Here is a 49901-nt window from a genome sequence, read left to right on the forward strand (position 1 = left end):
ATGCCGGTATTGAATGCTGAAGAAGCAGAAAATGTTCTGGTTTTAAATCTCGACTCTGAACCCGGATATTCCGGCGTGGAAAATACTCTTTATCAGGAGGATTTTGTCATCCCTATCTGGGGTGATGCTGCTGAGACGGTTCCCGAATTGGCTGCCCGCTTTCGGCATTAAGAAAAAGCAAAACCTGATCGATAAGTTTGCCCCAGGAGTCCAATTCAGCATGATAATAAAATTTTTGAGACGCAGTGCGGGGAGCGAGAGCTCCCCTTTTACTTGTTTGATTTGAGCTAAGAAAAGTTTAAGGTTTTTCTCCGCAGCAGCTGGTTAAACTGACATATTCATGCTGTATACTCAGAGTTAGTCATAACCTTAACTAATGGAGCTTAAAAAGCATCGGAAACTTTATATATTACAGCATAACTAAATAAGCTTTTTTCACCTATTTACCAGCTGATATGGAGAAGATCGAAGTTTAATATTATGTATTATTCCAGGAGGGGGATATCATGCCTGATAAAAACAGTAAGGAACCTAAAATTAAAATTTTTCGAAATTGCAAAATCTTTGCCCCGCATAGATCCGGCAGTGATCCCGATACCCTGATAATAGCTGGAAATAAAATAGCGAAAGTCTGTCATTCACAGAATCTGGATTATGATTTCTGGAGACAGAAATATCCAGTCAGGGAAATTGATCTGGAGGACAGGAGAGTGCTGCCCGGTTTTGTAGATTCTCACATGCATGCTCTTTTCATGGCCCGGGACAGAGATAAAATAGCCTGTCTTCCTCCTGAAGTTGAATCTATAGCTGACATAAAAGAAAAAATCAAGGAGAAAAAAAGAGAGCTGGAAGAAGGAGAATGGATTCGAGGCTGGGGATATGATGAGGAGAAGCTGGATGAGAAAAGATCTCCTCTCCGCGAAGATTTAGATCGCGCCGCTCCTGACCATCCTGTCATGCTTATCAGAACCTGCAATCATATCGCAGTCCTGAACAGTGAGGCTATGCGGCAGCTGGGTATAAATTCTAAAACCAGCGAACCTGAGGGGGGCAAAATCGAAAAAGATGGTCAGGGAAATTTAACAGGTATTTTCAAAGAGAAAGCGATGATGATGCTTTTAAATGATCTCCCTGATGGTGGAATAGATCAAAGAGCGGAGAGCTTATTGGCCTGTTCTCAGGATCTTTTTTCGCTGGGGATAACTACGATTGCCGACAGTATGGCGGAGAAAACACCGATCGATTATTATAAAATCTATCGTCGGGCAGTGAAAAAAGGGTTGAAACATAAAGTGATACTTCACTACAAGTGGTCCGAACTCAGGCATAAAGAAAAAATGCCCGATTTTAAGCTGGAAAGATCCAGTCAGATTCACATTGGTGGAGTAAAAGTTATAGCCGACGGCAGCGTTTCCGGACTTACGGCCTGGGTTGATCCCGCCTATTTAGGAGCAGATCAAAATTTTGGGTCTAAATTGATCGACAGAGAAGAATTGCGCCGGGCAGCAGAATATGCCCGTCAAAATTCTCTTCAGCTGATTATTCATGCCATGGGAAATAAAGCTATAGAAATGACGGTTGACACTCTTTATCAACATGAAGACTGGTTGAAAAACCGTCCTTCAATTCGACTTGAACATGCTGCTTTACCGGACAAAAAATCTCTGGACAAAGCTGCCCGCGGTGATATAGGAATTGTCAGTCAGCCGATTTTTCCTTATGCTGAGATAGGAAGCTATCTTAAGAATTTAGGTCCAGAGAGAACCTCCGCTTCTTATCCTTTTAAATCTATTTTAGACCGTGAGATTCCTCTGGCTTTTTCCTCGGATGCGCCAGCTACTCCCTGGAAACCCCCGGCCGATCCTCTGGCAGGAATTAAATCTGCAGTCACCAGAAAAGCCCATGAAGGAACTGTCTATAATGCCGAAGAAGGACTGAATATCGTAAAGTCGCTGCGCCTTTATACTGAATCAGCAGCAAAGATTTCCGGTTTGAAGGATGTAGGCAGGCTGGCCGAAGGTTTTCAGGCTGATTTTATAGTGTTAAATCGCGATATACTGGAAGCTGACCCCGAAAATATCGACAGGATAGAGGTCGAAAAAACCTATAAAAAGGGAATATTAATGCATGGTTAAATTAATCTCTGATTTTTAGTGCGTTATTGTTTGCATGTGAATTTTATAAATATTATAATGTAACTGTCAGTAACTACAATAGTAGTTAGTTGTAAATAAAACCTGCTCGTTTATATTACAGGGGGAGATTATCATAGGAGCTATAAAGACGGTTTTATGGGGACTGGGATCTATGGGCAGCGGCATGGGTCGATTACTGGCAGAGAGATCTGATCTGAAGATTTCTGGTGGCATAGCCAGTCGAGAAGGTAAATCCGGCATAGATATCGGTGAACTGCTGGAACTGGAACAAAAATTGGGAGTCGAGGCGGTCAATGATCCTTCGCGGGCAATTACAGAAGAGACCGATGTTGTTTTAAATGCTACCAGTTCTTCGATCGTCCAGGTGGAGGAGGAGATTAAGTTTGCGCTCAGAAAAAGCTGCAATGTGATATCTATTGCTGAGGAGATGGCCTATCCTGAGGTTGCAGAACCAGAAATAGCTTTTGAGTTAGATCAAATTGCGGAAGAGAAAGGGGTTTCCCTGCTGGGAACAGGTATTAATCCCGGCTTTATACTGGATCTGCTCGTTATAGCACTCACAGGAGCCTGTCTGAGAGTCGAAAAAATCACGGCCAGAAGAATTAATGATCTCTCTCCTTTTGGGCCGACCGTGATGAAAACTCAGGGCGTGGGCACTACGGTGGATGAATTTAATCGTGGGGTGGAAAAAGGGGAAATTGTAGGCCATATTGGTTTTAAGGAATCAATCAGCATGATAGCTGACAGACTGGAATGGGATATTGATGAAGTCGAGGAGAGTCGTGAACCTATAATCTCAGATGTGGCAAGAAGCACCGAACATGTTCGAGTAGAACCTGGAATGGTGGCAGGCTGCCGTCATACTGCCCGCGCTTTTAAAAATGGAAACGAGATAATTGTTCTCAGGCATCCACAACAGATATGTCCCGAAAAAGCAGGAATAGAAACGGGAGACTATATTGAGATAAAAGGTGATCCGGGAATCGACATGGCGATAACTCCGGAAATACCCGGCGGCAAAGGAACGATAGCAGTTTCTGTAAATATGATTCCGCTGGTTTTAAAAGCTGAGCCGGGCCTGAAAACGATGACAGATCTGCCTGTGCCTTCAGCTCTGCCTGAAGATATTTCCGGCCTGCTTTAAAAGAATTTATATCTCTTTTTGTTATCTGTCGGTAGATATCTTCCAGTCTAACTAAATAAGGTTTTTTTACACACCTATTTAACAACTGAAGCCGGGAAGATCCATAATAAATTTTGCACTGGAGGTATATATAACATGACTAAAAAAGTTCCCCGGGGAAGCTGGGTTGAGATTAAAAAAATCGTTCTCGAACCCGGGAGCAGGGCGCCGCAGGTTCCTGAAGATACAGCCCGGGTTCCGCTGGAAATGAGAATTAAAGGATACCTTACATCTCCAGCAGCGAAGGGAGATGAGGTCGAAATCAGGACAGTGATCGGAAATAGATACGAGGGAGTTCTTCACGATTCTGATCCTTCCTATGATCATAAATACGGGAAGCCTGTGCCCGAGCTCATCACAATTGGCGAGGAATTAAAACAGATTCTCTCCGCTGACGGGGGTGAGTAATGATGTCAGCAAATAATTACGAAGAGCTGATGGCCCGCAGGAATGAAATAATGAAGAAGGCAGTCGGCATAGATTATGAAAAATTTCGCAAAGATGAACTGGTTTTTGATTATGACAAAATGATGAATGAAGCAGGGTACGATCTTGATGAGGTGCGAGAAATTCAAAAAGAAGCAGGGGTGGGCAGGACCCCTCTGCTGGAGCTGGAAAATTTGACTGCGCTGGCCAGAGAACTGGCGCCCCCGGGTAAAGGAGCTCGAATTTTTCTCAAAGATGAGGCGGCCAACCCTTCGGGCAGCTATAAACCCCGCCGGGCTTCAGTGTCGGTATATCATGCTCAAAAGGAAGGTTATCCGGGCGTGGTGGCGGCCACCAGCGGCAATTACGGAGCAGCTGTGGCATCGCAGGCGAATATCAGAGGACTTGATTCGATAATAGTCCAGGAAGTCTATGACAGCGCCGGCCGTGGTCAGCCGGAGATTCTGGAAAAAGGTCGAAAATGTGAGGCCTATGGGGCCGAAGTTCTGCAGTTGACTGTAGGTCCCGAACTCTTTTATACCTTTTTGCAGGTGCTTGAAGATACCGGTTTTTTCAATGCTTCTCTTTATACTCCCTTTGGTATTGCCGGAGTGGAAACACTGGGTTATGAAATCGTTGATGAAATTCGTAAAAGAGAAGGAATAGAGCCGGCTGCTGTAATCTGCACCAATGCTGGAGGGGGAAATCTTACCGGCACGGCCCGGGGGTTAAAAAAGGCAGGAGCTGAAAAAACCAGAGTAATAGGTGCCAGCGTCGATTTGAGCGGGCTTCATATGGCCAGCGATGAAGATTTCAACCGCAAATCATTTACCACCGGTCACACGGGTTTCGGCATCCCTTTTGCAACCTGGCCGGACAGGGCAGATGTGCCCATCAATGCCGCCCGGGCACTGCGCTATATGGATCGCTATCTTACTGTGACCCAGGGTGAAGTCTTTTACATCACCGAAGCTCTGGCTCGCCTGGAAGGACTGGAAAGAGGCCCGGCGGGCAATACTTCTCTGGCCCCTGCCCTGAGCCTGGCTCAGGAATTGGATAAAGAGGAGATCATCGTTGTTCAGGAGACCGAATACACCGGTGCCGGAAAACATCCCATCTCCCAGCTTAATTTTGCCCGGGGGATGGGTGTAGAAGTAAAAAGAGGTCATCCGGAGGAGGAAAGTCCCGGTGAGAATATTATCATCCCCGAAAGACCCGGGCAGATTGAAGGAATCGATCTCGATTTAGATAGCATCAGAATTTCTTATCTTGAGAAAGCGGTAGAAAAGAGCGGAATTACCAGTGTTGATCAAAACTATCTTGATTTTTTGGCCCGGGAAGTAAATCTAAAGCCTGATGAAACCAGAAAATTGATCGAAAAAAATCTGGATGTCGAGCTGGATCTTTGATACGGGGGCTGATCTGGAAAGGAGGCCTTCTTTATGACAGATGGCGATATTGATGTGCTGGCTGCTGAAATTGGCAGCACGACAACTATGATAAATGCCTTCGACAATCTGAATAAAAAACCTGTTCATCTCGGTCAGGGGTTGGCCCGTACCACAGTCGAAGAGGGCAATGTTATGCTGGGTGTGAAAAGAGCTCTTAAAGATTTAAAGGAACAGCTGGAGATTCAAAACCTCAACTGGTCCGAATTTTTGGCCACCAGCAGTGCAGCTGGCGGTCTTAAAATGACAGTTCATGGACTGGTAAAGGATATGACTGTCAGAGCTGCTGAAGAAGCTGCTCTGGGAGCCGGGGGCGTAATAAAGCAGGTGACAGTCGGCGAATTAAAAGAAAAACATCTCGACAGAGTTGAGAGTCTTGAGCCCAATATGATACTTCTCGCCGGCGGTGTAAATCATGGTGAAGAGGATATAATTCTTCATAATGCCCGTGTTCTGGCCGAAATGGATATGAAAATCCCTCTAATTTATGCCGGTAATGAAGCTATACAGGATGAGATCAGGGAGTTACTGGAAGATTCCAGTTTGGAGATATTAATAACCGAGAATGTTTATCCTAAAATCGATCAGCTTAATATTGAGCCGACCAGAGAGCTCATTCACGAAGTTTTTGCCCGCCATATTGTCAGAGCTCCCGGCATGGAAAAAATTGAAGAATGGCTTACAGCCGAAATGATGCCGACGCCCGGCGCGGTGATGGAAGCTGCACGACTGCTTAAAAACAGATTGGGCAATCTGGTTGTTTTTGATGTAGGAGGAGCTACTACTGATGTTCACTCCGTATGTGAGGAATCGGGTGAAGTAAGGGATATGATGGTTAATCCAGAACCCGAGGCCAAAAGGACTGTCGAGGGAGATCTCGGGGTCTACCGCAGCGCCCCTCATGTTGGTGAGATAATGGGAGAAAGCATAAATCCTGACAGCGACATTTCACCGCTGCCCCGGGGAGAAAGAGAAAAAGAGCTGGTAAGCAGGCTGGCTGAAGAAGCTGTTAGAGAAGCGCTTAAAAGACATGCCGGCGAATTCAGAGATTATTACACCTCGGGCGGAAGGAAGACTGTAGCAGAAGGTAAAGATCTTACCGCGGCAGATTGGCTGATCGGTACGGGTGGAGCTTTGACCAGACTTCCCCGGGGGAAGAAAATTTTAAGGACCCTGACGGGCAGGCACACCCGACAGCTTTTACCAAAACCTGAGGCTGAAGTTTTAATCGATGAAAGTTATATCATGGCTTCGGCAGGCATTCTGGGAAGAAGCCATCCTGAGGCTGCCCTTAAAATCATGTTCAAAAGCCTGGGATTGAACAGAAAAAATAAATTCGAGAAAAATTTTGTTTGAGGAGGGCTTACAGATGCCAGAAAGAAGAGATGATAATTTTGCCGAAAGAAGAGAGCATATGTCTGACATGAGCGAGGAGGAACTGAGGGAAAAATTCTGGAATCTGTCTGAAGAAATAGTCGATCCTATCATCGAGCTGGCCAGGAGTCACACCTCTCCTTCCATCGAAAGGTCGGTGCTTTTGAGAATGGGTTTTGATAGTCAGGAAGCTAAAGCCATAGTTAAAAAAGTTATGGAAGCTGAGCTTCTGGGTAAGGGAGCGGGTCATGTGGTGCTGAAAATTTCAGAAAAAGACAATATATCGATAAGAGAGGCCGGACTCAGGATAAAAAATGGCAGACTGGAGGTTCGGGAAATGCAGTCTCTTTTTACTGAAGAAGGGGGAGGAGGTTAAAAATGGATGAATTGAGCCCGGAGAAAAAACTGGATATAGAGGCTTTGCTTGATGATATCGAAAATTACGAGCCGCGGCGTAAGGGCTGGAGCTGGCGTAAGCCGGTTGAGGAACTGAAACTCGTCGATTTTACCTACGATGATATGAGTCAACCGCTGGAAAACAGCATACCGCTTCCGGCTGCCAGAAGTTTTGAGGGCATCGATCCGCAGCCTGAACCGGTCATAACTACGGAGATCGCCTCCGGACGTTTTGAAGATGATCTCCGGAGGATGCGCATGGCTGCCTGGCATGGAGCCGATCATTTGATGGTCATCAGAACAGCTGGCCAGAGCCATTTTGACGGTCTTATTGAAGGAACACCGGAAGGTGTTGGAGGAATACCGATAACCAGAAAGCAGATCAGAGTCACCCGTAAAGCTCTGGATCTTGTAGAAGATGAGGTGGGAAGAGAGCTCAATTTTCATTCCTACGTCAGCGGAGTAGCTGGTCCTGAAATCGGTGTTTTATTCGCTGAAGAGGGGGTAAATGGGGCTCATCAGGATCCCCAGTATAATGTGCTTTATCGAGATGTCAACATGTATAGATCTTTTGTAGATGCTGCTGTGGCCAAAAGAGTGATGGCCTCAGTTGACATGCTCCAGATAGATGGAGCTCATAACGCCAATGCCACCGCCCGTAAAGCCTGGAAGGTGATGCCCGAACTTTTTGTCCAGCATGCCATAAATTCTATGTTTTCTCTTAAAGCGGGAATGGAAAAAGAATTTATAGCCCTTTCGACTGTACCACCAGCAGCTCCTCCCGCTCCGGATTTGAAGCTAAATCTGCCATATGCGGTGGCTTTAAGGGAGTTTTTCGAAGGGTTTCGTTTTCGGGCTCAGCAAAACACCAAATATATGGAATCATCGTTAAGAGAAGCGACTGTCACTCATACCCTCAATCTGCTCATCTCTGCTCTAACCTCGGCCGATATCCAGAGCACTATAACACCCGATGAAGGGCGCAATGTCCCCTGGCATTACAATAATATCCAGGCTGTCGATACAGCCAAACAGGCCTTTGCCGGACTGGATGGCCTGCAAAATCTGATTGAGCTGAAAGATGAAGAGCAGAGCTATCTGCGTCAAAAGGCAATAGAGTTGAAGGAGAGAGCTATCCTCTTTATGGAAGAAATTCTGGAAGTGGGTGGTTATTTCGATGCCGTGGCGAAAGGATTTTTTGTGGATTCCGGAATGTATCCGGAAAGAAATGGCGACGGCATTATTAGAGAGCAGGACGGAGGGGTAGCTGCAGAAAGCATAGTGCCGCGAGATGAGGATTACTTAGCCCCCGTCTGTAATCACTTTGGTTACAATAATTTGCCGGGAGATGTGGAAAAAGGTTGTGACCTGATCGGAGGATGTACACTCGAAGATAGGGATAAGATTCAATTTATAGACGAGCTTGATCCAGAAGACAACGTTCATAAACGCCTGGAAGAGAACGAGAAGTACCGAAGCGGCAAACACCTAAAACCGGAAGTGGAATGGATTGGAGATGGCTGGCTGGAGATCACCCTCTTTTTGCCGACGGAGGAATTAATAGCTGAACAGGCTGCTCAGCAGATAGGTGAGGAAATGAACCTCAAAAATGTGGAGGTCATCCACCGGGAAAAAATGCATCCCGCCGAAGGGACACTGATCGAGATGAAGGGCCAGCTCGATTTCGCTGTGGATCTTGAAGAACTTGAAATACCGGAAAAAGAGATTCCCCTGCCGGAGGAGGAGATCAGAGAGTTTTTTGCTGAAAATCCCCTTCAGGTCGTGGCAGCCACGGTGGGAGAGGACGAACATTCCGTAGGACTTCGCGAAATTATAGATATAAAGCACGGTGGGATCGAAAAATACGGTGTTAAAACTCATTATCTCGGCACTTCCATACCTGTCAGCAAAGTGGTGGATGCTGCCATAGAAACTGATGCAGACGTTATTATGATAAGCACGATTATAACCCATAATGAAGTCCACAGGGAGAACATGCAAAAACTTCATGACCTCTGCCGTGAACGAGGAGTTCGCAACGAACTTATTTTGATAGGAGGCGGCACTCAGATTACTGACGAAATAGCCAGGAAATGCGGCATGGACGCCGGTTTTGGTCGTGGAACAACCGGTGAGCAGGTGGCCAGCTATATAGTAAAAAAATTGCGCGGTGAGCTGGAGGAAAAATGACCCTGCGTCTGGAAATTATTTATAGAACGCAGCTGAGTGGAACCGGCAGCTTTTGCTGCCGTTGAAATATTTGAGGAGGACTAATTATTATGGATGCTGTAACTCGACCGGTTTGGGCTGAGGTGGATCTGGATAATGTTCGGCATCAAATACGCAGAATTAGCGATCATATAGGTTCCAGGCCGGAGATAATGGCGGTGGTTAAAGCTGACGGTTATGGACATGGAGCTGTCCCGGTGGCAGAAGCTGCTCTGGAAGCAGGGGCGGGCAGGCTGGCTGTAGCCCTGCCCGAAGAAGGCATGGAATTGAGAGCAGCCGGCATTTCCGTTCCTATCCAGGTTCTGGGAGAAATAGACATAAATCAGGCCCGGATTATTCTGGAATACGATTTGATTCCAACTATCTGCCGCCAGGATACCCCGGAGTTTCTGCAGAAGCTGGCTTCCGAAAATGAAAAAACTGTTCCAGCTGTAATAAAAATAGATACCGGCATGGGCAGGATAGGAATTCAGCCAGAGGAGCTTAACTCCTATTATGAAAAAATAACCTCTTTTTCCCGGCTGAAAGTGGATAGTCTGATGACCCATTTCGCCACGGCCGATGAAAAGGATAAAGAGTTCACCCGGAAACAATATTGCAGGTTTGAAAAAGCAGTCCAGAAGCTGAGGGAAAATAAAGATAAAAGCCTGGAAATCAATTGCCAGGTGGCCAACAGCGCAACAGTAATCGATCTGCCGGAATACAGTCTCGATATTGTCCGGCCTGGCATAATGCTTTACGGTCTGCCCCCCTCGCGGGAGGTCGATCAAAGTTTTGATTTAAAACCTGTACTGGAACTCAAAGCCAAAATTGCCTATTTGAAGCGGGTACCTCCTGGCACACCGATAAGCTATGGTTCGACTTATATCACTGAAAAAGAGGCTGAAATTGCCACTCTGCCGCTGGGATATGCCGACGGTTATCCCCGGCTTCTTTCCAATCAAGCAGATGTACTTGTCAATGGAAAGCGGGCGCCTGTTCGGGGCCGGGTCTGTATGGATCAGCTCATGATAGATGTGAGCGATATATCCCAGGTCGAAGAGGGGCAGGAAGTGACTTTAATCGGCCGCGAGGGAGACTCCGAAATAACAGCAGGCGAACTGGCTGAGCTGATAGGAACCATCAATTATGAGATAGTCTCACGGCTGGGAAAAAGAGTGCCCAAAATTTACCTTAATCAATCCTGATAATTGGATAATTGGCAGGCAAGAGGAGGGAGAACATGGAAAAAAATTTAAAATCTCTTATCGATGTGAAAAATCTTGATTACGGTGATGTGCGATATGAAAAAAATAAGACAACCAGAATTTCGATGGAAAATGAAGAATTAAAAAATATAAACTCCTCCTACCGCGAGGGAGGTCATCTTCGTCTTTATCGCGATGGTCGCAAGGTAGTAAATTCTTTTACCTCGTTTGCAGAAGCTGAAGAAATGAGAGATTCTTTGCTGTCTCTGGCCATGAGGGCCAGAAGCCTGGATGATGAACAAAAAAGATTAAAAAAAGCGCCTGTCCATACCGATAAGGTTAGTATAGAGCCCAAAAGCGATCCTCGTGATTATTCTCTGGCGGATAAAAAAGAGCTTCTGGAAAATTATAATGACCTGGCTCTTTCCCGGGAATATGTTATTAATACAGAGTTCAATTATCAAGATTTTCATTCCCGGCGCACCTTCATAAATTCTGAAGGTGCTGAAATAAGTTACGAGCTTTTGGGCAGCTATATCAGCGGGGGCATTTTTGGACGCAATTCGGACACGGTACAGGTGAAAAGAGTCAGCTTCGGCGGGTATCCTGAATTTTCCCGGCTGCTGGACCGCGATGAGGAGATCGAAGAAAGCTGTGAGATTTTGAAGCAGATGTTGTCTGCCGAGCCAATTTCTCCCGGCAGTTATCCGGTTATTTTGAATCCCAGACTGGCATCTGTCTTTATACACGAAGCCTTCGGTCATCTTTCTGAAGCCGATATGATAGAAAACAACCCCTCTTTCCGGGAGAAATTGGAGCTGGGAACCAGGCTGGGGGGAGAGAATTTAAACGTTATAGATGATCCCACTTTAGAGGACAGGCCTGGTTCGTATCGATACGATGATGAAGGGCAGAAGGGGAAAAAGACGGATTTAATCAAGGAAGGCAAGCTGGCAGGCAGACTTCATTCTCGGAATACAGCCAGTTCTTTTGAAGAACCAATAAGCGGAAATATGAGAGCAGTGGACTGTCAATATACTCCGATAATTCGCATGTCCAATATATATATAGCTGCTGGTGAAGATAAGCCGGCTGATTTATTCGATTCTATAGATCAGGGTTATTATCTTGTCAACAGCAAAGGAGGACAGACAACCGGAGATCAATTTACCTTCGGTGCTGAGTATGGTTATCGTATCGAAGCCGGCGAGAAAAAAGAAATGGTGAGAGATATCAACATGAGCGGAGAGCTTTTTAAAACTCTGGAAAATATTTCTATGGTGGCGGATGATTTATCTTTTGCTGAAGTAGGAGGATGCGGTAAAAGCAGCTCGGGAGGTTCAATGCAGCTCAACATGTTCTCCGGCCGGGGAGCTCCTCATACAAAGATAGACTCGGTTACGATTGGAGGTAAATAGATATGGAAATAAAACGGAGCTGGAAACGCCGCTTCGATCAGCTCGAACATTTGACCCGCAAAGAAAGAACATTGAACATTTCACTGGAAAACTGGCAGGTTGAAAATATTTCCAAAAGCAGAATGCAGAAAAGTGCTTTAAGGGTTATTGAAGATGGCAGTCTGGGAGAAAACTTCAGCCTGGGCAGGTCGGAAAAAGCAGCCGAAGAACTGGTCCGGGGAGCCGAACAATCGGTCCAGTATGGAGATAAAGCAGTCTTTTCTTTTTCTGATCACAGTCTCAACTCCTTTCACGAAAGGGAAGAAAAGAATTATCGAGCCGGTCAGGTCGATGAAATCATTTCATTTCTGGAAGACGTGCTCGATTTTTTCAAAAGTTCAGCTCCGGATATCACTCTCAATCTCGTTTTTGGCAAAAATTATGACGAGATTCAGATGGAGACTTCCCGGGACGCCTATCTCAAAGATAACCTCTGTAATTTCAGCCTGATGGTCAGCCTTCCAATTTCGGGAGGGGGTTCTCAGTTTTATCGTTCATTTGAGAGCAGTGAGATGTTTTCGGGCATTCCTGAAGCTGAATTGGAACAATTTCTCAGGGAATTTCGTTCGGCCGGAGAGGTTTCCCGTCCGGAGACCGGCAAAATGCCGGTTATATTTTCTCCGCGTTCTCTATATTTATTTACATTTTCTCTGCAGGAGGGTCTGCGGGCGGACAATGTGTTCAGAGGTATATCTCCGCTGATTGAAAAACTCGACAGTGAAATATTTTCTCCCAAAATATCTGTTGTTGACTCTCCACATATGCAGGAAGCCGGAGGCAGAAGATTTTTTGATGATGAGGGCATTCCCACCCGGCGCCAGAAGCTGGTAGATGAAGGTGTGCTTAAGACCTTTATCTATGATCTAGAACATGCTGCCAAAATGAATGCCAAACCCGGCGGCAACGGCCTGCGGCGGGACCTTTTTTCTTCGGGGATAGAAACTCCCATCAGTCCTGGCATGGTCAATCCGACGATAGAACCGGGTGAGAGTTCCCGGGAAGAGATGATATCCGGTGTTAAAAATGGAATCCTGGTAGAAAATATAGTTGGATTTCATTCTTCCAATTACAGTCAGGGTCATTTTTCTGTTCAGGCTCATGGATATCATGTTCGCGAGGGAAAGCTTCAGGGCAGGCTTGAGGATGTAATGATTGCCGGCAATATCTATGACGATTTTCAAAAGATCAAAAGCGTCGGTCGAAAATTATATCCCGGCAATTTCGGCTATTATCCCTATCTTCTCTGCCCTGAGATTCAGGTAAGCTCGCGCTGAGGTTGCTTTTTAACTGACATTATAATATAATCAAAAACAGATGAAAATCATTGTGTAAAAGCGTTGAACGGGACTTTCCGCCCGGAAGCGCTCCGGCCAAAAACCTTTATGCTGTGAGTAACCGGAGACGGTCAGTGAACCGTTATCTCACTTTAAACCTAAAGTCAACCGGTTCTTTCTGGTTTGAGAAGGGTGGCACCGTGTGAGTTTCAGCTCGCACCCCTTTAGAGACAGGGGTGGGGGCTTTTTATTATTTGAATATATTTCAATTTAAAAAAAGGAGGCTAAAAACATGCTTGATCTGCAGTATCTGCGGGATAATAGTGACAGAGTGAAAAAATCAATGGAAGATAGGGGTATTGAGTCTGATGTAGTCGACGACTTTTTGGAACATGATGAGAGGAGAAGAGAGATATTGCAGGAAGTGGAAGAACTGCGTCGCAAACGCAATGTTGTTTCTGAAAAAATAGGAGAGTTAAAGCAGTCCGGGGAAGATGTTCAGCCCATGATTGAGGAGATGAGAAGCGTGTCTGACAGAATAGACGAGTACGAAGAAGAGTTAAAGGAAGTCGAGGAAAAACAGAGATATGCCCGGCTTCATATACCCAATGTACCTGATGAAAGTGTGCCTGTGGGAGAGGATGAAAGCGATAACGAATTTGTGAGAAGCTGGGGAGAACCTCCCGAATTTGATTTCGATTTTAAGCCTCACTGGGAGATAGGAGAAGATCTTGATATACTTGATTTTGAAAGAGGCAGCAAAGTTGCAGGTTCTCGATTTACCTTTATGAAAGGGGCGGGAGCGCAGCTGGAAAGAGCGCTGATAAATTTCATGATAGATTATCATAGAGAAAATCATGGATATTATGAGTTATTCCCTCCATTTTTGGCCAACTCCGACAGCATGACCGGAACGGGACAGCTGCCGAAATTTGAATTCGATATGTTCAAGGTTAAGGATTATGATAATTATCTTATTCCCACCGCTGAAGTTCCGGTCACCAACTTTCACCGCGAGGAGATACTGGATGCTGATGACCTGCCGCTGTATTATACTGCTTACTCGGCCTGCTTTCGTGCTGAAGCCGGGTCTCACGGACGCGATACACGGGGGATTGTGCGTCAGCATCAATTTAACAAGGTGGAACTTGTCAAATTCGTCGAGCCGGAGACTTCTTATGAAGAGCTTGAAACTCTAACCGATAATGCAGAGGCGATTTTACAGGCTCTGGAGCTGCCCTACAGGGTGGTCAAGCTCTGCACCGGAGATCTCACCTTTTCTTCGGCACTCACCTATGATCTGGAAATCTGGATGCCGGCCTATGAACGTTATCGCGAGATATCTTCCTGCAGTAATTTTGAGGATTATCAGGCCCGGCGCGCAGGAATACAATATCGGCCCGATCCTGATTCTCAGGCCAGGTATGTTCATACCCTGAACGGTTCGGGGGTGGCAATAGGCCGGACACTGGCCGCGATTCTGGAAAATTATCAGAATGAAGACGGAACGGTAACCATACCTGAGGTTTTGCGTGATTACATGGGGGGTAGAGAGATCATAGAATAAATTTCAATAAAAACTTTAAAAACTTTGTTTTCAGCTGCCTCCAAAATGAATGGATTTAAACCGCCATTAATCGGAAGCTGCTTGACATTTGCGCTGGTTTTAACCTATAATCTTAATAACCTTTAATTTTATGATAGTTGAAAATGTTAAAGCAATCCTGGACGGTAATTTCGTCTGTCGGTCCGGTTCAGCCAATCCAATTGCAACAGGAGGGATCAATTTAAATGAAAAGAAAAAGAAATGATGTGCTTGGCACGGTCAATCGGGGAGACCCGGCTCCTTCTGGCCTGTGCACTCTCTGTGAATCTGGTTGTAAAGGAAAATGCGAAACCTGGATGTCCTCACTTTACGGGACAAAAATGCTTTATCCCCGCGATTTTGGTTCTGTCACTGCTGGTAGTGCGAACCTGGATTCTCGGGGAACGGGTTATCATTCTCTGAGAATACAGGGTTATAGTTTTGGGGCTGAGGGACTCGATGATGAACTGGAAAGAACTCCTAAGAACTGCATTTATGAAAATGTCAATATTGAGAGCGAATTTGGCAGCGAGATGAAAAGCAAATGTAAGGTGCCCGTGATGACCGGTGCGCTTGGATCCACTTTTATTGCCGAAAAATACTGGGAGTCATTTGCCATAGGCGCTGCCTTAACCGGATTTCCCATCGTCATCGGTGAAAATGTGGTGGGAGTTGACAGAGAAGCGGAAATGAATAATGGCAGGATTGTATCGGCTCCGGAGCTGGATAGGCGAATTGAGATTTATCAGAGATACCGTCAGGAAGATTATGGAGATATTTTTATTCAGCTCAACCAGGAAGATTTCAGCAACGGAGTAGCAGAGTATATCTGGGAACAATACGGCAATGAAGTGGTTATAGAGCTCAAATGGGGACAGGGCGCGAAATCTATCGGAGGTGAAATACAGGTTGGAAGTCTCGAGTATGCAGAATTTCTTCATGAGAGAGGTTACATAGTTGATCCAGATCCAACCCGGGAGGCCACCAGGAAAGCCTTTGAAGCCGGAACTATAGATAGTTTTGCCCGTCACAGCCGCCTGGGAGGGACCGGCGTTGATAGCGAAGCAGAAATGAGAGAGGCTTTCATGGAAAAGGTCGATTATCTCAGAGAACTGGGTTTTGATCGTATTTCTTTGAAGACGGGTGCATTCGGCATGAGAGGACTGGCTCTGGCTCTGCGACTCTCGGCCGAGGCTGGTCTGGAACTTTTGACGATCGATGGAGCAGGTGGGGGTACCGGTATGAGCCCATGGAATATGATGGATCACTGGGGAGTGCCCTCCCTACCTCTGCACGTTAAAGCAGTTGAATACGCCGATCTTCTGGCTGATGAGGGCATGGATGTGCCTGACCTGGCTCTGGCTGGAGGCCTCTCACGAGAAGATCATATGTTTAAGGCCCTGGCTTTGGGATCTCCTCATGTGAAGCTGATCTGTATGGGCAGGACTCTGATGATACCGGGTTTTCTGGGCGCCAATATCGAAGGGGTTTTCCATCCTGAGAAGCGAGAAGAACTCAATGGTAACTGGGAAAGCCTGCCTTCAACAGTAAAAGAGGCCGGTGAAACTCCCGAGGCTATATTTGCAGGCTGGTATGATGTGGAGGATAAAGTCGGCAGTGAACATATGAAGGAAATTCCTTATGGTGCTGTCGCCATTCATACCCTGATAAACAAATTGGGTACCGGGCTTCAGCAGTTTATGGCTGGAGTGCGCAAATTCAATATTTCGGCTCTCGAACGGACCGATCTTATGGCTGCTAATAAAAAAACAGCCGAATTGACCGGCATACCCTATCTCATTGAGGCCCAGGATGAGAGAGCCCGGGAGATTATCAAGGGGTCCTTTTAAACTGCGGTCGAAAATTAAGCTGGCTTTTACTGTTCTGACTTCAACGGCAGGGACCGAGAAGGTATAAAAATACTGGATGTTTTTATGCAGTCGGCCTTCTACAGGTTTGATTGTGAAGGTCGGCTGCTGCAGTTTAAAAATTTTTTAAATTTGACAGTAAGATTTAATCATGTTACCATGACTAGAAATCTAACTCCTAAATATTTCAGAATAATCTTCTCCACGTCAGCCCTCAATGTATACAGGTATCCAGCAATATATTTGTTATTTCAGGTCGGTTGAATTTATCGATAATGAGATAAAACACCGGCTTCACATGAAAATTTTATTATTTTAAATGAGTCGGGACAGGCTTCGCTTATTCAGGGCAATTGGAGACTTAATTCGTGTCTCTTCTGCTGAGTGGAGAAGGGGCTTTTTTTCTTTTTCTGAATATTTATAACCAGGGAAAGGAGAGAGAAAATAGTATGAGCAAAAAGCTTACCGGAGCGGAAATGATCACTGAAGCCCTAAAAGAAGAGGGCGTGGAAACTATTTTTGGTTATCCCGGTGGAGCTGTCATACCAATTTATGACCAACTTTACGATGAGGATTTCGAGCATATTCTAGCTCATCATGAGCAGGGAGCGGCCCACGCTGCTGATGGTTATGCCAGAGCTACCGGCAAGGTGGGGGTCTGCATTGCGACATCCGGTCCGGGGGCAACCAATCTGACTACCGGCCTGGCCAATGCCAAGATGGATTCGGTGCCGATGGTCGCTTTTACCGGGCAGGTGCCCAGTCATATGCTGGGTAGTGATGCTTTTCAGGAGGCCGATGTTACCGGCATTACCATGCCGATAACCAAGCACAATTATCTCGTGCAGGATGCAGAGGAACTCCCGCGAATTATTAAAGAAGCATTTCATATAGCGAGAACTGGAAGACCGGGGCCTGTAGTCATAGATGTCCCCAAGGATATGATGCAGATGGAAGGTGAGTATGATTATCCTGATCAGGTCAACCTGCGCGGTTATAAGCCTAATTACGAGGGGCATGAGGGGCAGGTAAAAAGTGCTGCAGAAAAAATTAACGAGGCTAAACGCCCCATCATCTATGCAGGTGGGGGCGTGATAATTTCCGAAGCCAGCCAGGAGTTGAGGAAGCTGGCCCGAAAAAGTCAAATACCTGTCACTACCACCCTCACGGGATTGGGAGCTTTTGATGAGCAGGACGAATTGAGTCTTGGCATGCTGGGCATGCACGGCACGAGCGAGGCCAACCTGACTGTATCCAATGCTGATTTGATTATCGCGGTTGGCTGTCGTTTCGATGATAGAGTAACTGGCAAGCTGAATGAATTTGCCCCCGATGTGGAAACTATTGTCCATATCGATATAGATCCCGGTGAAATCGGGAAAAGGGTGGCCGTAAATATTCCTATTGTGGGCGATGCCAAAAATGTGCTGCAGAAATTGACTCCCCGTATTGAGGAGAAGGAAAGGGATGGATGGCTTGAAAGGATCGAGCAGTGGAAGGAAATAGATCGAGCCAATATTCAGTATGCTAAAGAAAACGGTACAATCGCCCCTCATCTTGTCATGGAGGAGATATATGAGCTGACCGGTGGCGATGCGTATATTGTCACCGAAGTTGGACAGCATCAGATGTGGGCAGCTCAGCATTTTAAATACTCCCATCCCGGGCAGTTTATCACTTCCGGAGGCCTGGGAACAATGGGATATGGCCTCCCGGCTGGAATCGGAGCTCAGGCGGGACAGCGTGATGATGACGTGTACGTGATAGCCGGGGATGGCAGTCTGCAGATGAATATTCAGGAACTGGCCACCGCGGTCAAAAACGATCTGCCTGTGAATGTTATTATTATGAACAACACTTTTCTGGGTATGGTCAGGCAGTGGCAGGAAATATTTGCTGACAGCCGCTATTCCGAAACATGTTTAAAGGAAAGGGATTACTGTCCTGATGAATGTGAGGGGCCAGGAGATGAGGAATGTCCTGAAATGGTGCCCAATTTTGTGAAATTAGCGGATGCATATGACGTAGAAGCCACCCGGGTTTTAAACCTGGATGATTATCGAGAGGCACTGGCTCAGGCTCACCAGAGCAGGAAGATGAATATTATAGAGGTCATGATCGGTGAAGAGGAGAATGTTTTCCCTATGGTTCCGCCCGGCGGTTCGCTTTACGAGATGATTTATGAGGAGGGTTCATAATGAAGCATACCGTTTCCGTGCTGGTGGAAAATGAATCCGGAGTCCTCTCGCGCATAGCCAGTCTTTTCAGCAGAAGAGGTTTTAATATTAACAGCCTGTCGGTCGGTGAAACCGAAAGCAGTGATATTTCGCGCATCACTCTGGTTGTAAAGGGAGATGAAGCTGTGGTTGAACAGCTGATGAAACAGCTCAATAAATTGATTCCGGTCTATAAAGTCAGCAATATAACCAATGATCCTGCAGTCAGTCGAGGGCTGGCTTTCATCAAGGTTAAAACCGATTACAGCAACAGATCGGAGATAATTCAGATAGTGGATGTTTTTAGAGGGGAAGTTGTCGATGTGGGGAAAGATTCGATAATGGTTGAAATTACCGGAGATGAAGAAAAAATTAAAGCGCTCGAGGAACTCTTAAAACCTTACGGAATTGAGGAGATGGTTAGAACAGGCAAGATCGCTATGGTTAGAGGTGAGAAATAAAAAAAAGACTGGAATTTAAATCTGCAGAGGGGGTTAGTAATATAATGACGAAAGTGTTTTATAATGAGGATGCCGATCTTAATCTTCTTTCCGAACGCAAAGTAGCAATTATTGGTTATGGAAGCCAGGGACATGCTCAGGCTCAAAACCTCTGTGATTCCGGAGTCGATGTAATAGTGGGTTTACGACAGGGTGGTGAAAGTTATCAGCAGGCCGATGAGGATGGATTTGATCCTCGGCCTATAGCAGAGGCGGCAGAGGCTGCCGACATTGTACAGATCCTGCTTCCGGATACAGTTCAGAAGCAGGTCTATGAGGAGAAGATAGCCGACAATCTTGAGAGCGGTAACGCTCTGGTTTTTTCCCATGGATTTAACATTCATTACCGTCAGATCGTGCCGCCTGAAGATGTAGACGTTTACATGGTGGCTCCAAAAGCTCCCGGACATCTGCTGCGCAGAGTTTTTGAGGATGACCAGGGAGTTCCGGCTTTGATAGCTGTTTTTCAGGACAGCACCGGTCAGGCCCGTGATCTGGCTCTGGCTCAGGCTAAAGGTATAGGCAGCACCAGGGCCGGGGTGTTAAAGACGACCTTTGCTGAAGAGACTGAATCCGACCTTTTTGGAGAACAGGCAGTGCTCTGCGGAGGAGTGACAGAATTGATCAGAGCTGGCTTTGAAACTCTGGTCGATAATGGCTATAGTCCGGAGATTGCCTATTTTGAATGTCTCAACGAATTAAAGCTTATCGTTGACCTTATTTATGAGCAGGGTATAACAGGCATGAGAGAATCAATTTCAGATACTGCTGAATACGGAGATCTGGTGGCCGGTGAAGATATCATAAACGAAAAGTCCCGTGAGGCTATGGAGAATCTGCTGGAAGATGTACAAAACGGCGAGTTTGCCAAGCGCTGGCTTTTGGAAAATAGAGTTGGCCGCCCCTCTTACATTCAGCGCCGGGAAAATCAAAGAGATCATCAGATCGAAAAAGTTGGCAGAAAGCTTCGCAGCATGATGGAATGGCAGGGTGATTGACCTATGACTGTAAAATTTTTCGATACCACTCTCCGCGATGGCGAGCAGTCTCCGGGAGTTAATCTCAATATTAAGGATAAGCTTAGGATAGCCGAGCAGCTGGCTGCTTTGAATGTAGACGTTATAGAAGCCGGCTTTCCCATTTCTTCTGAAGGAGATTTTCGTGCTGTTAATAAAATAGCTGAGGAAGTCTCGGGCCCGATAATAGCCGGATTGGCCCGGACTAAAAAGGAGGATATCGATAGAGCCTGGGAGGCGATAAAGCCTGCTTCCAGGCCCAGAATTCATACCTTCATCGCTACCTCTCAGATCCATATGGAACATAAACTGCGCAAATCACCGGAAGAGGTGCTGGAAGAATCCGTCAGAGCTGTAGAAAGAGCAAAAAGTTATACTGACGATGTGGAGTTTTCAGCTGAAGATGCAGTCCGCAGCGACAGGGATTTTCTCTGTGAGCTTTTTGAAGCAGTTATCGAAGCGGGAGCTACCACAGTCAACATACCCGATACTGTCGGTTATTCTGTCCCCCATGAATTTGGAGGGCTGGTAGCGTATATACGCGAAAACGTCAGTAATATTTCCGAGGCAGATATGAGCATTCACTGCCATGATGATCTGGGGCTGGGAGTTGCCAACTCTCTGGCTGCCGTGGAAGAAGGAGCTGTTCAGATTGAATGTGCGGTTAATGGTATTGGTGAGCGGGCTGGCAATGCTGCCCTGGAGGAGATTGCTTTAGCTCTTCATACCCGCAGGGATTATTACGATAAAGATCATTCCTTAAATCTGCAGGAGGTTCACCGTACAAGCCGTCTGGTCAGCAATTTAACCGGCATGGAAGTTCAGCCCAATAAAGCTGTTGTCGGCGAAAATGCCTTTGCTCATGAAGCAGGAATTCACCAGGATGGAGTCTTAAAAGAACGTACCACCTATGAAATAATGGATGCAGAAACGATCGGTCTGGAAGAGAATAAAATCGTTATGGGCAAGCATTCAGGCCGCAGCGCTTTCAGGCAAAAGCTTTCTGAGCTGGGTTATGATCTTGACGATGAAAAGCTGAATGATGCCTTTTTGAGGTTTAAAGAGCTGACCGACAGAAAGAAAGAGATTACCAATCTCGATCTTGAAGCTATAGTTGAAGGTCAGCTGGTTCAGCGCGAGCAGATTCTCGAGCTTAAAAAGCTCCAGGTTACTACCGGAATGGGTATTTCTACCACTACGGTCCATATGGAATACAGAGGCGAAAAGGTGCTGGAATCGGCCTGTTCTGAAGGGGGGCCGATAGATGCCACCTATGAAGCGATAAATAAAGTTTCCGGACATGATTGCCGCCTTTTGCTTTTCAAAATAGATGCCATCACCGGCGGCAAAGACGCCCTGGGACATGTTACTGTCAAGCTGACCAAAAGCGGCATAGACGAGAGAGAGGAGGATGTTTATCTGGGCCGGGGAGTCAGCACTGACATCGTCAACGCCAGTGCGATCGCCTATATAAACGCTACCAACAGAATTCTTACAGAGCAGGAAAGAGAAGGGAGCTCATAAAAATGTCGATGACAATGGTGGAAAAAATTCTCGCCGATCATGCCGGTCGCAGTCAGGTCGAGCCCGGAGATATAGTAGAAGCCGAAGTTGATCTGGTCCTCGGCAACGATATAACCACTCCGGTGGCTATTGATGAATTTGTAAAGATAGGAGTTGATCAAGTTTTCGATCGCAGCAAGATTGCCCTCGTACCTGATCATTTTGCTCCCAATAAGGATATTCAAAGCGCCGAACAATGCAAGAGGCTGAGGGATTTCGCCGATAAATATGAAATAGAGAATTATTTTGAAGTTGGAGAGATGGGCATAGAGCATTGCTTATTGCCCGAAAAGGGACTGGTGCTGCCCGGTCAGATTGTCATCGGAGCTGATTCCCACACCTGCACCTACGGGGCTTTTGGAGCTTTAGGTACCGGGATTGGCAGTACAGATATGGCTGCTGCTATGGCGGCCGGCGAGACCTGGTTTAAGGTTCCTCCAACGATTAAGATCAATTATCAGGGAGAACTGGATGAGTGGGTCGAGGCCAAGGATTTGATTTTATACACTATAGGCGATTTAGGAGTTGATGGAGCTTTATATAAAGCCCTGGAATTCACAGGCGAAGTTATAGAATCGCTGTCGATGGCCGGCAGGATGACTGTATCCAATATGGCCATAGAAGCTGGAGCAAAATGCGGACTTATAGCTCCTGACAGCACAACCGAAAATTATCTTGCCGGCAGAACTGAAGCTGATTACGAATGTTTTTACAGCGATGAGAATGCCGATTATGAGCGGGAAATAAATTATGATGTGGGGGAAATAGAACCTCAGGTGGCCTTTCCTCATCTACCTGAAAACACCAGAAATATTAGTGATATAGATAATATTGCTATTGATCAGGTGGTCATAGGATCCTGTACCAATGGCAGGCTGGAAGATCTCAGAACAGCTGCCGGTATACTGGAGGATAAAGTTAAATCTAATGGGGTCAGGTTAGTTATTTTTCCAGGCACTCAGGAGATCTACCGCCAGGCAGTAAAAGAAGGAATAATCGAAACACTGGTTGCTGCTGGAGCCGCGGTGAGCACTCCCACCTGCGGGCCCTGCCTGGGTGGTCACATGGGAGTTCTGGCAGAAGGTGAAAGAGCTGTTTCTACTACCAATCGAAACTTTGTGGGCAGAATGGGCCATCCTGAAAGCGGGGTTTATCTGACCGGTGCGGCAGCAGCAGCAGCATCAGCTGTGGCCGGCAGAATAGCTTCCCCCGAGGAGGTCATGTAATGAGTATAGACAGAATATCTGGTAATGCATGGAAATATGGAGACGATATAGACACCGATGTAATAATACCGGCTCGATATCTCAATACTTCCGATCCAGCTGAACTGGCAGAGCACTGCCTGGAAGATCTGGATGAAAATTTTGCTGAGGATGTGGAGAAAGGAGATCTTCTTGTGGCAGGAGAAAACTTCGGCTGTGGCAGCTCCCGGGAGCACGCTCCTCTGGCAATAAAAGGTGCTGGTGTTAGCTGTGTGATAGCTTTCTCTTTTGCCCGAATATTTTATCGCAATGCTATAAACATCGGTCTTCCCATACTGGAAAGCAGGCAGGCTGCTGAAAATATAGAAGAAGGAGATAAAGTTGAGGTCGATGTGGATTCAGGAATCATTCATAACATAACAGCAGATGAAAAATACAGGGTAGATCCTTTTCCCCCTTTTATTCAGGAACTTATTGAGGCGGGCGGTTTGATAGCCTATACTAAACGAAAGGTTGGAAGTTAAAATGAAATTCGATATAGCTCTTATACCTGGTGATGGAATCGGACCGGAAGTCTTAGATGAAGGAGTTAAGGTGCTGGAAAAACTTCAGCATACCAGCGATCTAAGTTTTAATTTTCAGGAATTCCCCCAGGGAGCAGATCATTATCTGGATACAGGCGAGTTAATAGCTGATGAGTCCATGGATGAGCTTGGGGAATTTGATGCTGCTCTTATGGGGGCTGTGGGTGATCCACGCGTAAAACCAGGAGTTCTCGAGCGGGGCATTCTTTTGAAAATACGTTTTTCTTTCGATCAATATATAAATTTGAGACCGATCAGACTCAGGGACAGTAAATATACTCCTTTGAAGAATAAATCTCCTGAAGATATCGATATGGTTGTTGTGAGGGAAAACACTGAAGGTCTTTACGCCAACAGCGGCGGATTTTTGAGAAAAGGAACCTGTGAAGAAGTTGCTATTCAGGAAATGGTGAATACCTATCACGGCGTCAGCAGAGTTATCAGGTATGCCTATGAATATGCTGTTGAGAGCGGAAGAAATTTGACCCTCTGTGATAAGTGCAATGTTCTTGGTTATGCCCATGATCTCTGGCAGAGATGTTTCCAGGATATAGGAGAAGATTTCCTGGAGGTAAAAAAAGACCATGTGCTGGTCGATGCACTTACCATGAAAATGGTAAGAAACCCTGAAGAACTCGATGTCGTTGTAACCTCCAATATGTTTGGAGATATTATCACTGATCTGGGAGCTGAGCTGCAGGGAGGAATGGGCATGGCTGTGTCGGCCAATATTAATCCGGAAGGTCTTTCCATGTTCGAGCCAGTTCATGGTTCGGCCCCGGACATAGCCGGTAAAGGCATCGCCAATCCCCTGGCTGCAGTGCTGGCAGCAGCTTTTATGGTAGAAGAACTGGGAGCTGAAAAAGAAGCAGCGAAAATCCGAGCGGCAGTTGACCGCGCCTTAGAGGAGCAGCAGCTTACTGCTGATATGGAAGGAGAGTTAACAACCTCCGAGTTAGGTGACTTTATCTGCAGCATTCTTGAGTAGGAGGTATTAGAGAGATGATAGAAATATTTGATACGACCCTGCGAGATGGTACTCAGCAGGAAGGAATATCTTATTCCACGGAGGATAAGATTCATATAACCCAAAAACTTGATGAGCTGGGGCTTGATTATGTAGAGGGAGGCTGGCCCGGTTCCAACCCCAAAGACATAGAGTATTTCGAAAAAGTGAAAAGTCTGGACCTGGAAAACACCACCGTGGTTGCTTTCGGCAGCACCAGAAGGCCCGGGCTCAGCCCTGAAGAGGATAGAAACCTCGAGGCTTTGATCAATGCTGGGGTAGAGGCTGTGGCAATTTTCGGAAAGAGCTGGGATCTTCATGTCACAGATGCTCTGGACACCACACCTGATGAGAATCTCAAGATGATTGCCAGCTCTGTCAAATTTCTCAAATCCCGTGGGCTGGAAGTTATATTCGACGCCGAGCATTTTTTTGATGGATTTGATTCGGATAGCGATTATGCTCTGGAAGCTGTCAGCGCCGCCGAAGACGCGGGAGCTGATAGAGTGGTGCTCTGTGACACGAATGGTGGATTTTTGCCCGGCGATATTCGCAGAATTTACCGGGAGGTAAAAGAGGTTTTATCTTCACCCCCGGGAATACATCCTCATAATGACACCGGTCTGGCGGTGGCCAATGCTCTGGCTGCAGTTGAGGAAGGAGCCAGGCATGTACAGGGCTCTATTAATGGTTATGGTGAGAGATGCGGCAATGCCAATCTATGTCATCTGATCCCCAATCTTCAGATTAAAAAAGGGTATGAAGTTCTGGGCGATGGAGATTTGAGCAAACTCACCCCCACAGCCAGATATGTCAGCGAGATTGGTAACCTAAACCCTCCTACCAGTGATCCCTTTGTAGGAGAAAGTGCCTTTGCTCATAAAGGCGGTATACATGTTAGCGCTGTGATGAAAAACCCCGAGACCTATGAGCATATAGATCCGGAGATAGTCGGCAATGAAAGGAGAGTACTGGTATCCGAATTATCGGGAAAAAGCAATCTTCAGTATAAAGCCGAAGAGCTCGGAATAGAGCTGGAAGATGGAGAAGAGTCTCGTGAGATCCTGGATAGAATCAAAAAACTTGAACACAAGGGTTATAACTTCGAGGGGGCTGAAGCTTCTTTTAAGCTGCTTATAGATAGAATGCGCGGCGAGTATCAGCGACTTTTCACCCTGGAAAAAGTCAGAATACTTACCGATAAAAAAGGTGAAGGAAAGCCTATTTCGGAGGCTGTTATTAAAGTCAGCGTGCGAGGAGAACAAAAACATACGGCAGCTGAAGGAGTTGGTCCGGTAAATGCTCTCGATAAGGCTCTGCGCAAGGCTCTTATAGAGTTCTATCCCTCACTGGAATCTCTTTATCTAATAGATTACAAGGTTCGGGTGATCGATGGCAGCGATGGTACAGCAGCCAAAGTCAGAGTTCTCATCAAAACAGGCAATGGCACCAGGAGCTGGGGAACAGTTGGTGTATCGACCAATATCATTGAGGCAAGCTGGCGGGCTGTAGTTGACAGTATTGAGTATGGAATCAGGCTGGAAAGAAAAGAAAACCAGGGAGAACTGGTTTCTTAAAAATAATGAAATCATGGAGTGATAAACTTGCCAGAAACTATCGATGAACAGATAACTATTGAGAAAACAAAAGACCCTAAAGAGATTCCGGCTGATGATGATCTGGATTTCGGCAGGCTTTTTTCTGATCACATGTTTATGATGGAATATGAGTCCGGGAAAGGCTGGCATGATCCTCAAATCATACCCTATCAACCTCTGGAAATTGATCCGGGATCATCTTTCTGTCATTATTGTCAGGTTACTTTTGAGGGTATGAAAGCCTATCGCAACGAAGATGATGAGATAATGCTTTTTCGTCCTGACAAGAATGCTGAACGACTTAATAATTCCAACCGCAGAATGTGCATGCCCGAGCTCGATCCAGAATTTTTTATAAAAGCGGTAAAAACTCTGGTCGATGTTGATAGTGATTGGGTGCCGTCCAGCGAGGGCACATCTTTATATATTCGACCTTTTATCGTCGCCACCGAGAAATATCTAGGATTAAAATCCTCTGATAGTTATAAATTTCTCATCATAGCTTCTCCTGTCGGCTCTTACTATCCGGAAGGTTTAAAACCCACCGAGATCAAGGTGGAAACTGAATATGTTCGCTCTGTCAAAGGGGGGACAGGGGCAGCAAAAACAGGAGGTAATTACGGCAGGAGTCTTCTGGCCCAAAATCAGGCTGCAGAAGAGGGATTCGATGGAGTATTGTGGCTTGATGGCAGGGAAAGAAAATATGTGGAAGAAGTGGGAGCGATGAATGTTTTCTTCCGCATAGATGATACTATTGTTACTCCTTCGCTAGAGGGAACCATCCTGCCCGGTATAACCAGAGATTCGGTCATTAAAATTCTCGAAGACCGGGGAGAAGAAGTTGAAGAAAGAAAACTGGAGATTGAAGAGCTGGCTCAGGCCTATCGAAATGGTTATCTACAGGAAGCTTTCGGTACAGGTACCGCTGCAGTTATAGCTCCGATAGGCAGGATACAATGGGAGGATTTGAATATGGAGATTAATGATAGAGAAGTAGGACCTCTCACCAGCGAAATTTATGATATTTTAACCGGCATTCAAAGAGGGCGGATAAAGGATAAATACGACTGGACAGACAAAGTGAAATAAATAATTAATCAATTTTCGGAGGTTTTTCTTGACAGGGGCCTTTTGCTCTGCTATAATTTCTACAACATCTTAAAAATAAGCTGACATCATTAAGTAAAAATATAATCAAAGGTGACAACAATGCCGAAGGGGCTTAAGTAAGTCTCCAGCCATCAATTGTGTGCCGCTGGCTCGAGACCGAATTTCACCCCGGAATTGCCGGCCGAAAGCAGAGTAGGCTGGGCCGTAATCCGTCGTTATCCGGTGAGGAAGTGATTGCTTCCAACATATGAGTGAACTTTTCGGATGAAGTATATCTTCTCATATCTTTTTCCGGAAAGTTCAATCAGGTGGTACCGCGACTATTAAAGGTCGCCCTGATAAGGGGCGGCCTTTTTTGATTCAAAATTTATTTTTAGCAAGGAGGAATTAAAATGCTCATCAAGATGAAAAATGCCACCAGGGAGGACAAACTGGAAGTTCGGAAAAGATTGCCAGGAGAAGAGTTGGAGATAATACCTTTCGGTCAGCACGAGATCATCATAGCTAAACTGGACAGGAAGAGAGATGAATATTCCCGGGATCTTCAGGAACAGCTGAGTTCAGCACCAGCAGTTGAGGAAGTTATTACGATATCGGAACCCTATCAGCTGACCTCTAGAAAGCTCAAACCTGAAGGAAGCGTGGTCGATGTAGATGGAGTAAAAGTTGGAGATGAAACGCCTGCTGTTATGGCAGGTCCATGTTCGGTCGAGAATAGAGAGCAGCTTTTGCAGACTGCGGAAGCAGTTAAAAAAGCGGGAGCTGAAATTCTCAGAGGAGGAGCATTCAAACCCCGTACTTCTCCCTATTCATTTCAGGGGCTGGGAGAGAAAGGGCTGGAACTTCTGCAGCTGGCCAGAAAAAAGACAGGACTCAAGATTGTAACTGAGCTTATGGATGTCGAACACCGTGATCTGGTGGCTGAATATACCGACATTATTCAGATCGGATCCCGCAATATGAAAAATTATTCGCTTCTTAAATCCATCGGTAAAATAGACAAGCCTGTCATGCTAAAAAGGGGGATGGCTTCTCCGGTAAAGGACTGGCTTCTGGCTGCTGAATACGTTATGTCACAGGGCAATCATAGGGTTATGCTCTGTGAAAGAGGAATAAAAACATTCGGCGAGGACACCCGCTACACTATGGATTTGAGTTCTATACCTCTGGTCAAAGAGAAAAGTCATCTGCCTGTCATAGCAGATCCCAGTCACGGTACCGGTCGCTGGGAACTGGTTATTCCCATGGCCAGAGCCGCTGTGGCCTGTGGTGCCGATGGCCTGCTGGTTGAGGTTCATCCAGAACCGAAAAAAGCACTTTCAGATGGGCCGCAGTCGCTTAAGCCTGAAAAATTCGCCAGAATGATGAAAGAGATAAGGCAGTTAAACGAGCTTGATAAAATGGATGATATTCTGCGGGAAGCCGCTTCTTTTTAGGAGGTAAATTTCATGGAAATATTATATCTGGGACCGGAAGGAACTTTTACAGATATGGCCGCCCGCCGCTATTTTGGCGGCTGCGATGAACACGAATTTCATCCCCGGCCGGATATAGGTGAACTGGCCCGGGAAGTCGATGAAAATGATGGGCTCTGGGGAGTAATTCCCATTGAGAATTCGCTGGAAGGATCTGTTAATCTCACGCTGGATCTGCTGGCTCACGAGATCGATGTAAAAATAGGTGCGGAGATGAATCTGCGTATAAATCATTATCTTATCGGAAAAAATGATCAGAATCCGGCCGAGATCCGGAGGATAATTTCTCATCCTCAGGCGCTGGCTCAATGCCGCCAGAATTTAAACAGGATAATTTCGGGGGAGTTCGAAACAGAATCTACTTCGAGCACGGCCGCCGCAGTTAGTGAGCTAAAAAAAAGAGATAATAGGACGGCGGCTATCGGCACCCGCAGAGCTGCGGAAAATAACGACCTGGAAATTCTGGTCGAACAGCTGCAGGACAATATTTCCAACTGGACCCGTTTTATATTGATAGGACCTGAGGATAGACCTGATTTTGGTCATGACGAAACCATAAAGACCTCGCTTATCTCTATACCTGTAGAAGATCGTCCGGGAATTCTTTATGAAATACTGGAAGAATTCGCGGTCAGGGAATTGAATTTGACCAAAATTGAATCACGTCCAACCCGCCAGGAACTCGGTGAATATCTCTTTTTTATAGATTTTGAGGGGAGCAGATATAAAGAAGAGGCAGATAGAGCTATTGCAGGCGTGGAGGAAAAATCCTCCCATCTCAAAATTTTGGGCAGTTATCCTGTCTATGAAAATAATTATGGGAAAATCGAGACCCCGCTTTGTGAAAAAACAGGAGGTAAATAAGAGATGCCAACTGCAAAACAGCTTGATCAAAATGAGTCGGTCATAAGGTTGAGTTCCAATGAAAACCCGCTGGGCTGTTCGCAAAAAGCCAGAGAGGCGCTTGAATCTCAGCTCGATCTGGTGGACTGCTATCCCAGCAGGACTTCTGATGATTTGCGAGCCAGCCTGGCAGATTTTTATGACATTTCGCCGGAAAAAGTTTTTACAGGCAACGGATCTGATGAAATAATCGGGCTTCTGGTACAGAACACTTCCGCTGAAAAAGAGATAATTTATCCTCATCCGTCTTTTATCAAATACAGGTTCAATATTAAAAATCGCGGCAGGATAGGAAAGAAAGTTCCGCTGACAGATAACTACAGGGTCGATCTTCAGGCCATCGAGGCTGAGATAAATGAGGATACGGGCCTAATATTTATCTGTGATCCCAACAATCCCACAGGTACAATCCAGAAAGAAAAGCGCCTCCGAGATTTTTTAAAAGCAGTTCCAGAAAAAGTAACGGTTGTACTTGATCAGGCCTATTACGAGTATGTAACCAGAGAAGATTATTTTCGGGGGCACGATGAATTGGGCAATTATCCCAATCTGATTATCCTGAGAACTTTTTCTAAGGCATACGGTCTGGCCGGTGTGAGAGCCGGTTATGCGCTGGGCAATCCGGATCTAATAGAAGAACTTGATAAAATAAGAGATACTTTTAACCTGAATAGATTTGCCCAGGCTGCTGCTCAGGCAGCGCTGGAAGATCAGGAACATATAAATAAGAGCAGAGAATTTAACCTGCGCGAGAAAGATTATCTCTGTCGGAATCTGGAAGAGATGGGGCTTACATGTGTTCCCTCTCAGGCCAACTTTATTTTTGTGAAAACACCTCAGAAAGGCGAAAAAATCGCCTCAGAGCTGGAAAAAAGAGATATTCTGGTAAAAGCAGGCGCGGTGATTGGAGATGATCATGCTATCAGAATTACTGTAAGCAGCCGCGAACAGAACGACAAATTTTTGAGAGAATTGCAGGATATAATTTGAGCTGATTGAACAATAGGGAGGATGGAGATAATTTGAGATTTGATCTATCTAAAAGTTCAAGGAGAGCTATAGCTGAAGAGCTTGAACTCGATACTGATCAGGTAAAAACGGTAATGGAACTTTTCAATGATGGAAGAACAATACCTTTTCTGGCTCGCTATCGCCGGGAAAAGACAGGAGGGCTGGATGATGCCCGGCTGCGTGAATTGAAAAACAGGCTTGAGTACGCTGAAAACCTGGAGCAGGAAAAAGAAAAGGTTAAAAAGAAGCTAAGAGATAAAGGCAAATACAGCAAAGATCTGGCTGCAGCTCTTGATCGGGCAGAAACCGTTCAGGAAGTAAAAGATCTCTATGCTCCCTATCGTTCCCGTCGCAGGACCAGAGCTGATAGAGCAGCAGAACAGGGTCTGACGCCTCTGGCAGAAATAATATGGGAACAGAAGCTTACATATCCGGAACTAAAAACCAGAGCTGAAAAATTTGTGAATAAAGCTGGAGAGAAGATTGAAGATGCCCCACAGGCTCTTGAGGGCGCTGGAGATATACTGGCCGATCAAATAGCCAAAGATCCGGAGCTAAAAGGACGGGCCCGTCGTCTTTTCTGGCAGCAGGGCAGAATAGAAAGCTCTCTTAAGGATGTTAAGCTGGATGAAAAGGGAGTCTACGAACAATATTATGATTTTTCTCAGCCGGCAGCTGAGGTTCCAGATTTTAGAGTGCTGGCTCTGGACCGGGCGGAAGAAGAAGGTATTTTACGGGTCAAAATAAATCCGCCGGCTCAAAAAATTATAAAGGAGATGGAGAAGAGGATAATAGAGTCAGGATCTCCCCTCAAAAAGCTTTTACAGGATATAATTGCTGATGCGTTTAAAAGATTGATGGGACCTTCTTTAGAGCGTGAGGTCAGATCCAGCCTTACAGAATCAGCACATGCCCATGCCCGTGAGGTATTTTCAGAAAACCTGGAAGCCCTATTGATGCAGCGTCCTCTGCCGGGAAAGATAATTCTGGGTATAGATCCGGCTTTTCGCACCGGCTGTAAGCTGGCAGTTATCGATGGTGAAGGTCATCTTTTAAATATAGATGTTATTTATCCTCATTCTCCTAAATCCCGCCAGGCTGAGGCAAAAGAGAAGCTGAAATATCTCGCAGATGAATACGAGGTCGACATCGCTGCTTTGGGCAATGGCACAGCTTCACGGGAAACAGAATCACTGCTGGACGAATTTAACCGAGAAAACGAGGAAGAGCTTCCTTATACTGTGGTAAGCGAAGCAGGAGCTTCTGTGTATTCCGCCTCTAAGCTGGCGGCCAGAGAATTTCCCGGTCTGGATGCAGAACAGCGGGGTGCAATTTCGATAGCGCGCAGACTTCAGGATCCGCTGGCGGAGCTGGTAAAAATCGACCCCCGGTCCGTGGGGGTCGGACTGTATCAGCATGATATAGACAGCAGTGCTCTGCTGTCCGAGCTGGAAGAGACAGTCGAAAAAGTGGTAAACAGAGTCGGAGTTAATCTAAACACAGCTTCTCCATCTCTGCTGGCATATGTTTCCGGACTTAATTCATCTCAAAGCCAGAGCATCCGTGATTATCGGGAAAAAAAGGGCAGTTTTGACCGCCGGGAAGAGCTTTTGAACGTTAAAGGAATAGGGCCGAAAACTTTTGAAGAGTCAGCAGGTTTTTTGAAAATTTACAGCGAGGCTGATCCGCTGGCAAGAACTTCGATTCATCCTGAATCCTATGAAACTGCCGAGAGATTGCTTGGTGAGCTGGGTTTTCAAATATGCGATCTGAATCAAAGGGAAGAAGAGGTAAAAACTCGATTAAAAGAAGCGCTGGACAGGGAGGTTTTGAACCCAGCCAGGATAGCCAGTGATATGGGGACAGGAGAATATACTCTGGAACAGATTGTTGCCGATCTTCTGGCTCCTGACCGTGATCCTCGCAATGAGCTGCCCGGACCTGAATTTCGGACCGGGATTAGAGACCTGAAAGATGTAGAACAGGGTGATGTTCTGAGGGGAACGGTTCGCAATGTTGTTGATTTTGGAGCTTTTGTTGATGTGGGGTTAAAAGTAGATGGATTGATCCATATCTCCGAACTGGCCGAAGAATATGTGGAAAGCCCTTTCGATATCGTCAGTACAGGGGAGCTGGTAAAAGTGAAAGTTCTCCAGGTTGATAGAGATAGAGAACGCATCTCATTAAAGCGTTTAAGCACTTTTGAGCGGGACTTTCGTTAAAAATTTTGCAGTTTTTTTCAGAATAGCGAATTTAATAATTTTGGTTCTTATCAATAACTACATTATGATGAAATATGTATAATTAAGCATCTTTTTATTGTTAACAGCCAAAAAATGTGATAAGATTAAAGCATGTTATTTTTTGAAAAACTACATTAATGATTGTCGATGCTCAATAGCCATAATCAAAAGGGGAATTTTAAAACATGGAAGTTGTCAAAGACCGGAGTTTGATCAAAGAGCTTGAGGAAATAGTCGGTCCCAGATGGGTTGATACTGATCCTGATAGAGTTCTTAGCTACGCTGGTGAATATACCAACGATGCTTTCGATCAGCTGGCTCCCGAACCTGTACCGGGCTCAATAGTTGTCAAACCTGAAGGGGCCAAAGAAATATCTGAGATACTGGGGGTGGCCAATAAAAGGGAAGTTCCCGTCGTCCCCAAAGGAGGTGCTACAGCTGTAGCGGGTAATGGAATTGTCACAGAACCCAGCATTATTCTGGTGCTCGAGCGACTTAACAATAGAATAGAGATAGATGAGACCAATCTGACCGTCACCTGTGATGCAGCAGTCACACTGGGAGAATTGTTGGAGGAAATGGAATCTCATGATAAGCTGCATTTTCCTCTCCATCCCGGCGATGAAGGAGCTCAGCTGGGGGGCATGGCAGTTATGAATGCCGGAGGTGTCAGGGCTGTCAGAGATGGCATTATGAGAGATCAGATCACCGGGTTAAAAGCGGTGCTGCCCACAGGAGAGATCGTCGATTTCGGAAATAGCTCCGGAAAGCTGGTGAAAAATAATGCTGGTTACGATCTGACTCAGCTTATAATCGGCAGTGAAGGGACTCTGGGGGTCATAACCGAGGTGACTCTTAAATTAAAACCCATAAAGTCAGCAGGCGCTACTCTCATCATTCCTTTTGAGGAGAGAGGCAGAGCCTTTGCTGCAGTACCTGCTATACTAAAAGAGGGTATAAAGCCTGTTGCGATTGAGTATGTCGAAAAGGATTCTATCATCGCATCAGCTGAAGATTTGGGCAAGGACTGGCCGGCCAGATCTGGAGAAGGCCATCTGATGATAATACTGTCTGAGGATGATGAGGAAAAGCTTTACAGCAGGGCTGCTGAAATAGAGAATATAAGCCAGAATTATGGGGGTTTAAACACTCTTATCGCCGAAACAGAGCAGGAGCAGCGAGATTTGCTGGAAATACGAAGTCATTTTGTGCTGGCTCTCGACAATGAGCTGATTGATATTCCTGATATAACTGTTCCGGTGAGCGAACTCGATAGGATTATGAGTGAAATTGAATCACTTTCGCAGGAGTATGACGCAGAGGTTACAATGCTGGCGCATGCCGGAGATGGCAATCTGCATCCCTTTATCATGAAATCTGATGATGAGGACGGAAAAATCTCTGATGAATTTTATAAATTCAAGCGGAAGATGTACGAGGCGGCCATCAGTATGGGTGGAACTATTACCGGCGAACACGGAGTAGGCCTTATGCGCAAAAAGGAGCTAAAACTTCAGTATACGGAAAGAGAATTGGAAATCATGAAGAGTATCAAACGCGCTTTTGATCCTCAAAACATACTCAGTCCTGGCAAAATCTTTGAAATGGAAAAGCGATAAAACTTCAGAAATAGCTGATATGGAGAATATTCAAAATAATTAAGATAAGAGCAGCGAGTATAATAAGTACTGGAGGTATGAGAAATGTCTTTTAAGCGGTTTTCAGGAATTTTTGGGGTAGCCTCGGTCTGGCTCACCACTCACTTCGGGGGAGGATTTGCCTCCGGCCGACAGATCATTGATTTTTATGCCAATCACGGCTGGTATGCTGTATTTATGCCTGTAATTGCCATGGCATTGCAGGCCTGGGTTATGTATTATGTCTGGATGTACGCCGGGGCTTCGCGCACTTTCGAATATGGAAGCTGGGCCAGAGGTTTTTACAAACCCTGGCAGAAGGCAGCTGTGCCTTTATTTGAAATTTCCTATGTAATACTTCTTCTGGTGGCGACTTCAGTGGCTTTTGCCACTGGAGGTGCGACCGTCAGAGACATGCTGGGCACTCCCTATATCTTAAATACTATATTGATTGCTATAGCGATTTTTCTCCTGACTATAAAGGGAGCTAAGGCTATACGGGGTGCTTCTTCCTTAATTGCGGTAATTGTCATGACAGGTCTGGTGGTTATTTACGGCACCAATGTTGTAGTTGATTTCGAAGAAATAATGATGGTGGTGGGAGAGGGAACCACTGATACCGGACTTTTCCCGGCCGCCTGGAGTATGCTGCTTTATCTGGGATTTCAAATCCTGTGTGTGGGAGGATATGTTGCGGTAGCCCAACCTGTAAAGAGCAGAAAAGATGCCCGGCTGGTGGCCATTCTAGCTTTTCTTGGCAATGGATTGATAATAACTTTGACAAGCCTGGGGATTATGACCCATTACCCTGATATACTGCCGGTCGAAGTCCCCTCAATATATGTAGCAGCTGAGGGAATAGGCGGAAGTTTTGCCCCCTGGGTTGTATCTCTATTGATTCTGCTGGGAGTATTTACCACCGGCGTTAATCTTGTTTATGGAGGCGCCAAAAGAATTGTCGCCTTCTGGGTAAGTGAGACGGCCGAAATTGAAAGGCGCAAGATGATTTTAAGCGCTGGAATTTATGTAATTTTAACCTGGATAATAGCTCTGGCCGGACTGCTGCCCCTGATTCAGGTTGGTTACGGTTATCTGGGATATGTAGGATTATTTCTGGTGGCTCTGCCAGCAATCGCAATTGGCCTGAAAAATTCCGGGAACTGGAATTTTGATCAGGATGAGGATGGAACCCCGACAGAATAAGCAGAAATTTTAATTTCTGAAAGAGTTGATTTGACCGGCAAATTCCAAAAAAAAACAGGGCCAGCTTTTAACAGCTGGCCCCTTTCTTTATTTACACAGAAAAATATAAGTTCGGCCCAAAACCAGAAACAAATCAGGTCTTATCTTCCGCCTTCTCGGTTCCAGGACTTAAAAGCCCCATGGCCATCTTGGCCAGAACTATAGCCAGAATGAATAGTATAACTGCCATGATTCCCAGAATGTAATTAGCATCCAGAAAATTATCGCGGGCTACAAATACCAGGGCTGTTAGAGTGACTGCAAACATGAAGATCATCGGTATTATAACGTGGGTGTTTTTAATACCCCGTCCTGCAAGCCAGACAGCCAGTGAAAGCAGAGCCAGAGCTGCCAGAAGCTGATTGGCCGAACCGAATATAGGCCAGATGGCATCCCAGGCGCCCGAGAGACCAAGAGCTGCGGAAAAGAGTACTGTTACGAAAGTTGCGAAGTACATGTTGCCCAGCAGGCCGGTTTTTTGTCCGCTCACTTCATCTTCTTCGGGCACGAAATATTCCTGGAAAATAAATCTGGCCAGTCTGGTGGCTGTATCAAGGGTGGTCATGGCGAAAGCAGCCACTGTCAGAGAGCCAAAGATTATTCCTATTTCGGTGGGAATACCGAAATTACTTAAAAACCCGCCTACACCGTGGGCAAATAACAGGACCGGACCGCCTTCTGCCAGAAGCTCGGAGGCCTGTCCACCGGTTATGATCGCCGCTGCTATTAAAGCGATAACTGCCAGAAAACCTTCAATAAGCATGGATCCAAAGCCGATCATTTTGGTGTCTTTTTCTTTGTTTAACTGTTTAGCAGTAGTCCCGGAAGATACGAGCGAGTGAAAGCCAGAAATTGCGCCGCAGGCCACCGTCACAAAAAGAATGGGGAACATAAAACCGAGCTCTGTCTGGAAGGATGTGTAGCTGGAAATTTCCATGCTGGGTCTGCCGATTAAAATACCTATGAAAGAACCAATAAGAATGCCGTAGAGCAGAAAGGAGTTTAGATAATCACGAGGCTGCAGCAGCACCCAGACAGGAGTTACAGAAGCTATAAAAATGTAAGCTACGAAGATCCACATCCAGGTGTTTGCTCCCAGGCTGATAGGGAAGTTGACTCCAATATATATACAGAATAAAAGCAGTCCAACACCTATCACTGATAGAGCAGGAAGAGAAAGATTGCTTCTCTTTCTGACCAGTCCGAAACCCACGGCCAGAATTATAAACAGTACTGAAGCTGTAGCAGCTTCCGGTGTGCTGACAAAGGCACCGGCAGTTACGTTCATAAATGCTGCTATTACCAGCACCAGAGTAAGCCAGGCAAAGATACTGAAAAGCTGCTTGCCGGAACGACCGATATTAGCATCTATCACCTGGGCGATGGAGCGGCCTCCATGGCGGACAGAACTGAAAATTGAGCCCATATCGTGTACTGCCCCTATAAATATGCTGCCCAGGATTATCCAGGCAAATACCGGCAGCCAGCCAAATGTGGAGGCGGTTACCGGACCTATGATGGGAGCTGCCCCTGCTATCGAGGCGAAGTGATGTCCCAGGAGAATTGGTTTTTTGGCGGGAACGTAATCGACACCATCTTGTTTCTTATGAGCCGGGGTCAGCCTGTCGTTGTCCACGCCCCATTTACGGGCAAGACTTTTGGCATAGGTCATATAGGCCACCAAAAAACTGGCAAGAGCGACCAGAATTAGGACTGATGAGTTCAAAATACTTACCCCCTCTAGGTAATTAATAGTAATTAATTAAAGGAGCCAATATAAATTCAAATAAAACCCTACGTGTCATTATATACCAATCAGCTTTAAAATTCAAGAAACAAAATTCTTCTTATGAACAATTTTCAAAAATAACCAAAATCAGCTGCAGGAGGAGAAACTTCATCAGGCGTAGAATTATCAAATGAGACCGAATAAATTTACGGGAGGAATTAATTTATGAGGGGATCAAAATGCTAATTTATAATGAAGGAGAAGATGAAAGTTATAAACCGGCTCTGCAGAGGGCCAAGAAAGAGTTTGCAAACAGCGAACCTGAAGAAATAGCAGAAAGAACAGGGCTGGAATACGAAAAAAATAAACAGAGATTTATCATTAATTCTTTTGATCAGCCCTACTCGGTTTACTATCCCGGCGGTGATATCGATGATTCCCAGGCTGAAATCCCTGTAAATCGCGGTATGGAGATAATATTTTTGCACTATCTGCTCAATGGCAATGACTGTCCCCCCAGCGGCAAATTGATGACGATGAAAGAGCTGCCTGATGGAGCTCCTTATGCCGGTCCCTTTCACAGGCAGGCCATAAAACCTCTGAAAGAAATTATGGGAGAGGATCCCTCAGCTCTAAAAAAAGCTGCTGTTGAGCTCGGAGCAGAATTCATGGATAGAGCAGATCTCAGTTTTGAACTCTTTCCGCTCCCTCGTGTACCTATTATTTATCTGCTCTGGCAGGGAGATGAAGAAGTTACAGGTGGCGCCAATCTGGTTTTCGATTCCTCCATAATTATCAAGCTGCATACGGAGGATATTGCTGTAATCGGAGAATATACCACCAGCTTACTTCTGAAAAAAGCCGAGGGAAATATGGTTTGACTTTCTTTGACCTTTATTGTAAAATTGGAGGTGAGGATAATCGTTAAAAAATCCATTTAGTTTATGTTGCGAGGTGATAGCATTATGAAAATGGATGACTTCACCCATAGAGTCCAGCAGCTGCTTTCGGAAGCTCAGCAGGTGGCTATGGATAATAACAATCAGGAGATTCATCCTGCTCATCTTTTCAACGCCATGCTTCAGGAGAGAGACGGAGTGATTGAACCGATCCTGAAAGAACTGCAGGTAGACCTTGAGGAGCTGCGCAAAGGATGTCAGGATTCAATATCCAGCCTGCCCCGGATTTATGATGGCAGCAGCGGCAGGGTCTATATGTCGGGAGAGATGAATCAGGTTATGTATCAGGCCAGGCAGGAATCTCAGCAGCTTGAGGATGATTATATCTCCTCCGAACATCTGCTGCTGGGCCTGATCGGAACGGATAATCAGGTTGCTGAAATGTTTGACGGCAGAAATATTTCTCGACAGGATATTTTAGAGATAATAGAGGAGCTCAGAGCTGGAGCCAGCGCTGATAGTCCTGGCGCTGAAGATCAATACCAGGTACTAGACCAATACACCATCGATCTGACCGAAATGGCCCAAGCGGGCGATCTTGATCCGGTAATAGGTCGGGATGAAAGAATCAGAAGAGTGATGCAGGTGCTTTCCAGACGGCGCAAAAATAATCCCGTATTGATTGGGGAGCCAGGTGTCGGGAAAACAGCTATAGCTGAAGGGCTGGCTCAGCGCATAGTCACGGGCGATGTGCCCGAGGTGCTGAAAAACAAAAAGATCATCCAGCTCGATATGGGGTCTTTGATAGCTGGAGCAAAATATCGCGGTGAATTTGAAGATCGGTTGAAATCGGTCTTAAAGGAGATAAAATCTGCCCGGGGTAAAATAATAGTCTTTATAGATGAAATTCATACCATCGTGGGAGCGGGGGCCAGCGAAGGAGCTGTCGATGCTTCCAATCTCATGAAACCGGCTCTGGCCAGGGGAGAAATACAATGTGTAGGCGCCACTACTCTGGACGAGTACCGCGAGCATATTGAGCAGGATGCCGCTCTGGAGAGAAGACTGCAGCCTGTAAAAATTTCAGAACCCTCGATTCCAGACACCATTTCTATTCTGAGAGGCCTCAAAGAAAAGTATGAGATCCATCATGGAGTCAGAATCAAAGACAGCGCTCTGGAGGCTGCTGCCAAACTCTCTGACCGTTATCTCACAGAGAGATTTCAACCTGACAAAGCCATTGATCTGGTTGATGAAGCTTCCGCCAAGGTAAAGATAGATATAGATTCGATGCCGCTGGAAATTGATGAACTCAATCGGCGGCTTAGACGCCTGGAAACTGAAAGAGAGATGCTAAAAAATGAAGAGGATATCGAAGAGGTCAAGGATGAGCTGGCTGAGCTGGATGAGGAGATTGAAGAGTTGAAAGCAAAAAGAGATCCGCTCCTTGAAAACTGGAATCAGGAAAAGAAGCTGGTTGAGAAAAGAAAGGAGCTCAAGGAAGAAATAGACAGAATTGAACATGAAGCTGAAAAGGCTGAAAGAGAGGCTGAATACGAAAAGGCTGCCCGGCTTCGTTACGGCAGGCTCAACGAATTGGAAGATGAACTGGAAAAAATGTCTCAACAGATTGATGAACAGTCAGATAATCGCGAAATGATCAGAGAAGAGGTTACTAGAGAGGATATTGCTGAAATAGTGGCTTCCTGGACGGATATTCCCGTGCAAAAATTGCTGCAGTCAGAAAAAGAAAAATTAATCAGAATGGAAGAGGAAATTTCCAGCAGAGTTGTAGGGCAGAATGAAGCCATTAGTGCTGTCAGCAATTCAATCAGACGATCACGAACGGGTCTGCAGTCGCGCGAGAGTCCTCTGGGCACATTCATGTTCATGGGGCCTACCGGTGTAGGCAAAACTGAACTGGCCAAAACCCTGGCGGCCCAGCTTTTCGACGATGAGAAAAATATGATCAGGTTCGATATGTCCGAGTATATGGAGAGGCATTCGGTTGCCAAACTTATAGGCTCTCCTCCCGGCTATGTCGGTTACGATGAGGGGGGACAGCTTACCGAGCAGGTCAGGCGCCAGCCCTATTCAGTTATTCTGCTGGATGAGATTGAAAAAGCTCACCCTGATGTATTCAACATTCTGCTGCAGATTTTCGATGATGGTATATTGACTGATAGCCAGGGGAAAGAGGTTGATTTTCGCAACACCATCATAATCATGACTTCCAATGTGGGTTCGCAGTATATTCAGGACCTTCAGGAAGAAGAAGAGATCGAAGAAAGAGTCAATGAAGCTCTCAAACAGCAGTTCCGCCCTGAATTTCTTAATAGAATTGATGATAAAATCATCTTCCATAATCTCACCAAAAAGCATCTCCGTAAGATAGTCGATATCAAAATAAATGAGCTGGCTGAACAGGTGGCAGAAGAGCAGGAGCTCGAGCTTCAAATAGCAGACAGGGCTCGCGATATGCTGGCAGAGCTGGGATATGACCCAGCATATGGCGCCCGTCCTCTTGAGAGAGTAATTCAAAGCGAAATAAAGGATAAACTGGCCTTGAAGCTGCTTGAAAGAGATGCAGATGCAGCCAGGAAGGTCAATATAGATTACTCGGAAACAGAAAAGGAGTTCACAATAACAATTAACCAGGATGAAAATTCAGCAGCTTAATCTTAACTAAATTTTGGGATTTATTTTTGAAACTTAGAGGTTTGTTTTTCCACAAGAAACTCCCAGTATTTTTTAGGCATCAGACTCTGCTGGAGCTCAAGGTTTTTGCGTTCTTCAATAGCTATAGCGTCGAAAAAGCTCCGCCAGAGCTGCTGGTAATTCTGTTCGCCGGCAGCATAATCATCGCGATCGGGAGTTGGTATGCTGCTGCTGTCCAAAAGCTCCCATTTACCCTGTGAAAAGGCGGCAGCTATGTCTCTGCTCCGATCATGTATAATTCCGCTTTCTGTAGACAATCTGTCGGCAAAATGAGGGGCTATCAGGCCGGTTATGTTATAATCCGGTCGAAAGGGCCCATAAAAAGAATTACTATCCATCTCACGAAATCTCAATAGCCCTTTAAATCTATGTGCTTCACTCCTCACTTTGCCGGCAGCTTTTTTTACTTTTTTTACACTTTCGTCTTCCCAGTTATCTCTGATATTATCTTCCAGAACAAAACTCAGCCGCAAATAATCATAAATACATAATTCTATGTTTTGCAGTTCGGACAGATAAGCATGATAAATTTCATCGTAGCATTTTTTGGGCAGTTCTTCTCTGATGCCCTGCTGGACTCTTTCAGCTATCTCTTCGTCGGAGGATATTTCGATCTCTTCTGCAAAGAGAGAGGGCTGGTATTCTTTTTTTCTGATAATTCTGGAGGGCTTTTCATCACTGTGAAATGCTCGATAAAGGCAGGTTAAAAACCCGGAAAAGGAACCATCATAGATATAACTGTACAGAAAAATCACCTCCAATTATTTAATTCTGGCTGCCGTCATTTTTCAAATAATGAGAGTTGTTCTGGAGAATTACTTTTGACTGCTCCATTCAATCTCTTTTCTATCAGTTCTTTTTTGAAGGGGATGCCTGCATAATATTTACCGCGGCAGGTTATAAAATATTTTGCCCTTTTGATCACAGGACCTATATCCCTGAGCTGCTGAAAACTCACAGCACCCTGGCGGCGAGCAGCAATTATACGACGGGCAGATTTGGGGCCGATGCCGGGAACTCGAATTAGCTCTCCATAATCAGCCTTATTTATTTCCAGAGGGAATTTATCGATGTTTTTTAAGGCCCAGCTGCATTTAGGATCCAGGCGGCGGTCGAGGTTAGGGTTGTCTTTATTCAGCAGTTCGCCGGCGGAAAAATTATAGCGTCGGATCAACCAATCGGCCTGATAAAGCCTGTGCTCGCGAAGAAGAGGAGGCTCTTCGATTTTTTTCAACCTGTCATTCTGGCTGACAGGCATATAGGCCGAGTAATAAACCCTTTTCAGATTCATATTGTCATATAAACTTTCGGACAGCCTGATGATTTCGAAATCAGGCTCATCAGTGGCTCCAACTATAAGCTGTGTGCTCTGGCCGGCCGGAACGAAACCGGGAGCGCTGCTGTATTTTTTTCTCTCTTCCCGGTTTTTTTCAATATCGTTTCCGATATCTTTCATAGAAGAAAGAATTTCATCCTCGTTCTTATCCGGGGCCAGCAGATTGAAGCTTTCGCGGGAAGGCAGTTCAATATTCAGACTGATTCTATCCGCTAGCAGCCCTGCTTTTTCTATCAGGCGATAATCAGCTCCGGGTATGGCTTTGAGGTGAATATATCCTCCAAAATTGTAATCTTCTCTGAGTATTTTAACCGCCTGACAGATTTGAGCCATGGTGTAATCGGGACTTTTTTCGATAGCAGAACTGAGGAATAATCCCTCAATATAATTGCGCTTGTAAAAATTGATGGTAAGTTCTGCAAGCTCGTCAGGAGTCAATGAAATTCGAGGACGATCGTTGCTGCTTCTATTCACACAATATACGCAGTCATAGATACAGCGATTTGTGTATAGTATTTTGAGTAGAGATATGCAGCGGCCGTCTTCCGACCAGCTGTGACATATACCGCTGCTTTGTGCGCTGCCGAGCCTATCCTTTCCCGAATTTTTATTACGGGAGCTGCCGCTGGAAGAACAGGAGGCATCGTATTTTGCTGACCGGGTTAATATTTTGAGCTTTTCTTTTATATCCATATTTTAACAGCTCCTCGCAGATTATTAGCAGAGGTCTATATTAATTTTATCATACACCTGTTTGCTTATCAAAATTTCTGGTGAGATGGAAAATTGCAAAAAATTTTTGGCGGGAAATTTAATGGTATTCGGGAGGATGATATTATCTCAGAAGTAAAACTCAAAAAATACAGATGGATAATTTATCTGCTGCTGAGCTTTTCGTTTTTAATCGCATTTTTTCATCGCTATGCCATCGGGGTTGTCTCAAATCTCCTGGCCGGAGATTTGAATTTGACAGCTACTCAGCTGGGCATGCTATCATCACTATATTTTTATGCATATGGCATTTTACAGGTGCCGGTGGGAATCGGAACCGACAAATTTGGAGTCAGAAAGTTAACAACTGGTGGCATGATTTCCATCGGTCTGGGCAGCCTGCTCTTTGCTCTTGCCCGGGGAGCTCTTACCATATATGCAGGTAGATTGCTGATAGGAATAGGGTCTGCAGTGTTTTTTATTTCCACCATAAAAACTATTTCTGTCTGGTTTCCTCCAGAAGAGTACACAAAATTGCTGGGCTGGACTTCTCTGATCGGCAATCTGGGAGCTCTGCTGGCAGCCGCTCCTTTTTCTCTGCTTTTATCCCTTCTGGACTGGCGCAGTTCATATTTTTTATTTGCCGGCATTTCTGCCCTCATGGCTTTCTTTATCTGGTATTATGTACGCGATAATCCCCGGCAGCTTGGTCTTGAGCCCGAATATGCTGTTGAAGAAGAGGAGAGAAACCTGAAAAGAATTATAATAGATATGAAAAAAATTATTAGAAGCAGTCAATTCTGGCAGTACTTTTTTATAGCCATGGTGATCCTGGGAAGCTTTATGAGTTTATCAGGTATGTGGCTGGTTCCCTATCTCACCCATATTTATGAATTCAGCCGAAATTTTGCAGCGGCACTGGTTATGGTTATAACAGGCGGCATGCTGATAGGATCAGCTTTTTTAGGAAGAGTAGAAGATCGAATGGAAAGCAGAGTCAGGATGATCAGGACGGCTGTCATAATAAATATTCTTGCCTGGATATATATTGTCATAATAGAACAGGGAAATCCGTCTTTCTTGATTCTGATGATTATTCTATTTATTCTGGGGGGAGTAGGAGTTTTTCCCATGACTTCATTTGCCAATATCAAAAAAATGTTTCCCCGGCTAAAAGGCAGCGCTACCGGCCTGATGAATATTTCGCCTTTTCTGGGCACAATTATATTTAACACCCTCATAGGCTGGAGGCTGGATACTACCTGGCAGGGAGAATTTATAGAAGATTCGCGCTTATATACTCTCCAGGGTTATCAGCAGGGATTTATTATCATCCTGATGTTTTTGATTTTAGCTCTGGCAGCCAGCCTGAGGCTCAAGAAAATAAAATAGTATTAATAATATTATGAATTAAATTTCCGGTCTTGACATTCTTTGACCTTCTGGTATAATTATGAGTGAAGAAAGGTCAGAGATAGTAAAAGTAGTAGATATAAATTATCACAACAAGGAGGTGTTCGATATGTTTGATCTCGTTCCTTTTGGAAGCAGAAGCAGAAAAAATCGGCGAAGTTCCAGTCCAGCTGAGAGGTTTATGGACGATTTCATGAGTGATACCATGGATATGTTCCGAAGCAGCTTCAAAACTGATGTAATAGAAAAAGATGATGAATTTGTAATTGAAGCCGAACTGCCCGGTATGGAAAGAGATGATATAGAGATCGAACTTCAGGATGACGTGCTCATCATAAGAGCTGAGCAGGAAGCTGAAGAAGAGAAAAAGGAAGAGGATTATATCAGAAGAGAGAGGAGAACTGGAAGATTCCAGCGTTCTTTCCAGATAGATAATATAGAGGAGGATGAAATAACCGCGGAATTTGAAAACGGAGTTCTTACTGTCTGCCTGCCCAAGGAAGAGCCGGTAGAAACTGAGAGACGCACAATTGACATTGAATAATCAGGTGGACTAAGGCTCCCGTCTCAGCCCCTTTTTCAGGCTGAGTCACGGGAGAATTTTGTTTTTACAGCCATCTAGTTTTGAGATTGCTGGAGTTCATCGAATTTTTCCATGATAAAACCGCTGTAAGCTGATCCCGGCCCCCCGTTTAAAAGCATAATAACAGAGCACGTCTCAGCTATCTCGTTTCTCGTAGCTCCTCGCTCGATCGCCTCCTGAAGATTTTTAACAATACAATATTTACACTGCTTGACAGCCGCGGCCCCCAGGGCAATAAGGGATTTTTGTTTGGCACTCAAAGCTCCTTCACTATGTACATTTTCGGCGAAATCGCGAAAGTCTTTCATTTCCTCGGATATTTCTTCGCCAAGTTTCTCATGACCTGATTCCAGCTCTGCCAGCAGCTCATCTGCTTTTGGCATTTAAAAGCCCTCCTTTTTAAATTATTTTATAATTTTAATGCTTTTTTTCTTCAATAACCTCTTTGATTTTCTCTATCTGCGATTGAATGCGGTTTAGTTCAATTTTGTACTCTTCGCGAGTGGTGCCCGGTATATGCCTGCCCGTTTGTTTGAGCACGAATTTACGCTCCTCTTCTATCTCTTCATATTTTTCCTGCTTTTCATTTAGTAGTTCTTCCAGTTCATCCAGGGTGTTCTTTTGCAGCTCTTCTTTTTCCATCTTTTTTATACCCCCCATCTGCAGGTTTTTTACACAGAAAACATGATAATATAAAAAAGAACTTTTTTCATGTAATTATTTTACCAGTATATATTGGAGGTTCAATTGACAGCCTTAAATATTTCTGCTATACTGCTTGTAACCTGAAAAATCAAATATACCTGTTCCATCCTTTAAACTGGTCCAGCGAGGCCGGCAAGGAATCCATGGGAAGATTATACCATGCCTTTCTGCCGGTCTTCGGCGGAAGGGCTTTTTGTAATTTGAAATGTTACATTGGCCAGGAAGTTTAGGACGGCAGAGATTTTCAGATCTGAAAAGAATATAGGAGGGGTATCCTTTGGAACTGCAGGAAAAAAAGAGATTGAATGATGCTGAAGAAATAAGAAGAGCTTTGACCCGCATCTCACACGAGATTGTCGAAAAAAACAAAGGCCTGGATGATGTAGTCGTGATTGGCATCAGAACCCGTGGGGTGCCGCTGGGAAATCGAATTGCTGATAATTTGCGTGAGATAGAGGATGAAGAAGTTGACAACGGAGCCCTGGATATTACGCTTTATCGTGATGATTTAACTCAAATAGCCCCTCAACCTATCGTCCATAAAACTGAAATACCTTTTAATATTAACGATAAGAAGATAATTCTGGTGGATGATGTTATTTATACTGGAAGAACAGTCAGGGCGGCTTTGGATGCGCTGATGGATCTGGGACGCCCTCAAAATGTTCAGCTGGCAGTTCTGGTCGACAGAGGTCATAGAGAACTGCCGATCAAACCTGATTTCGTGGGAGAAAACATCCCCACCTCCCGCAAAGAGGTAGTTGATGTAATGGTTGAAGAAGTCGATGGTGAGGACTCCATAATTCTAAAAAAATATGATCAAGAAGTTGAAATTTAAATTTTTCCCGGCTTAACAGGCCGGGTTTATTAATGCGCGGTTTGCTGAGCAGGATATAATCGCGCTTGCAGGCATTACATATTCTGTAGGTGGACTTAATTATATTATTTATTTTGATTGACTCAAAAATTATAGGGGGAGTTGCAATGAGCAATAAGGAGAGCGAGGCTATCAGAGACGCGGACAAACTCAAACTTTCACAGGAGATTTTTGTAGGATTTCAGCACACCCTGGCTATGTTTGGCGCAACTATTCTGGTTCCAATTTTAACAGGCCTGCATGTTTCAGTGGCTTTATTTACCAGCGGCCTGGGGACTCTGGTTTTTCATTATTTGACAGGTAAAAAAGTGCCTGCTTATCTGGGCTCGTCTTTTGCCTTTATAGCTCCGATCAGCGTGGTCATTTCCAATGCAGGAGGGATTCCGGCTGCTCAGGGAGGTATCATCGTAACAGGTATAGTTTATGCAATTGTATCCTGGCTAATTTATAAGCTGGGCCCGGAAAATATCCGCAGAGTCTTTCCGCCTATAGTGACAGGTCCCATAATTATGGTTATCGGACTTTATTTGGCTGATGTTGCCATAGATCAGGCCTCGGGCAATGTATGGGTGGCTGCAGCAGCTCTGATTGGGGCTACCATTTCGGCCGTTTATGGACGCGGATTTTTCAAAATAATTCCGGTAATTACCGGACTTGTAGTCGGTTATCTGGCAGCCCTGGCAGCAGGTATAGTTGACTTCACCCCGGTAATGGAGGCCGGCTGGGTGGGCCTTCCGCAATTTACTGTACCTGCTTTTGAAATAAACGCAATATCTATTATTGCTCCGGTTGCAGTTGTATCTATAATAGAACATGTCGGAGATATACTGGCGATAAGTGAAACAATAGGAAAAGGTAGAGAACTGGTAGTGGATCCTGGCTTGAATAAAACTATGATCGGAGATGGTGTAGCGACGATATTAGCGGGAATCTTTGGGGGACCTCCCAATACGACTTATGGAGAGAACACAGGAGTTCTGGCTCTTACCAAAGTTTTTGATTCGAAAGTGATGAGGATAGGAGCAGTTTTTGCAGTAATGCTCTCCCTGGTGCCCAAATTTGGCGAGCTGATTCAAACCATACCTGAGCCTGTTATAGGAGGAATTTCCATACTGCTCTTCGGTATGATAGCTTCAGTGGGTATCAGAACTTTGATCGAGTCAGGTTCAGATTTAAAACGCTCGCGCAATTTAATAATAGTCAGTGTTATTCTGGTGCTGGGACTGGGCGGTGCAGTGATAGAACTGGGAGAGATGGAATTTTCGGGTATGGCTCTGGCTGCTGTGGTAGGTATCGTTCTCAATCTGGTTCTCCCGCGGGAAACTGATAAATTATTAAACGATAAAAGAGAACAGAATTAGGAAATAATCTCTAAGAAAAAAATCGTCAGATGGCAAAAAATGAGCGATAAAAAAATCCGGCCCGAGCGGGCCGGATTTCGTGCTTTTCTCAGGAATAAAGCATCAATTACAACAAGGACAGCGTCCTGTTAGCATTTGATGTAAGATGAAGTATTATATCTGGGGCCGCCAGGGTGCAGGCCTCCCCTGTAAAGATTATCCAGCTTTTTTTCATTCATGATAATGCCTTTCTTGACGCATTCACGCAAAAATTCTTCAATGTCCTGCTTGAGATCTTCTTTATCCTCGTCTTCGCCGGGCCGGTGAGAAAAACGCTTTCTGAATTCTCTTCTGACATAGCTTTTGAATTTAGGTGATGGATAGGAGAAGTGGTTTTTTTCATCTATAGAGATTTTCGTGCGACCCTTTCTCACCCTTATCGTAACCTCGGGAATTTCCTCTTTAGCCACACTGACTCACCTCTCATCATAAATTTATGTCGGGCGGAGCCCGATAAAAGTTTCTGACTGGAGTCTTACCCTATTCTGTCTATATTATAGGAAAAATATGATGAGAATACAACAGTCTTAAAAGCGTGATATAAAATTGTAATCAAAAATTATTATTGTTATAATGGTTTCTGAAAGATGTCCTGTAAAGACATGCCTGATGACTTTAACTGGGGGGGCAGAATAATGGTTGCAGACCAGTTATCAGAGGAGGCGGTCGAGCTAGTAGTTGGAGCTTATAAAAATTACAGACATCTTACAGTCCTGAAGCCTGAAGGAAGAGTTCTGAGATTTGTGGCCGGCACGGAAGTTTTTGCTCCAGAAGATGAAGAGAAGGCTCAAAGCTTTAAAAGAGTCATGGAAAATGAGCTTTTAAATGAAGGTTACATGAAAAAGGGGCAGGAGGATACGATAAATTTAACTCAGAAAGGCTGTGAAGCTGCTGAAAATTTGATTAAACTTGAAGGAGAAGGAGCTGAATCAAGAGTCTAAATCAAGAGTCTAATTAAATAGGGTTTCGGAACGATTCAGGCACAAAAAATCCAGTTCAATAGAACAAAGCCACTTTGTGCGAAGTGGCCTGATCGTTGATATATGATGGCGGAGGGAGGGGGATTTGAACCCCCACACCATAACGGCTTCACCGGATTTCAAGTCCGGCCCCTTACCAGATTCGGACATCCCTCCATATTTTCACCTGCACATAAAATTCTACTACAAATGTTATCCACTGTCAACCCCGGGATAATCGAAGTTTGAGTTAATTAGTTGTGGGTAGTACAATATTCATACTAAATCTACTCAAGGGGAAGAAATATAAATTGAGGTCTCACACATTTAAATATGCTGACTTTGATTTCCTTTTTGAAAGTTAGCTGAAAAACGGCAATTTAGACACAGAAGCCCCTGCTAATTAAAGGAACGGTTCCAGTCCGATTAAAGCGCTATTTTACACCGGACTACCCGGTACATTCCTGCATATATCTTTCAGAAATCGATAAGCAGCTCCTTTTGCTGGTTCACTGGTCATCTTAAAAAACAGATCCTCTGAAGGTTTCTGGTTCTGTTTAAGGCTTTTGTAAGCTTTTTGACTGGAAACCCCCTCTGGATTTTGTTCTTGTTCCTCTTGCAAAAGCAGCTCTTCCAGCTCACCGCTTTCATATGCTATTATCACCCGGGAGATATTCTG

General features: G+C 45.1%; 42 protein-coding genes and 1 tRNA gene. 35 read left to right on the plus strand and 8 right to left on the minus strand.

Annotated features, from left to right (window positions below; all coding sequences use genetic code 11):
- From BLT15_RS13765 to BLT15_RS09605, 28 genes are all read left to right on the plus strand, one after another.
- A complete protein-coding gene (locus tag BLT15_RS13765) occupies window positions 1–171 on the plus strand; it encodes an NAD(P)(+) transhydrogenase (Re/Si-specific) subunit beta (RefSeq protein WP_143423058.1) in 171 nt (56 codons plus the stop codon).
- 335 nt (window positions 172–506) lie between these two features.
- Window positions 507–2135 (plus strand): amidohydrolase, encoded by a 1629-nt coding sequence (locus BLT15_RS09475; protein WP_089761050.1) that lies wholly within the window; start codon window positions 507–509, stop codon window positions 2133–2135.
- Window positions 2136–2277: 142 nt separating this feature from the next.
- Window positions 2278–3300 (plus strand): 2,4-diaminopentanoate dehydrogenase, encoded by a 1023-nt coding sequence (ord, locus tag BLT15_RS09480; RefSeq protein WP_268762245.1) that lies wholly within the window; start codon window positions 2278–2280, stop codon window positions 3298–3300.
- Window positions 3301–3435: 135 nt separating this feature from the next.
- On the plus strand, window positions 3436–3747 hold the full coding sequence (gene ortA, locus BLT15_RS09485; protein ID WP_089761054.1) for a 2-amino-4-oxopentanoate thiolase subunit OrtA: 312 nt from the start codon (window positions 3436–3438) through the stop codon (window positions 3745–3747).
- 2 nt (window positions 3748–3749) lie between these two features.
- Window positions 3750–5174 (plus strand): 2-amino-4-oxopentanoate thiolase subunit OrtB, encoded by a 1425-nt coding sequence (ortB, locus tag BLT15_RS09490; protein ID WP_089761056.1) that lies wholly within the window; start codon window positions 3750–3752, stop codon window positions 5172–5174.
- Between the two features lie 33 nt (window positions 5175–5207).
- Complete coding sequence (locus tag BLT15_RS09495; RefSeq protein WP_089761059.1) at window positions 5208–6569, plus strand: GlmL-related ornithine degradation protein; 1362 nt, start codon at window positions 5208–5210, stop codon at window positions 6567–6569.
- Between the two features lie 13 nt (window positions 6570–6582).
- Window positions 6583–6963: an ornithine aminomutase subunit alpha gene (locus tag BLT15_RS09500; RefSeq protein WP_089761061.1), complete on the plus strand. Its 381-nt coding sequence runs from the start codon at window positions 6583–6585 to the stop codon at window positions 6961–6963.
- 2 nt (window positions 6964–6965) lie between these two features.
- The gene (oraE, locus tag BLT15_RS09505) at window positions 6966–9173 is read left to right on the plus strand and encodes a D-ornithine 4,5-aminomutase subunit OraE (RefSeq protein WP_089761063.1); all 2208 of its coding nucleotides are present in this window, start codon (window positions 6966–6968) and stop codon (window positions 9171–9173) included.
- An 89-nt stretch (window positions 9174–9262) separates the two neighbouring features.
- Window positions 9263–10399: an alanine racemase gene (gene alr / locus BLT15_RS09510; RefSeq protein WP_089761065.1), complete on the plus strand. Its 1137-nt coding sequence runs from the start codon at window positions 9263–9265 to the stop codon at window positions 10397–10399.
- A 35-nt stretch (window positions 10400–10434) separates the two neighbouring features.
- Window positions 10435–11817, plus strand: coding sequence for a TldD/PmbA family protein (locus tag BLT15_RS09515; protein WP_089761067.1), 1383 nt, complete (start codon window positions 10435–10437; stop codon window positions 11815–11817).
- 2 nt (window positions 11818–11819) lie between these two features.
- The gene (locus BLT15_RS09520; RefSeq protein WP_089761068.1) at window positions 11820–13130 is read left to right on the plus strand and encodes a metallopeptidase TldD-related protein; all 1311 of its coding nucleotides are present in this window, start codon (window positions 11820–11822) and stop codon (window positions 13128–13130) included.
- 292 nt (window positions 13131–13422) lie between these two features.
- Window positions 13423–14697, plus strand: coding sequence for a serine--tRNA ligase (gene serS / locus BLT15_RS09525; RefSeq protein WP_089761070.1), 1275 nt, complete (start codon window positions 13423–13425; stop codon window positions 14695–14697).
- A 224-nt stretch (window positions 14698–14921) separates the two neighbouring features.
- On the plus strand, window positions 14922–16565 hold the full coding sequence (locus BLT15_RS09530; protein ID WP_089761072.1) for a glutamate synthase-related protein: 1644 nt from the start codon (window positions 14922–14924) through the stop codon (window positions 16563–16565).
- Between the two features lie 467 nt (window positions 16566–17032).
- On the plus strand, window positions 17033–18781 hold the full coding sequence (ilvB, locus tag BLT15_RS09535) for a biosynthetic-type acetolactate synthase large subunit (protein ID WP_089761123.1): 1749 nt from the start codon (window positions 17033–17035) through the stop codon (window positions 18779–18781).
- Window positions 18781–19260: an acetolactate synthase small subunit gene (ilvN, locus tag BLT15_RS09540; protein ID WP_089761074.1), complete on the plus strand. Its 480-nt coding sequence runs from the start codon at window positions 18781–18783 to the stop codon at window positions 19258–19260. Before ilvB ends, ilvN begins: the two co-directional genes overlap by 1 nt.
- A gap of 44 nt (window positions 19261–19304) precedes the next feature.
- On the plus strand, window positions 19305–20297 hold the full coding sequence (ilvC, locus tag BLT15_RS09545) for a ketol-acid reductoisomerase (RefSeq protein ID WP_089761077.1): 993 nt from the start codon (window positions 19305–19307) through the stop codon (window positions 20295–20297).
- 3 nt (window positions 20298–20300) lie between these two features.
- The gene (locus BLT15_RS09550; RefSeq protein ID WP_089761079.1) at window positions 20301–21839 is read left to right on the plus strand and encodes a 2-isopropylmalate synthase; all 1539 of its coding nucleotides are present in this window, start codon (window positions 20301–20303) and stop codon (window positions 21837–21839) included.
- 2 nt (window positions 21840–21841) lie between these two features.
- Window positions 21842–23104, plus strand: coding sequence for a 3-isopropylmalate dehydratase large subunit (gene leuC, locus BLT15_RS09555; protein ID WP_089761081.1), 1263 nt, complete (start codon window positions 21842–21844; stop codon window positions 23102–23104).
- Window positions 23104–23607 (plus strand): 3-isopropylmalate dehydratase small subunit, encoded by a 504-nt coding sequence (gene leuD, locus BLT15_RS09560; protein WP_089761083.1) that lies wholly within the window; start codon window positions 23104–23106, stop codon window positions 23605–23607. Before leuC ends, leuD begins: the two co-directional genes overlap by 1 nt.
- 1 nt (window position 23608) lies before the next feature.
- Complete coding sequence (locus tag BLT15_RS09565) at window positions 23609–24655, plus strand: 3-isopropylmalate dehydrogenase (protein WP_089761085.1); 1047 nt, start codon at window positions 23609–23611, stop codon at window positions 24653–24655.
- A gap of 14 nt (window positions 24656–24669) precedes the next feature.
- Window positions 24670–26250 carry a citramalate synthase gene (gene cimA, locus BLT15_RS09570; protein WP_200769739.1) on the plus strand — a complete coding sequence of 527 codons (1581 nt, stop codon included), beginning with the start codon at window positions 24670–24672 and terminating at the stop codon, window positions 26248–26250.
- 39 nt (window positions 26251–26289) lie between these two features.
- Window positions 26290–27360 carry a branched-chain amino acid aminotransferase gene (locus BLT15_RS09575; RefSeq protein WP_089761125.1) on the plus strand — a complete coding sequence of 357 codons (1071 nt, stop codon included), beginning with the start codon at window positions 26290–26292 and terminating at the stop codon, window positions 27358–27360.
- A 413-nt stretch (window positions 27361–27773) separates the two neighbouring features.
- On the plus strand, window positions 27774–28817 hold the full coding sequence (aroF, locus tag BLT15_RS09580) for a 3-deoxy-7-phosphoheptulonate synthase (RefSeq protein ID WP_089761089.1): 1044 nt from the start codon (window positions 27774–27776) through the stop codon (window positions 28815–28817).
- Window positions 28818–28829: 12 nt separating this feature from the next.
- Window positions 28830–29720: a prephenate dehydratase gene (gene pheA / locus BLT15_RS09585; protein WP_089761091.1), complete on the plus strand. Its 891-nt coding sequence runs from the start codon at window positions 28830–28832 to the stop codon at window positions 29718–29720.
- A gap of 3 nt (window positions 29721–29723) precedes the next feature.
- Complete coding sequence (gene hisC, locus BLT15_RS09590) at window positions 29724–30749, plus strand: histidinol-phosphate transaminase (RefSeq protein ID WP_089761093.1); 1026 nt, start codon at window positions 29724–29726, stop codon at window positions 30747–30749.
- 32 nt (window positions 30750–30781) lie between these two features.
- Entirely contained in the window at window positions 30782–32992 is a 2211-nt protein-coding gene (locus tag BLT15_RS09595; protein WP_234985585.1) for a helix-hairpin-helix domain-containing protein, read from the plus strand.
- A 206-nt stretch (window positions 32993–33198) separates the two neighbouring features.
- Window positions 33199–34632, plus strand: coding sequence for an FAD-binding oxidoreductase (locus BLT15_RS09600; RefSeq protein ID WP_089761095.1), 1434 nt, complete (start codon window positions 33199–33201; stop codon window positions 34630–34632).
- Between the two features lie 84 nt (window positions 34633–34716).
- On the plus strand, window positions 34717–35853 hold the full coding sequence (locus BLT15_RS09605; protein WP_089761097.1) for a YkvI family membrane protein: 1137 nt from the start codon (window positions 34717–34719) through the stop codon (window positions 35851–35853).
- A gap of 133 nt (window positions 35854–35986) precedes the next feature.
- On the opposite strand, the gene BLT15_RS09610 is transcribed toward BLT15_RS09605, so the two are convergent.
- Entirely contained in the window at window positions 35987–37618 is a 1632-nt protein-coding gene (locus tag BLT15_RS09610; RefSeq protein WP_089761099.1) for a carbon starvation CstA family protein, read from the minus strand.
- Between the two features lie 242 nt (window positions 37619–37860).
- Here BLT15_RS09610 and BLT15_RS09615 point away from each other — a divergent pair, with 242 nt between their 5' ends.
- Together BLT15_RS09615 and BLT15_RS09620 are read left to right on the plus strand one after the other, a co-directional pair.
- A complete protein-coding gene (locus BLT15_RS09615) occupies window positions 37861–38502 on the plus strand; it encodes a DUF3786 domain-containing protein (protein WP_089761101.1) in 642 nt (213 codons plus the stop codon).
- A gap of 84 nt (window positions 38503–38586) precedes the next feature.
- The gene (locus BLT15_RS09620; protein ID WP_089761103.1) at window positions 38587–41199 is read left to right on the plus strand and encodes an ATP-dependent Clp protease ATP-binding subunit; all 2613 of its coding nucleotides are present in this window, start codon (window positions 38587–38589) and stop codon (window positions 41197–41199) included.
- A gap of 20 nt (window positions 41200–41219) precedes the next feature.
- On the opposite strand, the gene BLT15_RS09625 is transcribed toward BLT15_RS09620, so the two are convergent.
- The gene (locus tag BLT15_RS09625) at window positions 41220–41993 is read right to left on the minus strand and encodes a TIGR03915 family putative DNA repair protein (protein WP_159429894.1); all 774 of its coding nucleotides are present in this window, start codon (window positions 41991–41993) and stop codon (window positions 41220–41222) included.
- A 26-nt stretch (window positions 41994–42019) separates the two neighbouring features.
- Window positions 42020–43267, minus strand: a complete 1248-nt coding sequence (locus tag BLT15_RS09630) for a putative DNA modification/repair radical SAM protein (RefSeq protein WP_089761107.1) — start codon at window positions 43265–43267, stop codon at window positions 42020–42022.
- A gap of 93 nt (window positions 43268–43360) precedes the next feature.
- Between BLT15_RS09630 and BLT15_RS09635 the strand changes: the two genes are divergently transcribed.
- Together BLT15_RS09635 and BLT15_RS09640 are read left to right on the plus strand one after the other, a co-directional pair.
- A complete protein-coding gene (locus BLT15_RS09635; RefSeq protein ID WP_089761109.1) occupies window positions 43361–44677 on the plus strand; it encodes an MFS transporter in 1317 nt (438 codons plus the stop codon).
- Window positions 44678–44738: 61 nt separating this feature from the next.
- The gene (locus BLT15_RS09640) at window positions 44739–45242 is read left to right on the plus strand and encodes an Hsp20/alpha crystallin family protein (protein WP_089761111.1); all 504 of its coding nucleotides are present in this window, start codon (window positions 44739–44741) and stop codon (window positions 45240–45242) included.
- 74 nt (window positions 45243–45316) lie between these two features.
- Here BLT15_RS09640 and BLT15_RS09645 read toward each other — a convergent pair whose 3' ends face one another.
- Window positions 45317–45664, minus strand: a complete 348-nt coding sequence (locus BLT15_RS09645) for a carboxymuconolactone decarboxylase family protein (RefSeq protein WP_089761113.1) — start codon at window positions 45662–45664, stop codon at window positions 45317–45319.
- Between the two features lie 34 nt (window positions 45665–45698).
- Entirely contained in the window at window positions 45699–45923 is a 225-nt protein-coding gene (locus BLT15_RS09650) for a hypothetical protein (RefSeq protein ID WP_200769740.1), read from the minus strand.
- A gap of 340 nt (window positions 45924–46263) precedes the next feature.
- Here BLT15_RS09650 and pyrR point away from each other — a divergent pair, with 340 nt between their 5' ends.
- The gene (gene pyrR / locus BLT15_RS09655; RefSeq protein ID WP_089761115.1) at window positions 46264–46824 is read left to right on the plus strand and encodes a bifunctional pyr operon transcriptional regulator/uracil phosphoribosyltransferase PyrR; all 561 of its coding nucleotides are present in this window, start codon (window positions 46264–46266) and stop codon (window positions 46822–46824) included.
- Between the two features lie 146 nt (window positions 46825–46970).
- Window positions 46971–48224 (plus strand): uracil-xanthine permease family protein, encoded by a 1254-nt coding sequence (locus BLT15_RS09660; protein ID WP_089761117.1) that lies wholly within the window; start codon window positions 46971–46973, stop codon window positions 48222–48224.
- A 128-nt stretch (window positions 48225–48352) separates the two neighbouring features.
- On the opposite strand, the gene BLT15_RS09665 is transcribed toward BLT15_RS09660, so the two are convergent.
- Window positions 48353–48673, minus strand: a complete 321-nt coding sequence (locus BLT15_RS09665; RefSeq protein WP_089761119.1) for a hypothetical protein — start codon at window positions 48671–48673, stop codon at window positions 48353–48355.
- 225 nt (window positions 48674–48898) lie between these two features.
- Between BLT15_RS09665 and BLT15_RS09670 the strand changes: the two genes are divergently transcribed.
- The gene (locus BLT15_RS09670) at window positions 48899–49204 is read left to right on the plus strand and encodes a hypothetical protein (protein ID WP_089761121.1); all 306 of its coding nucleotides are present in this window, start codon (window positions 48899–48901) and stop codon (window positions 49202–49204) included.
- 106 nt (window positions 49205–49310) lie between these two features.
- Here BLT15_RS09670 and BLT15_RS09675 read toward each other — a convergent pair.
- Together BLT15_RS09675 and BLT15_RS13235 are read right to left on the minus strand one after the other, a co-directional pair.
- Window positions 49311–49399, minus strand: a tRNA-Ser gene (locus tag BLT15_RS09675).
- Between the two features lie 262 nt (window positions 49400–49661).
- A partial coding sequence (locus BLT15_RS13235; protein ID WP_159429895.1) for a hypothetical protein occupies window positions 49662–49901 on the minus strand: 240 nt, incomplete at its 5' end.

The organism is Halarsenatibacter silvermanii (assembly GCF_900103135.1).
In the GTDB taxonomy this organism is placed as follows: Bacteria; Bacillota; Halanaerobiia; order Halanaerobiales; family Halarsenatibacteraceae; genus Halarsenatibacter; species Halarsenatibacter silvermanii.

Coding starts and splice junctions, on each gene's coding strand:
- serS (WP_089761070.1), top strand. CDS start 13,423: ATGCTTGATCTGCAGTATCTGCGGGATAATAGTGACAGAGTGAAAAAA.
- BLT15_RS09515 (WP_089761067.1), top strand. CDS start 10,435: ATGGAAAAAAATTTAAAATCTCTTATCGATGTGAAAAATCTTGATTAC.
- aroF (WP_089761089.1), top strand. CDS start 27,774: ATGCTCATCAAGATGAAAAATGCCACCAGGGAGGACAAACTGGAAGTT.
- hisC (WP_089761093.1), top strand. CDS start 29,724: ATGCCAACTGCAAAACAGCTTGATCAAAATGAGTCGGTCATAAGGTTG.
- BLT15_RS09500 (WP_089761061.1), top strand. CDS start 6,583: ATGCCAGAAAGAAGAGATGATAATTTTGCCGAAAGAAGAGAGCATATG.
- BLT15_RS09640 (WP_089761111.1), top strand. CDS start 44,739: ATGAGTGAAGAAAGGTCAGAGATAGTAAAAGTAGTAGATATAAATTAT.
- leuC (WP_089761081.1), top strand. CDS start 21,842: ATGTCGATGACAATGGTGGAAAAAATTCTCGCCGATCATGCCGGTCGC.
- ilvN (WP_089761074.1), top strand. CDS start 18,781: ATGAAGCATACCGTTTCCGTGCTGGTGGAAAATGAATCCGGAGTCCTC.
- BLT15_RS09615 (WP_089761101.1), top strand. CDS start 37,861: ATGCTAATTTATAATGAAGGAGAAGATGAAAGTTATAAACCGGCTCTG.
- BLT15_RS09550 (WP_089761079.1), top strand. CDS start 20,301: ATGACTGTAAAATTTTTCGATACCACTCTCCGCGATGGCGAGCAGTCT.
- ortB (WP_089761056.1), top strand. CDS start 3,750: ATGTCAGCAAATAATTACGAAGAGCTGATGGCCCGCAGGAATGAAATA.
- ilvC (WP_089761077.1), top strand. CDS start 19,305: ATGACGAAAGTGTTTTATAATGAGGATGCCGATCTTAATCTTCTTTCC.
- leuD (WP_089761083.1), top strand. CDS start 23,104: ATGAGTATAGACAGAATATCTGGTAATGCATGGAAATATGGAGACGAT.
- BLT15_RS09475 (WP_089761050.1), top strand. CDS start 507: ATGCCTGATAAAAACAGTAAGGAACCTAAAATTAAAATTTTTCGAAAT.
- BLT15_RS09660 (WP_089761117.1), top strand. CDS start 46,971: ATGAGCAATAAGGAGAGCGAGGCTATCAGAGACGCGGACAAACTCAAA.
- BLT15_RS09605 (WP_089761097.1), top strand. CDS start 34,717: ATGTCTTTTAAGCGGTTTTCAGGAATTTTTGGGGTAGCCTCGGTCTGG.
- alr (WP_089761065.1), top strand. CDS start 9,263: ATGGATGCTGTAACTCGACCGGTTTGGGCTGAGGTGGATCTGGATAAT.
- BLT15_RS13765 (WP_143423058.1), top strand. CDS start 1: ATGCCGGTATTGAATGCTGAAGAAGCAGAAAATGTTCTGGTTTTAAAT.
- BLT15_RS09600 (WP_089761095.1), top strand. CDS start 33,199: ATGGAAGTTGTCAAAGACCGGAGTTTGATCAAAGAGCTTGAGGAAATA.
- ilvB (WP_089761123.1), top strand. CDS start 17,033: ATGAGCAAAAAGCTTACCGGAGCGGAAATGATCACTGAAGCCCTAAAA.
- BLT15_RS09530 (WP_089761072.1), top strand. CDS start 14,922: ATGAAAAGAAAAAGAAATGATGTGCTTGGCACGGTCAATCGGGGAGAC.
- BLT15_RS09520 (WP_089761068.1), top strand. CDS start 11,820: ATGGAAATAAAACGGAGCTGGAAACGCCGCTTCGATCAGCTCGAACAT.
- BLT15_RS09645 (WP_089761113.1), bottom strand. CDS start 45,664: ATGCCAAAAGCAGATGAGCTGCTGGCAGAGCTGGAATCAGGTCATGAG.
- pheA (WP_089761091.1), top strand. CDS start 28,830: ATGGAAATATTATATCTGGGACCGGAAGGAACTTTTACAGATATGGCC.
- BLT15_RS09630 (WP_089761107.1), bottom strand. CDS start 43,267: ATGGATATAAAAGAAAAGCTCAAAATATTAACCCGGTCAGCAAAATAC.
- BLT15_RS09495 (WP_089761059.1), top strand. CDS start 5,208: ATGACAGATGGCGATATTGATGTGCTGGCTGCTGAAATTGGCAGCACG.
- BLT15_RS09620 (WP_089761103.1), top strand. CDS start 38,587: ATGAAAATGGATGACTTCACCCATAGAGTCCAGCAGCTGCTTTCGGAA.
- BLT15_RS09565 (WP_089761085.1), top strand. CDS start 23,609: ATGAAATTCGATATAGCTCTTATACCTGGTGATGGAATCGGACCGGAA.
- ortA (WP_089761054.1), top strand. CDS start 3,436: ATGACTAAAAAAGTTCCCCGGGGAAGCTGGGTTGAGATTAAAAAAATC.
- oraE (WP_089761063.1), top strand. CDS start 6,966: ATGGATGAATTGAGCCCGGAGAAAAAACTGGATATAGAGGCTTTGCTT.
- BLT15_RS09650 (WP_200769740.1), bottom strand. CDS start 45,923: ATGGAAAAAGAAGAGCTGCAAAAGAACACCCTGGATGAACTGGAAGAA.
- BLT15_RS09670 (WP_089761121.1), top strand. CDS start 48,899: ATGGTTGCAGACCAGTTATCAGAGGAGGCGGTCGAGCTAGTAGTTGGA.
- cimA (WP_200769739.1), top strand. CDS start 24,670: ATGATAGAAATATTTGATACGACCCTGCGAGATGGTACTCAGCAGGAA.